The sequence below is a fragment of the Dactylosporangium sp. NPDC051485 genome, from assembly GCF_040682015.1.
Taxonomy (GTDB): Bacteria; Actinomycetota; Actinomycetes; order Mycobacteriales; family Micromonosporaceae; genus Dactylosporangium.
The window spans coordinates 1-57,671 of sequence record NZ_JBFAZW010000059.1; the positions used below are offsets into that span (position 1 = coordinate 1).

The 57,671-nt window shown below is 73.7% G+C and carries 49 protein-coding genes (1 of these 49 running past the window's edge); 21 read left to right on the forward strand and 28 right to left on the reverse strand.

Translation table 11 applies throughout. The features are described from left to right. The 5 genes from AB0M46_RS29490 to AB0M46_RS29510 form a co-directional block, all read left to right on the forward strand. Nucleotides 1-575: SbcC/MukB-like Walker B domain-containing protein (locus AB0M46_RS29490; RefSeq protein ID WP_363341158.1), on the forward strand; the 575-nt coding region annotated here is incomplete at its 5' end. Beyond that, complete coding sequence (locus tag AB0M46_RS29495; RefSeq protein ID WP_363341160.1) at nt 572-1,507, forward strand: hypothetical protein; 936 nt, start codon at nt 572-574, stop codon at nt 1,505-1,507. The genes AB0M46_RS29490 and AB0M46_RS29495, both read left to right, overlap by 4 nt. Nucleotides 1,508-1,728: 221 nt before the next feature. After that, on the forward strand, nt 1,729-2,571 hold the full coding sequence (locus tag AB0M46_RS29500) for a DNA-3-methyladenine glycosylase 2 family protein (protein WP_363341277.1): 843 nt from the start codon (nt 1,729-1,731) through the stop codon (nt 2,569-2,571). 102 nt (nt 2,572-2,673) lie between these two features. Next, nucleotides 2,674-3,789, forward strand: a complete 1,116-nt coding sequence (locus tag AB0M46_RS29505) for an ATP-dependent DNA ligase (protein WP_363341162.1) — start codon at nt 2,674-2,676, stop codon at nt 3,787-3,789. Between the two features lie 59 nt (nt 3,790-3,848). Continuing rightward, a complete protein-coding gene (locus AB0M46_RS29510) occupies nt 3,849-5,441 on the forward strand; it encodes an alpha/beta hydrolase (protein WP_363341164.1) in 1,593 nt (530 codons plus the stop codon). A 542-nt stretch (nt 5,442-5,983) separates the two neighbouring features. Here the strand turns inward: AB0M46_RS29510 and ligD are convergent. Together ligD and AB0M46_RS29520 are read right to left on the reverse strand one after the other, a co-directional pair. Beyond that, nucleotides 5,984-6,997 carry a non-homologous end-joining DNA ligase gene (ligD, locus tag AB0M46_RS29515; RefSeq protein WP_363341166.1) on the reverse strand — a complete coding sequence of 338 codons (1,014 nt, stop codon included), beginning with the start codon at nt 6,995-6,997 and terminating at the stop codon, nt 5,984-5,986. 93 nt (nt 6,998-7,090) lie between these two features. Next, nucleotides 7,091-8,176, reverse strand: coding sequence for a hypothetical protein (locus AB0M46_RS29520; RefSeq protein WP_363341168.1), 1,086 nt, complete (start codon nt 8,174-8,176; stop codon nt 7,091-7,093). Nucleotides 8,177-8,357: 181 nt separating this feature from the next. On the opposite strand from AB0M46_RS29520, the gene msrB reads away from it, so the two are divergent. After that, nucleotides 8,358-8,765 (forward strand): peptide-methionine (R)-S-oxide reductase MsrB, encoded by a 408-nt coding sequence (msrB, locus tag AB0M46_RS29525; RefSeq protein WP_363341170.1) that lies wholly within the window; start codon nt 8,358-8,360, stop codon nt 8,763-8,765. A gap of 25 nt (nt 8,766-8,790) precedes the next feature. Here the strand turns inward: msrB and AB0M46_RS29530 are convergent, their stop codons facing one another. From AB0M46_RS29530 to AB0M46_RS29570, 9 genes are all read right to left on the reverse strand, one after another. After that, complete coding sequence (locus tag AB0M46_RS29530) at nt 8,791-9,384, reverse strand: hypothetical protein (protein WP_363341172.1); 594 nt, start codon at nt 9,382-9,384, stop codon at nt 8,791-8,793. A 37-nt stretch (nt 9,385-9,421) separates the two neighbouring features. After that, entirely contained in the window at nt 9,422-9,853 is a 432-nt protein-coding gene (locus tag AB0M46_RS29535) for a GNAT family N-acetyltransferase (RefSeq protein ID WP_363341174.1), read from the reverse strand. A gap of 55 nt (nt 9,854-9,908) precedes the next feature. Beyond that, the gene (locus AB0M46_RS29540) at nt 9,909-11,264 is read right to left on the reverse strand and encodes an FAD-dependent oxidoreductase (RefSeq protein WP_363341176.1); all 1,356 of its coding nucleotides are present in this window, start codon (nt 11,262-11,264) and stop codon (nt 9,909-9,911) included. 13 nt (nt 11,265-11,277) lie between these two features. Beyond that, nucleotides 11,278-12,297 carry a hypothetical protein gene (locus tag AB0M46_RS29545; protein WP_363341178.1) on the reverse strand — a complete coding sequence of 340 codons (1,020 nt, stop codon included), beginning with the start codon at nt 12,295-12,297 and terminating at the stop codon, nt 11,278-11,280. Nucleotides 12,298-12,354: 57 nt separating this feature from the next. Then, a complete protein-coding gene (locus AB0M46_RS29550; RefSeq protein WP_363341180.1) occupies nt 12,355-12,819 on the reverse strand; it encodes a GNAT family N-acetyltransferase in 465 nt (154 codons plus the stop codon). Nucleotides 12,820-12,824: 5 nt separating this feature from the next. Then, nucleotides 12,825-14,339: a dGTP triphosphohydrolase gene (gene dgt, locus AB0M46_RS29555; RefSeq protein ID WP_363341182.1), complete on the reverse strand. Its 1,515-nt coding sequence runs from the start codon at nt 14,337-14,339 to the stop codon at nt 12,825-12,827. Between the two features lie 12 nt (nt 14,340-14,351). Continuing rightward, the gene (locus tag AB0M46_RS29560) at nt 14,352-15,221 is read right to left on the reverse strand and encodes a class I SAM-dependent methyltransferase (RefSeq protein WP_363341184.1); all 870 of its coding nucleotides are present in this window, start codon (nt 15,219-15,221) and stop codon (nt 14,352-14,354) included. Continuing rightward, nucleotides 15,221-17,602 (reverse strand): hypothetical protein, encoded by a 2,382-nt coding sequence (locus tag AB0M46_RS29565; RefSeq protein WP_363341186.1) that lies wholly within the window; start codon nt 17,600-17,602, stop codon nt 15,221-15,223. Before AB0M46_RS29565 ends, AB0M46_RS29560 begins: the two co-directional genes overlap by 1 nt. Before the next feature lie 93 nt (nt 17,603-17,695). Next, a complete protein-coding gene (locus AB0M46_RS29570) occupies nt 17,696-18,448 on the reverse strand; it encodes a TetR/AcrR family transcriptional regulator (protein WP_363341188.1) in 753 nt (250 codons plus the stop codon). A 67-nt stretch (nt 18,449-18,515) separates the two neighbouring features. Between AB0M46_RS29570 and AB0M46_RS29575 the strand changes: the two genes are divergently transcribed. From AB0M46_RS29575 to AB0M46_RS29590, 4 genes are all read left to right on the forward strand, one after another. Beyond that, the gene (locus AB0M46_RS29575) at nt 18,516-19,460 is read left to right on the forward strand and encodes an ATP-binding cassette domain-containing protein (protein WP_363341190.1); all 945 of its coding nucleotides are present in this window, start codon (nt 18,516-18,518) and stop codon (nt 19,458-19,460) included. Beyond that, a complete protein-coding gene (locus AB0M46_RS29580) occupies nt 19,453-20,214 on the forward strand; it encodes an ABC transporter permease (RefSeq protein ID WP_363341192.1) in 762 nt (253 codons plus the stop codon). Before AB0M46_RS29575 ends, AB0M46_RS29580 begins: the two co-directional genes overlap by 8 nt. A gap of 49 nt (nt 20,215-20,263) precedes the next feature. Next, a complete protein-coding gene (locus tag AB0M46_RS29585) occupies nt 20,264-22,033 on the forward strand; it encodes a GH25 family lysozyme (protein WP_363341194.1) in 1,770 nt (589 codons plus the stop codon). Nucleotides 22,034-22,268: 235 nt separating this feature from the next. Continuing rightward, a complete protein-coding gene (locus AB0M46_RS29590) occupies nt 22,269-22,595 on the forward strand; it encodes a hypothetical protein (RefSeq protein WP_363341196.1) in 327 nt (108 codons plus the stop codon). An 890-nt stretch (nt 22,596-23,485) separates the two neighbouring features. Here AB0M46_RS29590 and AB0M46_RS29595 read toward each other — a convergent pair. After that, nucleotides 23,486-24,613 carry a HEAT repeat domain-containing protein gene (locus tag AB0M46_RS29595; RefSeq protein WP_363341198.1) on the reverse strand — a complete coding sequence of 376 codons (1,128 nt, stop codon included), beginning with the start codon at nt 24,611-24,613 and terminating at the stop codon, nt 23,486-23,488. Nucleotides 24,614-25,038: 425 nt separating this feature from the next. Between AB0M46_RS29595 and hemG the strand changes: the two genes are divergently transcribed. Further along, nucleotides 25,039-26,406 carry a protoporphyrinogen oxidase gene (gene hemG, locus AB0M46_RS29600; protein ID WP_363341200.1) on the forward strand — a complete coding sequence of 456 codons (1,368 nt, stop codon included), beginning with the start codon at nt 25,039-25,041 and terminating at the stop codon, nt 26,404-26,406. A gap of 5 nt (nt 26,407-26,411) precedes the next feature. Further along, nucleotides 26,412-27,107 (forward strand): hydrogen peroxide-dependent heme synthase, encoded by a 696-nt coding sequence (gene hemQ, locus AB0M46_RS29605; RefSeq protein ID WP_363341202.1) that lies wholly within the window; start codon nt 26,412-26,414, stop codon nt 27,105-27,107. A gap of 121 nt (nt 27,108-27,228) precedes the next feature. On the opposite strand, the gene AB0M46_RS29610 is transcribed toward hemQ, so the two are convergent. Then, the gene (locus tag AB0M46_RS29610; RefSeq protein ID WP_363341204.1) at nt 27,229-27,780 is read right to left on the reverse strand and encodes a DUF3000 domain-containing protein; all 552 of its coding nucleotides are present in this window, start codon (nt 27,778-27,780) and stop codon (nt 27,229-27,231) included. Nucleotides 27,781-27,860: 80 nt separating this feature from the next. Between AB0M46_RS29610 and hemE the strand changes: the two genes are divergently transcribed. Then, nucleotides 27,861-28,877: a uroporphyrinogen decarboxylase gene (hemE, locus tag AB0M46_RS29615; protein ID WP_363341206.1), complete on the forward strand. Its 1,017-nt coding sequence runs from the start codon at nt 27,861-27,863 to the stop codon at nt 28,875-28,877. Between the two features lie 61 nt (nt 28,878-28,938). Here the strand turns inward: hemE and AB0M46_RS29620 are convergent, their stop codons facing one another. Next, nucleotides 28,939-29,811 (reverse strand): hypothetical protein, encoded by an 873-nt coding sequence (locus AB0M46_RS29620; protein ID WP_363341208.1) that lies wholly within the window; start codon nt 29,809-29,811, stop codon nt 28,939-28,941. 117 nt (nt 29,812-29,928) lie between these two features. Further along, the gene (locus AB0M46_RS29625; RefSeq protein WP_363341210.1) at nt 29,929-30,960 is read right to left on the reverse strand and encodes a trypsin-like peptidase domain-containing protein; all 1,032 of its coding nucleotides are present in this window, start codon (nt 30,958-30,960) and stop codon (nt 29,929-29,931) included. A gap of 385 nt (nt 30,961-31,345) precedes the next feature. Between AB0M46_RS29625 and AB0M46_RS29630 the strand changes: the two genes are divergently transcribed. From AB0M46_RS29630 to AB0M46_RS29655, 6 genes are all read left to right on the forward strand, one after another. Beyond that, nucleotides 31,346-32,599 (forward strand): HRDC domain-containing protein, encoded by a 1,254-nt coding sequence (locus tag AB0M46_RS29630; protein ID WP_363341279.1) that lies wholly within the window; start codon nt 31,346-31,348, stop codon nt 32,597-32,599. Nucleotides 32,600-32,956: 357 nt separating this feature from the next. Continuing rightward, complete coding sequence (locus tag AB0M46_RS29635; RefSeq protein WP_363341212.1) at nt 32,957-34,150, forward strand: thiolase family protein; 1,194 nt, start codon at nt 32,957-32,959, stop codon at nt 34,148-34,150. Next, the gene (locus tag AB0M46_RS29640; RefSeq protein WP_363341214.1) at nt 34,147-36,222 is read left to right on the forward strand and encodes a 3-hydroxyacyl-CoA dehydrogenase NAD-binding domain-containing protein; all 2,076 of its coding nucleotides are present in this window, start codon (nt 34,147-34,149) and stop codon (nt 36,220-36,222) included. The genes AB0M46_RS29635 and AB0M46_RS29640 overlap by 4 nt, the downstream gene beginning before the upstream one ends. A gap of 108 nt (nt 36,223-36,330) precedes the next feature. Next, nucleotides 36,331-37,419 carry a peptidoglycan DD-metalloendopeptidase family protein gene (locus AB0M46_RS29645; RefSeq protein ID WP_363341216.1) on the forward strand — a complete coding sequence of 363 codons (1,089 nt, stop codon included), beginning with the start codon at nt 36,331-36,333 and terminating at the stop codon, nt 37,417-37,419. A gap of 42 nt (nt 37,420-37,461) precedes the next feature. Then, nucleotides 37,462-38,124: a Clp protease N-terminal domain-containing protein gene (locus tag AB0M46_RS29650; protein ID WP_363341218.1), complete on the forward strand. Its 663-nt coding sequence runs from the start codon at nt 37,462-37,464 to the stop codon at nt 38,122-38,124. Further along, nucleotides 38,121-39,071 carry an asparaginase gene (locus tag AB0M46_RS29655; protein WP_363341220.1) on the forward strand — a complete coding sequence of 317 codons (951 nt, stop codon included), beginning with the start codon at nt 38,121-38,123 and terminating at the stop codon, nt 39,069-39,071. Before AB0M46_RS29650 ends, AB0M46_RS29655 begins: the two co-directional genes overlap by 4 nt. A gap of 277 nt (nt 39,072-39,348) precedes the next feature. Here AB0M46_RS29655 and AB0M46_RS29660 read toward each other — a convergent pair whose 3' ends face one another. From AB0M46_RS29660 to AB0M46_RS29720, 13 genes are all read right to left on the reverse strand, one after another. Continuing rightward, on the reverse strand, nt 39,349-39,474 hold the full coding sequence (locus AB0M46_RS29660; protein WP_363341221.1) for a hypothetical protein: 126 nt from the start codon (nt 39,472-39,474) through the stop codon (nt 39,349-39,351). A gap of 37 nt (nt 39,475-39,511) precedes the next feature. Further along, complete coding sequence (locus tag AB0M46_RS29665) at nt 39,512-40,720, reverse strand: HAMP domain-containing sensor histidine kinase (protein WP_363341223.1); 1,209 nt, start codon at nt 40,718-40,720, stop codon at nt 39,512-39,514. Beyond that, complete coding sequence (locus tag AB0M46_RS29670) at nt 40,717-41,382, reverse strand: response regulator transcription factor (RefSeq protein WP_363341225.1); 666 nt, start codon at nt 41,380-41,382, stop codon at nt 40,717-40,719. The genes AB0M46_RS29665 and AB0M46_RS29670 overlap by 4 nt, the downstream gene beginning before the upstream one ends. A 131-nt stretch (nt 41,383-41,513) precedes the next feature. After that, a complete protein-coding gene (locus AB0M46_RS29675; RefSeq protein ID WP_363341227.1) occupies nt 41,514-42,911 on the reverse strand; it encodes a hypothetical protein in 1,398 nt (465 codons plus the stop codon). A 1,035-nt stretch (nt 42,912-43,946) separates the two neighbouring features. Then, nucleotides 43,947-45,338, reverse strand: a complete 1,392-nt coding sequence (locus tag AB0M46_RS29680; protein WP_363341229.1) for a PQQ-binding-like beta-propeller repeat protein — start codon at nt 45,336-45,338, stop codon at nt 43,947-43,949. Next, nucleotides 45,335-46,714, reverse strand: coding sequence for a PQQ-binding-like beta-propeller repeat protein (locus AB0M46_RS29685; protein ID WP_363341231.1), 1,380 nt, complete (start codon nt 46,712-46,714; stop codon nt 45,335-45,337). Before AB0M46_RS29685 ends, AB0M46_RS29680 begins: the two co-directional genes overlap by 4 nt. Before the next feature lie 65 nt (nt 46,715-46,779). Further along, nucleotides 46,780-48,078 (reverse strand): PQQ-binding-like beta-propeller repeat protein, encoded by a 1,299-nt coding sequence (locus AB0M46_RS29690; RefSeq protein ID WP_363341233.1) that lies wholly within the window; start codon nt 48,076-48,078, stop codon nt 46,780-46,782. A 170-nt stretch (nt 48,079-48,248) separates the two neighbouring features. Next, a complete protein-coding gene (gene dxs / locus AB0M46_RS29695) occupies nt 48,249-50,216 on the reverse strand; it encodes a 1-deoxy-D-xylulose-5-phosphate synthase (protein WP_363341235.1) in 1,968 nt (655 codons plus the stop codon). Nucleotides 50,217-50,506: 290 nt separating this feature from the next. Continuing rightward, on the reverse strand, nt 50,507-51,529 hold the full coding sequence (locus tag AB0M46_RS29700; RefSeq protein WP_363341237.1) for a hypothetical protein: 1,023 nt from the start codon (nt 51,527-51,529) through the stop codon (nt 50,507-50,509). A gap of 93 nt (nt 51,530-51,622) precedes the next feature. Then, complete coding sequence (locus AB0M46_RS29705) at nt 51,623-51,976, reverse strand: hypothetical protein (protein ID WP_363341239.1); 354 nt, start codon at nt 51,974-51,976, stop codon at nt 51,623-51,625. Nucleotides 51,977-52,146: 170 nt separating this feature from the next. After that, the gene (locus AB0M46_RS29710) at nt 52,147-52,884 is read right to left on the reverse strand and encodes a type I 3-dehydroquinate dehydratase (protein ID WP_363341241.1); all 738 of its coding nucleotides are present in this window, start codon (nt 52,882-52,884) and stop codon (nt 52,147-52,149) included. Between the two features lie 156 nt (nt 52,885-53,040). Beyond that, a complete protein-coding gene (locus AB0M46_RS29715; protein WP_363341243.1) occupies nt 53,041-54,270 on the reverse strand; it encodes a TRAM domain-containing protein in 1,230 nt (409 codons plus the stop codon). Further along, entirely contained in the window at nt 54,267-56,270 is a 2,004-nt protein-coding gene (locus tag AB0M46_RS29720; RefSeq protein ID WP_363341245.1) for an APC family permease, read from the reverse strand. The genes AB0M46_RS29715 and AB0M46_RS29720 overlap by 4 nt, the downstream gene beginning before the upstream one ends. A gap of 98 nt (nt 56,271-56,368) precedes the next feature. On the opposite strand from AB0M46_RS29720, the gene AB0M46_RS29725 reads away from it, so the two are divergent. Then, the gene (locus AB0M46_RS29725) at nt 56,369-57,034 is read left to right on the forward strand and encodes a TrkA family potassium uptake protein (RefSeq protein ID WP_363341247.1); all 666 of its coding nucleotides are present in this window, start codon (nt 56,369-56,371) and stop codon (nt 57,032-57,034) included. Nucleotides 57,035-57,036: 2 nt separating this feature from the next. Next, nucleotides 57,037-57,671, forward strand: the 5' portion of a protein-coding gene (locus AB0M46_RS29730) for a TrkA family potassium uptake protein (RefSeq protein ID WP_363341249.1). 73 nt of this gene lie beyond the right edge of the window; the window shows 635 of its 708 coding nt (coding positions 1-635); the start codon lies at nt 57,037-57,039; the stop codon falls past the right edge of the window.

Sequence of the window (57,671 nt, forward strand, 5' to 3'; positions counted from 1 at the left end):
GCCGCATCGAGGAGCGCCGGGCCGACGCCGGGAAGCTGCGCGAGCAGGCCGGCGCCACCGCCCGCGAGAGCCAGGTCGCCCGGGCGCTCGCCCAGCACCTGCGGGCCGACCGGTTCGAGCGCTGGCTGCTCGCCGAGGCCCTCGACACCCTGGTCGAGGGCGCGTCGCAGACCCTGCGCGAGCTCTCCAGCGGCCAGTACGACCTCGGCCACGACAAGGGCGAGTTCTACGTCGTCGACCACCACGACGCCGGCCTGCGCCGGGCCGTGCGGACCCTGTCCGGCGGCGAGACGTTCCAGGCCTCCCTCGCCCTCGCGCTGGCCCTGTCCGAGCAGCTGGCCGGGCTGTCGACGTCGTCGGCCAGCCTGGAGTCGATCGTGCTGGACGAGGGCTTCGGCACGCTCGACGCGGCCACCCTCGACACCGTCACCGCCACCCTGGAGAACCTGGCCGCCCGCGGGGACCGGATGGTCGGCGTGGTCACCCACGTCGGGGCCCTCGCCGAGCGCATCCCGGTGCGCTTCGAGGTGCGCCGCGACGCCCGCACCGCGCGGATCGAGCGGGTGGGGCTGTGAAGCTCCACGTCGATGCCTGGGATCCGGCGTACGGGCAGTCGTTCGACGCCGCCGACGGCCCGCAGGCGCCGAGCACGGCCCAGATCCAGCCCGACGTCGAGCTGCCGGCCCGGGCATGGCGGGCCGTCGACCCGCCCACCGGCCTCGAGGCACCCGGCACGGTGCTCATCGTCGACGGGGTGCAGCGCGTCGACGCCCGGGTGTGGATCACCGACGACGCCGGGACCACCCACCCCGGCGTGGCCGCCTCCTACGCCGCCGGGGTGGTGCGCTGCGAGCTCGGCCGCGGGGTGGCGCAGGTGGCCACCACGCGGATCGAGCGCGGGCTGTTCACGCCGCTGGAGCAGCTGCCGCCGATCGTGGCCGGCAACATCCGGTACCCGGGGCGGCGGGTGTCCCGCGGCGAGCCCAAGGACCTGGCGCTGGGCGTGCAGCGGCACATGCGGGCGCTGGAGGTCGGGGTGTCGAACGAGGAGCGGGCCGACGGCGACCTGCTCATCGTGGACGGGCCGCTGCAGGAGCGGGCCCACCTGCCGCGGGCGCTGGGCTACATCAAGACGCACCGGGCCGAATACCTGCCGGCCGAGCTGACCGCCGTGGTCACGTCGCTGCGGGGCGGGCAGCGCACGCCCGTGTTCGTGCTCGGCACCTCGTGGCACCGGTTCGCGTGGTACCTGCGGCTGCCCGGGCCGGCCGGGGCGCCGTGGAACGGGATCGTGCGGGCGGAGTGCTCCGCCGACCTCACCCCCTCGGCCGCGATCGACCTGGCCCACCTGTCGGCGGTCACGCTGCCGCGGTTCGCGTCGCAGGCGTACAAGGATCCGCGGGCGCCGCAGAATCTGGTGCCGATCGCGGGGCTGGAGCGTAAGCTGCGCGCCATGCTCGGCGACGCCCGGCTGCTGCACCGGGCCCTCACCCGGGTCGCAGCATGACCGCCGGAGCGAAGCGGAGGCGGGCTTGCTGCGCACTTGCCTTGGTCCTTGCTCCTAAAGGCAGGACAGCATGACCGCCGGAGCGAAGCGGAGGCGGGCTTGCTGCGCACTTGCCTTGGTCCTTGTTCCTGAAGGCAGGACAGCATGAGCGGCCGCTTGGATTTTGCTCCTCAAGGTAGGACGGTGTGAGGGTCCCGGCGCTGTATGACCTGGCCGGCACCATGCGCGGCCTGGCGCTGGTCCAGGGCGACCCGACGCTGTCGATCGGCCGGTCCACCGCGTGGTTCGCCACCCGTACACCGCTCGGGCCCGGGACGTTGCGCATCGACCTTTCTGCCGGCTTCACCGCGTATGGCCCTGGGGCCGACTGGCTGCTCGAGCGGGCCGAGGCCATCGCCGGGCTGCGCGACGACGTCGACGGCTTCGCCGAGCTGGCCCGGCAGCACCCGCTCGTGCACCGGCTCGCCCGGGAGCACGCCGGGCTGCGCATCGGGGCCACCGGGCGGGTCTTCCATCACCTCGTGCCGGCGATCATCGGGCAGAAGGTGAGCGGCAAGGAGGCCTACGACAGCTACGTGCGGCTGCTGCGGCGGATGTCCGAGCCCGCGCCCGGGCCGCAGGAGGGGTTGTTCCTGCCGCCCGACCCGGCGGTGATCGCGGCGACGCCGTACTGGGCCTTCCACCCGCTCGGCATCGAGCGGAAGCGGGCCGACACGCTGCGCCGGGGCGCGGCCGCCGCGGCCGCGCTGGAGCGGTGCGGGGACGCCGCCGCCTGCACCGCCCGGCTGGTCTCCATCGCCGGGATCGGGCCGTGGACCGCGGCCGAGGTCACCCGGGCCGCGTACGGCGACGCCGACGCGGTCTCCGTCGGCGACTACAACATCAAGAACAGCGTGGCCTTCGCGCTGACCGGGGCGGCGCGCGGCACCGACGAGGAAATGCTCGAGCTGCTGGCCCCGTTCGCGCCGCACCGCGGGCGCGTGTGCGCGCTCATCGCCGCCGCCGGCATCGGGGCCCCGCGGTTCGGGCCCCGGATGCAGCTGCGGTCCTTCGCGCGGTTCTGAAAACTCGCTGATCGCCGGCGCCGGCATCGGGGCCCTGCGGTTCGGGCCCCGTCCTACGCGCGGTTCGGAAACTTGTCGTACCCGTGTGGTTGACTTGGGCCCGTGGAGCTGCCAGTCCTGCCACCCGTGGAGCCGATGCTCGCCAAGAGCATCCCCAACCTGCCCAGCGCGCCCGGCATGAGCTACGAGCCCAAGTGGGACGGGTTCCGGTGCATCGTGTTCCGCGACGGCGACGAGGTCGAGCTGGCCAGCCGCGGGGGCAAGACCCTGACGCGCTATTTCCCGGAGGTCGTCGAGCAGGTCCGGGCCCAGCTGCCGGCCCGCTGCGTCGTCGACGGGGAGATCATCGTGATCCGGCGCGACCACGGCGAGCCGAAGCTCGACTTCGAGCTGCTGGGCCAGCGCATCCACCCGGCCGCCTCCCGGGTGCGGCTCCTGGCCGAGCAGACGCCGGCCTCGTTCGTGGCCTTCGACCTGCTCGCCATCGGCGATGAGTCGCTCATGGGTGAGGGCTACGCGCGGCGGCGGGCCCGGCTCGTCGAGGCGCTCGCCAAGGTCGAGCCGCCCGTGCACGTCACCCCGGTCACCACCGACATCGAGGTGGGCCGCGACTGGTTCGAGCGCTTCGAGGGCGCCGGGCTGGACGGGGTGATCGCCAAGCCGGCCGACGGGATGTACGAGCCGGGGAAGCGCACGATGTACAAGATCAAGCACGCCCGGACGGCGGACGCCGTGGTGGCCGGCTTCCGCTGGCACAAGGACGGGCCGATCGTGGGATCGCTGCTGCTGGGGCTGTATGACGACGACGGGCGGCTGCACCACGTCGGGGTCGCCGCGTCGTTCACCCGCGAGCGGCGGGCCGAGCTGGTGCAGGAGCTGGCGCAGTATCGCGAGGACGTCGTCGACCACCCGTGGAACTGGGCCGGCCAGGCCCCCGGCACCGCCGCCGAGAGCCTGGAGTCGCAGCCGGCCGACGCGGGCACGCGGCTGCCCGGCGGGGTGAGCCGCTGGACCGGCAAGAAGGACCTGTCGTTCGTCCCGCTGCGCCCGGAGCTGGTGGTCGAGGTGGGTTACGACGCGATGGAGGGCGACCGGTTCCGCCACACCGCCCAGTTCAAGCGGTGGCGCCCCGACCGGGACCCGACATCGTGCACCTACGAGCAGCTGGAGCGGCCGGTGCGCTTCGACGTCGAGTCCGTGCTGGCGGGCCGTCCGTGACCCCCTTCGCATTGCTGCTTCATGGCGTTCGGTCACCTCGCCGCCCGGCTCCCGCCTCGGTGCCGCGGACGGTCCGGCTGCGGCGGCGGCTGGCGCGGTTCGTGCCCGCCCTCGCCGCGGCGGTGCTCCTGGCGGGGTGCACGGTGCCCGATCCGCAGTGGACGCAGCCCACGTCGGGCCGGCCGCTGCACGCGCCGTCCGCCCAGGCCGGCGGCCCCGGCGGGCCGGCGTCGCAGTCCGGCGGGCTCGACATCCCGGCCGCCGCCTGGAAGCCGTGCCCGGACGCCTACAAGGACGTGTTCCCCACCGCGCCGGAGAACACCAAGTTCGACTGCGCGACGGTGAAGGTCCCGCAGGACTGGGCCCACCCGAAGGACTCGGGCACGTTCGACATCGCCATGGTGCGCGGCCGCTCCACCAGCCAGCGCGACCGGGTCGGCTCGCTGTTCATCAACCCCGGCGGCCCCGGCGGCTCGGGCTGGGACTACGGCGTGTACCGCTCGGTGTACCTGCCGGCCGAGATCCTGCGCCGCTTCGACATCATCGGCTTCGACCCGCGCGGCATCGGCCGCTCCTCCCCCGTCAAGTGCTTCTCCGACGCCGACCTGGACCAGAACTTCGGCCTCGACCCCGACCCGGCCACCGACGCCGGCTACCAGCAGACCGTGGCCCTGACCCGGAAGCTGGCGCAGAGCTGCGGCGAGAAGTACGGCGACAAGCTGCGGCTGTTCTCCACCGAGCAGGCGGCCCGGGACATGGACGCGCTGCGGGCCGCGGTCGGCGAGCGGCAGCTGACCTACCTGGGCTACAGCTACGGCACGCTGCTCGGCGCCGTCTACGCCCAGCTGTTCCCGAAGAACGTCCGGGCCCTGGTCCTCGACGGCGCCGTCGACCCGACCCTGTCGGCCCAGGCCTCGGCCGAGAAGCAGGCGGCCGGCTTCGAGCTGGCGTTCAGCAACTTCAGCAAGTGGTGCGCCGCCAACGCCCCCAGCTGCCCGATCGCCCCCGACGCCCGGGCCGTGGTGATGAAGGCGATCGCCGACGCCCGCGTCTCGCCGGTCAAGGGTGCCGGCCGGGACGCCACCGCCGGGTGGGTGTTCACGGCGGTGGTGTCGTCGCTGTACAGCGAGTCGTCGTGGCGCCTGCTGGCCCAGGCCATGCAGGACCTGCGCAACGGCAAGCCGGACAAGATGTTCCGCCTGGCCGACGCCTATGCCGAGCGCGACGCCGAGGGCCACTACTCCAACATGTTCGACGCCAACTCGGCCGTGAACTGCGCCGACAGCGACGACGTCCCGAGCGTCGAGCAGTCGCGCACGCTCGAGGCGCAGTGGCGCGAGAAGTACCCGCTGTTCGGCGGCCCCCTGGCCCTGAACCTGATCTGCTCGCAGTGGCCGGGCAAGCACGACCCGTACCCGACCGGCCCGGCCACCGGCTCCGCCCCGATCGTGGTCATCGGCACCCTGGGCGACCCGGCCACGCCGTACGAGCAGGCCCCCGCCCTGGCCAAGATGCTGGGCGTCGGCACCCTCGTCACGTGGAAGGGCGAGGGCCACACCGCCTACCCGCAGACCGGCTGCATCATCGACGCGGTCAACCGCTACCTGATCGACCTGCGCGTCCCGCCGCAGGGCACCACCTGCGACAAGTAGCCCGCCCCCGGGCCGCGACCCTGGCCAACCCGCCGGGCCGCGGCCCGCTTCGCCCCGCCGGACCTCGCTCCGCCGTGCTTCGCTCGGCCGAGCTCTTCTTGGCCGGCTCCGGTCCGCTCGACGTCGCTTGGCCCGGCTCGACTCCTCTCGGCTGGGCTTCACTCGGCTCGGCCCGGCTCATCCGGCCCGGCTCATCCGGCCCGGCTCCGCCAGCTCGGCCCGGCTCCGCCCGTCCGGCTCGGCCCGGCTCAGCTCTCGGCTCCGCCCAGCGGATCCGCCCGGCCCGGCTCGGCCCGGCCGGGGCTCGGCTAGCTTCAGCCCGGCACGGCTTGGCTAGCTCAGCTCGGCCCGGCCGGCTCGGCTCCGCCCGAACCGGCTCCGCCCAGCGGCTCGGCCCGGCTCCGCCCAGCGGCTCGGCCCGGCTCCGCCCAGCGGCTCGGCCCGGCTCCGCCCGGCCTGCCCGGCTCCGCCCGGCTAGCTCAGCCCGGCACGGCTCCGCGAGGCTTTGGTGACGGCTGGGCGCGGTCCGGGCCGTCGGGGTGTCAGGCCTCGGCCTTCTTCGCGCGGCTGGGCTGGACGCGCATCGGCTCGCCCGCCATCTTGGGGTACTCGGGCGGGTACGGCATGTCGCCCTCCCCGTTGACGGCGTCGCGCTCGGCCCATTCCAGCAGCACGCTGATGTCGTGTGCGGTGTCGTCGATCCCGGCGTGGGGGTCGCCCAGCTCCGCGAAGCGGACGGGCACGGTGCGCAGGTCGAAGTCGTCCGGCTCGACGTCGCCCAGTTCCTCCCACCGTATCGGCGTCGAGGCGGTGGCCCGTGGGTTGGCCCGCAGCGAGTACGCGCACGCGATCGTCCGGTCCCGCGCCATCTGGTTGAAGTCGACGAACACCCGCTCGCCGCGCTCTTCCTTCCACCACTTCGTCGTCACCAGGTCGGGCCGGCGGCGCTCCACCTCGCGGGCGAGCGCGATCACCGCCCGCCGGGCCTCGACGAATGTCCATTTGGGGGCGATTCTGACGTACACGTGGATCCCGCGGCCGCCGGAGGTCTTCGGCCAGCCGGTGAACCCGATCTCGTCCAGGACCGCCTTGAGCTCGCCCGCCACCACCGCCGCGTCGGCGAAGTCGGTCCCCGGCTGCGGGTCGAGGTCGATCCTCAGCTCGTCGGGCTGGTCGACATGCCCGCGCCGCACCGGCCAGGGGTGGAACACGATGGTCCCCATCTGCGCCGCCCAGGCCACGTGGGCCAGGTCGACGGGGCAGAGCTCATCGGCCTTGCGCCCGCTGGGAAACGCGATCTGCGCCGTCTCGATCCACCCGGGCACCCCGCGCGTGGGCACCCGCTTCTGAAAGAACGCCTCCCCGCCGATCCCCTCGGGGAAGCGCTCCAGCGTCGTCGGCCGATTGCCGAGCGCCCGCATGATCCCGTCGCCCACGGCCAGGTAGTACTCGAACACGTCCCGCTTCGTGAACCCCCGCTCGGGAAACACGACCCGCTCCGGGCTGCTGAGCCGCACCGCCCGCCCCGCAACCTCGATCTCCAGCGCATCGGCCATGCCAAGGACCTTACGCCGCAACCCGCTCCCCCAGGGTCAACCCGAGACCCCGCGCCCCCTCAATGGTCCGGCCGGCGACCCGGGCGCAGACCCTCACCGAGGCCGGCGGGCCGGCTGGGGTCCTGGGCGCGGGCGGCGCACGGCGCGGCCGGCCAGCGTGCGGTCGGGACCGGAGCCGGAGCGGCGGTTGCGCGGGCCGGGCGTGGAGGTGGACTCGGGGTCGTCGTCGCGGCGGCCGAGGCGGGTGAGGTACAGGATGCCGGCGCCGCCGAAGATGAACGCGAAGCCGATCGTGGTCACCAGGGACGAGGACGGGCCGGTCACCGGGAGTTCGCCGACGGACCCTGAGACACCGGAGCCCGTGGTGGTGGTCGCCGGGATGCCGGTGACGCCACCGGCGCCGCCCGGGGTATTGCCCGAGACGCCGCCGCCCGGAGTGCTGCCGCCCGGGCCGCCGCCGGGGGTCGTGGTGCCGCCCTGGCCCGAACCACCGCCGCCCGGGGTGGTGGTGCCGTTGCCCTGGCCGCCGCCGGGCGTGGTGCCGCCGCCCGGGGTGGGGCCGCCCTGACCCGAGCCACCGCCGCCAGGGGTCGTGCCACCGTTGCCGCCAGGGGTGCCGTTGCCCTGACCGGAACCGCCGCCGCCTGGGCCGCCGTAGCCGCCGCCCGAGCCATTGCCGTGACCCGAGCCGCCGTGGCCGGAGTTGCCGTGGCCGGAGTTGCCGTGGCCGCCCGCGCCGCCGCCATGACCCGAGCCGCCATAGCCGGAGTTGCTGTGACCGCCCACGCCGCCACCGTGACCCGAGCCCGTGCCGTGACCCGAGCCCGTGCCGTGACCCGAGCCCGTGCTGTGACCCGAGCCCGTGCCGTGGCCCGAGCCGGGGCCGACCGGGCCGCTGGTGTGGGCGGAGCCGCCGTGGCCCCAGGTTGGGCCGTGGCCGCTGCCGTAACCGGCGTTGTGGGCGGCGCCGTAGCCCGGGTCGAGGCCGGTCGCGGCGGGGTCGGGCCAGGTGGAAGGGGTGGCGGGGGGCGAGGTCTCGGCCAGCAGTTGCAGGGGGCTCGGGGTCGACGGCGCGTCCGCGGTCTCGTGGGAGGCGGCGGCCTGGGCCGGGGTCGCCAGGGCGGTCATGCCTGCGGCGCCCACCGCGCCCACTGCGACGGCCTTGTACAGCAGCCTCATCCTCGTCCAATCCACGCGAGCGTCCGTTGCACCACAAAAGTCCGAATCGTGGCTTTCGGGCAGCCCAACGAGGACGGGCCCACGAAGGATTCGGGCAAGCTGGGGCAAAGGCTGGAAAACCGCACTGTGGCGTTCGTGGGCCGTAATGGTCGGGGCGGGCCTGTGGGCCTAACGTTGAGGCATGACCGAGCCAACTGTCAGCCTGCCCACGACCGACGCGCAGTGGCGGGCGCGGCTGTCGCCGGACGAGTTCCGGGTGCTGCGCCTCGCCGGGACCGAGGCGCCCTGGAGCGGGGAGTACGTCAATACCAAGACCGAGGGCGTGTACCGCTGCCGCGCCTGCGGCGAGCAGCTGTTCACCAGCGACACCAAGTTCGACAGCCATTGCGGTTGGCCCAGCTTCGACAACGCCATCCCCGGCACCGTCAAGGAGATCGAGGACCGCTCGCACGGCATGGTGCGCACCGAGATCCGGTGCGCGCGCTGCGACTCGCACCTCGGGCACGTGTTCCGCGGCGAGCAGATGACCGAGAAGAACACGCGCCACTGCGTGAACTCCCTGTCGATCAAGCTGGACCCGAAGATCTAGCGGGACCGGAAACGACGAAGAGGCATCAGTGCGCGGGTAGCGGGCCGAGGCAGAGCACGACGTCCACCGTCATGCCGTCGACCTTCTTCGAGATGTCGGAGTTGCCCTTCCAGTCCCACGAGTAGCTCTTGTCGGCGCCGGGCACGCCGTGGCAGGCGCCGTCGGCCTGGAAGGACAGCACGTTCTGCACGCGCTTGAGGACCTTGTGGTCGGCCTCCTTCGCGGCGCAGTCGACGCGCTGGGGCTCGGCCGGGTCCAGGTCCACGCAGTCGCCCTCCTTGGCCACGTTGATGGCCTTGGAGGGGTCGACGTCCTTGCCGCCCATGCACACGATCTTGCCGTCGGTGCTGGCCGAGGTGGAGGCCCCGGCCACGTCGGCGCACCGGCCGCCGCCGCTGTCCATCACGGCCAGCACCTTGTACTTCGCCCCCGCGTCGGCGCACGCGACGAGGCGGAACGGCTTGTCCTTGTCGTCGGGCGCGTCGCGGACGCAGTCGCCGGTCTTGGCGTTGGCCACGTTGTCGGCGTTGAGCACGAACTTGGAGTACAGCGCCACCCCGACGACCGCCAGCAGCAGGACGGGCAGCAGCACGAGGTACACCTTCGTGGTCTTGTTCATCGATTCTCCCCCGCTGCGGTGAACGGGGGGAACCCTACTATGCCGCCGGGCGGCGCATCGGCACGTGCTCGATGCCCTCGTCGTCGAACGCCGGGCCGCAGGTGGCGAACCCGAACCGCTCGTACACCCCGGTGGCCCCGGTCTGCGCGTCGAGCACCACCTCCCGGCCCGGGCCGATGTGCTCCAGCGCGTCGGCCAGCAGGCGCCCGGCCAGCCCCCGGCCCCGGTGCGCGGCGGCGGTCACCACCCGGCCGATGCGGGCCCCGCCGCCGGGCTCCTCGAGGACGCGCAGGTACGCGGCCACGGTCCCGTCCGGGGCGTCCAGCCACAGGTGCCGGGTGCCCGGCTCGGTGTCGCGGCCGTCGATCTCCGGATAGGCGCAGTGCTGCTCGACGACGAAGACGTCGCACCGCAGCCGCAGCAGCCGGTAGAGATCGGCGGCGCCGAGCGAGGAGAACGCGGCGATCACGCCAGCACCCCCGCAGCACCAAGCGAACACAAGCCGAGCGAGCAGAACACGGCGATCACGCCAGCGCCTCCGCGGCCTTGCGGGCCGCGATCAGGATCGGGTCCCACACCGGGGCGAAGGGCGGGGCGTAGGACAGGTCCAGCGAGGTCATCTCTTCCACCGTCATACCGTGCCACAGCGCGACGGCGAGGGCGTCGATGCGCTTCGCGGCCCCCTCCTCGCCGACGATCTGGGCGCCGAGCAACCGGCCCGTCGTACGCTCGGCAATGATCTTGGTTTTGATCTTGCGGGCGCCCGGGTAGTAACCCGCGCGGGTCGTGGACTCGGTGACCACGCCGTAGGGGGCGAAGCCGGCCGCGATCGCCTCGGCCGTGCTCAGGCCGGTGCGGGCCACCTCGTGCGCGCAGAGCTTCGACACCGCGGTGCCGACCACGCCCGGGAAGGTGGCGTAGCCGCCGCCGATGTTGATGCCGGCCGCCCGGCCCTGCTTGTTGGCGTGGGTGCCCAGCGCGATGGCCACCGGCCGCTGCGAGACCAGGTGGAAGGTCTCGACGCAGTCGCCGGCGGCCCAGACGCCGGGGACCGAGGTGCGCAGGCGGCGGTCGACCCGGATGCCGCCGGTCTCGCCGATCGCGATGCCGGCGGCCCGCGCGAGGTCGCTGGCGGGCCGGGTGCCGAGGCCGAGGATGACCACGTCGGCCGGGATCTCGCCGCCGGAGGTGTGCACGGCGGTGACCCGGCCGCCAGAGGCGGCGAAGCCCTCCAGGGTCTCGCCGAGGCGCAGCGTGACGCCCTCCTGGCGCAGCGCGCCGGCGATCAGGGCGCTCATGTCGGGGTCCAGGGTGCGCATCGGCTGCTCGGCGGCGTCGACGAGGGTGACGTCGAGGCCGTGGCGCAGCATCGCCTCGGCCATCTCCAGGCCGATGTACCCGCCGCCGACCACGACCGCGCGCCGCGGCCGGTGCCGGTCGAGGTACCCCAGCAGCCGGATCCCGTCCTCCAGCGTCTGCACGCCGTGGATCCCCAGCGCCAGCGCGCCGGGCACCTCGGGCCGCCGCGGCACCCCGCCGGTGGCGATGACGAGCTGATCGAAGGGCTCGCGGTACTCCCGCTCGGGGTCGCGCACCACCACCTCGCGCCGCTCGGTGTCGATCGCCATGACCTCGCTGGCCAGCCGCAGGTCGATGTGCTGGCGCTCGCGGAACTCGGCCGGGTGCCGGGCCACCAGGTCGTCGGGGTCGGTGACGTCGCCGGCCACCAGGTACGGGATGCCGCAGGCCGAGTAGGACACGTGCCGGCCCCGCTCGAAGGCCACGATGCCCAGGTCGTCGGGGCCGCGCCGCCGCCGGGCCTGCGACGCCGCGCTCATCCCCGCGGCGTCGCCGCCGATCACCACCAGCCGTTCGGTCACGGCTCCATTGTGCTCAGTCGTGCCGGCCGGGCGCGGGGATCGGGGCGCCGTTGTCGTCGAAGACATTGCCGGTGTACTGCGTGAGCGTCGTGCTCGTGCTGAGCAGCACCGGGCAGGCGAAGACGGAGCCGCGCCCGAAGCGGTTGCCGGTCACGGCGATGCCGGTCATCGGCGGGCCGCCCTGGTGGGCGAAGTTCAGCGTGCAGCCGCCGCCGTCCAGCCAGCTGCCCTCCACGCGCAGGTCGGTGCTGGTGCCGCCGCCGGTCTGGCGGACCTGCCAGGCCGCGTTGCCGCGCGGGCCGACCACCAGCACGTCGCGGCGCAGCGTGATGCCGCGCTGGCCGACGGTCTCCACCGCGTCGGTCTCGGTCTCGCCGCCGCCCGGCGCGCCGGAGGCGAAGTAGGCCAGGTCGTGCACCCACGAGTCCTGCAGCAGCACGCCGGGCCCGGTCGTGGCCACGCCGTTGACCCCGCCGTGCACGTTGAGGCGGGTCAGGGTGGCGGCCGTGGCCCGGATGCCGTCCAGGCAGGGGCCGGTGGCCGCGGGCGCGATCTCCACGTCCTCGAGCACGGCGCTGGCGCCCGCCTCGATCTGCACGACCGCCCCGCACTTCGCGGCCCCGCCCCGGACGATCGCGTTGCGCAGCGTCACCCGCTTGCCCGTGATGCGGACATAGCCGTGAATGTCCACATCCTCGATGACCTTCCCGTCGGTACCGTACGTCTGATCGCCGTTTACGACGGTCAGCCGGACGCCGGCGATCGCGCCGGTGTTGGACGGCCCGGGCTTCCCGCCGGGCCGGGCCGGCCGGGACGCGGCAACCGATCGGGACGGCGAGGGGGACACCGACCCGAGGCCGACATCCGATACATCGGGCATCTCCGAAATATCGGATTGGACCGGCGCCGCCGCGCTGGGGCGAGGGGCCGAGCGAGGGGCAGGCTGCGTCAGCGGGTACACCAGCACCGCCGCCGCCACGATGACCGCGACACCGCCGACGGCGAGCGCGATCGGGCCCCACCGCATCGTCACGCCCTGTTTCTAGTGGGACACGAGTGACGACGCAAAGCCTGCGGGCGTTGTGCGCCCCTATGCCAGTTCTTTCGACATCTGTACAGACATCGTCTCGTACCCGAGCTCCTCGTAGAGCGCCCGCGCCCCGGGGTTGTGCCCGAAGACGTTGAGCCCGAGCTTCGCCACCCCGCGCCGCTTGAGCTCCTCCTCGGCGGCCAGCATCAGCGCCCGCCCGTGGCCGCGGCGCCGGTGCGCGGGGTCCACCTGCACGTCGTACACCCAGGCCTGGTCGTGTTGCTCGGCGGGCAGCGCGAGCCAGATGCGCCCGACGACCGCCCCGTCGGCGACCCCGTTGAACAGCAGCTGCCCGGGCGTGCCGACGCCCTGCGGCAGCAGCCGGGCGAAGAGCTCCTCCACCTTGGCGTGCACGGACTCGGCGGTGCCTCGCCCGGCCCGCAGCTCGTCCTCAGCGTACTCCCGCTTGAGCGCCGGCGTCATCGCATCCAGCTCGGCCTGGGTCATCGGTCGCAATGTGAGCATGGGGTTCACAGTACGAAAGCGTCCGTCCACAGCTGGCGGGACCGTCCCGACAGCGCGTCGAGCAGGCCGACCGCCTGGCCGTCGGTGAGCGCGGCGACGAAGTCCACGATCGCCCGCCCCCGGGCCATGCCCGCCCGGTCGAGGCGCTCGAGGCCGTAGTCGGCCGCGGTCAGCGTGGCGGTCTCGGCCTCGGCCAGCTCGACGAGGTCGTGCAGCCGGCGGGGCAGCCGGGTCTCCTCGTCGGGGTCGGTGAGCCAGGCGCGCAGCGCCTCGACCAGCCCGGCCAGCAGGCGGGCCTGGCCGCGCTGGTGCAGGGCCAGGTCGGGCCGCTCGAGCACGAACCGGTGGTGGATGAACTTGAGCACCTGCACCTCGTGCCACTGGGCCCGGGCCAGCAGCACGTGCCCGGAGCGCACCGGCGGGTCGGCGCGCACGCGCACGGCCTCGATGAGCCGGCGGGTCCAGCGGGCCGAGAACCGGGCGACGGCCTGCTCGGCGTCGATCGAGCCGTCGAAGGGCGCGGCCAGCAGCCCGTCGGCGAGTTCCGCCCGCACGTGCTCGACGGCGGCCGCGAAGGCCTCGTCGTCGCTGACCCAGCCGTCCTTGCGCACGATGTCCCGGCGCAGCTGCTCGACCGAGCGGCCGGGGTGGCGGGCGGTGGAGCGCAGCTGGGCGTCGCCGAGGGCGCGCAGGGCGGCGGCGTCGCGCTGCCAGGCGACCAGCTCGGCGGCGACCGCGCCCTGCTGCAGCACCCCGACGCGGTGGAAGTCCTCGAGGTCGTGGATGGCGTAGGCGATGTCGTCGGCGGTGTCCATGACCGAGGCCTCGGCGGTCTGCTGCCAGTCGGCGAGCCGGCCGGCGAACGGGGCGCGGGCCTGGCGCACGTCGGCGAGCTCGGTGACGTAGGCGCCGAACTTGGCCGAGCCGACCTCGGGGTCGCCGCCGGCGCCGCGGGGCGTCGGGCTCATGCGCATCGGGTGCGGGTCGGGGTAGGTGCGCCGGGTCCACGGGTACTTCAGCAGCGCCGCCCGCACCGCCGCGGTGAGGTCGAGCCCGATCGCCGCGCCGCGCACCTGGGTGCTGGTGACGATCCGGTACGACTGCGCGTTGCCCTCGAACCCGTCGGGCAGGCCGAGCCGCTCGCGGGCCAGCCGGTCCAGGACCCGCTCGCCGAGGTGGCCGAAGGGCGGGTGGCCGAGGTCGTGCGCGAGGGAGGCGGCCTCGACCACGTCGGCGTCGCAGCCGCCGAGCTTGTCCAGCAGGGCCCGCTGCTCGGGGTCGGCGCCGAGCCGCTCCACGATGCCGCGGGCGACGCTGGCCACCTTGAGGCTGTGCGTGAGCCGGTTGTGCACCAGCAGGCCCGAGCCCCCGGGGCTGATCACCTGGGTCACGCCGGCCAGCCGGGCGAAGAACGGCGAGGCGACGATCCGGTCGCGGTCGGCCCGGTAGGGGCTGCCCGCCAGGTCGCCGGGGGCGACCACGGCCCCGCCGAAGAGTCGTTGCGCGCGCTGGTCGTTCATGGACAAGTTCTATCAAGCGGGCTTGCGGACCTCGATCACGAACCCCGACGCGGCCTGTGCGGCCATCGGGTGGTGCACGAGCAGCAGGTCGAGCAGCTTGAGCGGGGACAGCAGCCAGGTGAGCGGCAGGATGACCCGGTAGAGCCGCCGGCTGCCCAGCGACAGCACCATGGCCAGCCACTCCTGCAGGACCCACAGCATGCCGGAGGTGGGCCCGGCGCCGACCCGCACGCCGAGCACCTCGAAGGCCCCGAACTGCTCGCGCAGGCCGACCTCGGTGAAGCGCTGGAAGTCGTACGGCGAGGCGTGGAACGGCTGCATGAAGGGCACGAACACGAGCATCCGGCCGCCGGGGCGCAGCACCCGGTGCATCTCGGCGATGTGCGCGGCCGGGTCGGGCACGTGCTCGAGCACCGCGACGCTCACGCCGCCGGCCAGGCTGCCGTCGGCCAGCGGCAGGCGGCGCAGGTCGGTGACCACGTCGACGTTGCCGTAGGAGCCGCCGTCGAGGCACAGGACCCGCTCGTCGCGGCGGTGGGTGCCGCAGCCGAAGTCGGCCACCAGCTCGCGGTCGAGGTCGAAGCTGCGCAGGAAGGGGGCCACCAGCCCCGGGCGCTCCTGCACCGGCGAGAGCAGCCGGATCGCGGCCGGGTAGAGCCGGTGGAGGCGGGTCTTGACCAGCTCCTTGACCCGGTTGAGCGGGTCGGCGGTGAGCTCGCCCGCGCCGAAGCCGCCGAAGTCGAGCCGCTCGCCGTCGCGGCGGCCGGTGGTACCGCAGACCGCGCAGGCCAGCGACGCGTCGAGCCGGGCGTGGCAGCGGGGGCAGGCCAGCACCTCCAAGAGCCGGTCCTGCCTGGTGGTTCCCGCGATGGTTGGCTGCATCACTCCCCCAACTGGTAGACCGCGATGCGGCCGGCGCGATAGCGGAACGTGGCGTAGTCCTGGATCCAGGTGGACGGCAGCAGCAGGTAGCCCTCGTCGACCATGAGCCACTTGACGTGGTACTCGTCGCGGAGCTTGCCGAGCGTCCGGGCGCTCGGGTGGGAGAAGGCGGCGTCGTTGTCGGCGAGCCTCCGGCGGTCCCAGTAGGGCGCGAAGATGGCGTTGACGTGCTCCTCGGCCGCCTCGCGGTGGGCCCGGTCGGTGAAGCCCCAGCCCTCGACCAGGAACCGGCGCTCGGTGTAGGCGGAGAACCAGAAGTGCCGGTTGTCGCAGCCCTGCAGCGAGTTGGGGTCGCCGATGCAGTGGGCGTTGGTGGCCACGAGGTCGTCCGGGGCGGAGTGGTCGCGCAGCCAGCGGCCGGCCTCCTGGGTGCCGGGGGTGACGAAGGTCCTGATCTGCACGACGCCGCGCCAGCCGCCGAGCCGCGAGGCGCGGGTCATCTCGTTGAGGTGCTGCACCGCCGTGCCGAGGCAGGCGCCGGCGAGCATGGCGGCGACGAGGGTCCGCCAGGCCGGGAGGCGGCGGCGGTACATCCACCAGCCGGCCGCCCCGAGCAGCCCGAACGACACCAGGTACGGCCACACGAGCCCCCACAGCGTGACCCACAGGCTGCCGGTGTTCTGCAGCTTCGGGGTGTGCATGCTGCCGAGCTTGTGCACGGCGAGCAGGATGACCAGCCCGGCGCCGATCGCGCAGTACACCTGGCGCAGCAGCCGGCCGGTGTGCAGGCCGCGCGGCGTGAGCAGGACCAGCCCGACCACGGAGGCGAGCGAGAGGTAGGGCCGGGCAGAGACCATGAACCAGCCCTCGGCGCCGGCCTCGTGGCCGAAGACCATGAGCGCGCCGACCCCGGACAGGCCGATGCCGAACATGAGGATCACCGGGTCGGCGGCGATGCCGAGGTCGCGGCGCATCCGCCGGGCGTGCCGGATGGTGGGCGCGAGCCGGCCCAGCCCCAGCAGCCCCGGCCAGATGCAGGCCCAGCAGCAGACGGTCAGGACGGTGACGAGCAGCAGCCGCCACGGCGGGTGCGGGTACTCGGGGGCGGCGAACTTCAGCGTGTACGGCGCCCCGGAGATCTGCGCGAAGTGCAGCGGGTCGATCGCCATGCCCTGCGACGCGCCGCCGAAGAGCACGAACTGGGCGAAGAGCAGGCCGAGGAAGGTGACCCCGGCGGCGTAGAGCGCCCCCGGGTGCACCTTGCGGCGGGTGAGCAGCCGGACGGCGACCACGAGCAGCAGGCCGGCCAGCAGCATCGGCAGGAAGGTGGCCTTGGCCCCGGTGACGGCCGCGGTGAGCACCGTGACGAGCGCCCACCGCCCCTTCGTGTGCCGGGCCATGGCCTCGACGAGGGCGAGCGCGAGGCCGGCGAAGAGCAGCGCGCCGAACGTCTGCGTCGGGCTGGTCCACAGCTGGGCCCGCAGCGACGAGCCGTCCTCGTAGGCGTTGGTGCCGAAGGCGGAGAACCAGCCCTCCAGCGGCCAGTGGTACGGCATCGGGGTCAGCACGAAGAACGTGATGACGGCGGCGGCCGCGCCGGCCCACCACACGCCGGTGAGCCGCCGGCCGAGCACGCCGAGCAGCGCGACCAGCCCGAACAGCATCGGCAACGGCGAGAGGCGCACCAGCAGCACGTGCGGCTCGATGCCGGTGGCCCAGGAGGTGGCGGCCATCTCGGCGTAGACGAACCAGTGGTACAGCACCGGCTGGTCCGACAGCCACGGCGACATGAGCGGCATGTGGTGCTTGGCGTCGCCGATGAGTGCCAGGTGAAAGGGCGAGTCGGCGTCGGGGCTGAGCATGCCGGGCTCGCGCAGGTCGTGCGTGCGGAAGAAGCGCACGCAGCTCCAGTAGAAGACCACGGCGGCGGTGCCGGACAGGATGAGCGACCACCACAGCGGGGTCCGGTCGGCCGGGTCGGCGCTGCCGCGCCAGTGCCGGCGCAGCCGGGGCACGACCGCGAAGGCGGCGAGCACGGCGGCGGGCCAGGCGAGGAACAGCAGCGGGGCGCCGGCGGCGCGGGCCGGGATGTAGGCGAGGACCTCCCCGGCGTAGCCGACGGCCAGGCCGGCGGCGAGGTCCTCGACCAGCCAGCCGGAGCGGCCGCGGATCGCCCGCCAGATCAGGGTGCCGGGCAGGACGACGCCGAGCAGCACGTACCCGGCGAACAGGGCGGTGGTCGGCAGCGGCACGCCGTAGCACTTCAGGCCCGCGGCGACCAGCGCGGCGACGGTCGCCGGCGGCACCCAGGCGAGCGCGGCCCGCCGGGCGGGGGTCGCGGCGACGGCCAGGGGGACGCGCTGCTCGACCGCTGCTGTCACACGCTCCGCCGTTCCTCGAGATGTCTGACGCAACGTATGCAACGCCGGACGGCAGGGTGAGGCAGCGGGTGATTCTTACCCGATGGTGTGGTTTCAGCCGTCCTTCCGCCGGGTCATGTGCGCCTCGAGCCCGTCCAGGAACCGGGCGATGCCGAACTCGAAGTCGTCGTCGGCGGGCTCGTCCGGGTTGTCCAGCGCGCCGGACGCGATGAGGTCGCCGACCGCCGGGAAGCGGACCGGGTCGGCCAGCAGCTTGAGCAGCCGGGCGTAGCCGGCCATGGCCTGCTCGGTGGAGATCCCGCCGCCGCGCGCGGCCGCGTCGATGTCGGCCGTGAGCAGGGCCCAGTTCCGGGTCAGCGCACTGATGGTCATCATGGCCGACAGCCGCTCGTGGTGCGCCAGCGCGGTGTCGCGCATGATCTCCAGGCCGTGGTCCATCCAGGCGATCTGGTTGGGCGTGATCGGGGGGGTGCCGATCGGCACCCGGACCACCCACGGCTGCCCGCGCAGCAGCGCGAGATAGGTGTGCGCGAAGCGGGTCAGCCCGGCCCGCCAGTCCTCGCCCGGCTGGCGGGGCGGCGGCTGGCCGATGGCCGCGTCGACCATGAGGTCCAGTAGGTCGTCCTTGGCCCGCACATAGCGGTACAGCGACATGGTGGCCACGCCCAGCTCGCTCGCGACCCGGGCCATGGAGACGGCGCCGAGGCCCTCGGAGGCGGCGACCTTCACCCCGGCCGCGACGATCCGCTCCAGCGTGAGGCCGGGCCGGGGCCCCTTGCCGGACCGCTCCCGCAGCCCCCAGGCGGCGGCGAGGACCGGCGGAATGCCGACTTCTGACTCACTCATTGACTCGAATCCTACTTCTGCGTATAACGTACGCATAAACTTACGCCATACGCAGAAGGGCTGTCCCATGGAAGTGCCCGCGATCGAGGCGACCGGCCTCACCAAGTCCTACGGCAAGCTGGAGGTCCTCACGGGCGTGGATCTGCGGGTCCCGGCCGGCTCGGTGTTCTGCCTGCTCGGCCCCAACGGCGCCGGCAAGACCACCACCGTGCGCATCCTGACCACGCTCACCCGCCCGGACGCGGGCACCGCCCGGGTGGCCGGGCACGACGTGGTCCGGGACCGGGCCCGGGTGCGCCGCGCGATCAGCCTCACCGGGCAGTACGCCGCCGTTGACGCGCTGCAGACCGGCGCCGAGAACCTGCGGATGATGGCCCGCCTGACCGGCGCGTCCCGGCGCGACGCCCGGCGCCGGGCCGACGAGCTGCTGGAGCGCTTCGGCCTGACCGAGGCGGCGAACCGGCAGGCCGGGACGTACTCCGGCGGCATGCGCCGCCGCCTCGACCTCGCCGCCGGGCTGGCCGGCCAGGCCGCGGTGATCTTCCTCGACGAGCCGACCACCGGGCTGGACCTGACCAGCCGGCAGGCCATGTGGGAGATCGTGGACGAGCTGGTCGGGTCGGGCACCACGGTCTTCCTCACCACGCAGTACCTCGAGGAGGCCGACCGGCTCGCCGCCCGCATCGCCATGGTCGACCACGGCCGGGTGGTCGCGGAGGGCAGCCCGGCCGAGCTCAAGGCCCGCTTCGGCGAGCAGCGCCTCGACCTCGACCTCGCCAACCAGGCCGCGCTCGAGGCGGCCGCGGCCCTGCTCGGCACCCGGGTCGTGCAGCGCGACGACGCCCGGCTGACCCTCGGCGTCACCACCGACGGCAGCGCCGCGCACGTGCGCGCCGTGCTCGACGAGATCGATCCGTCCGGGGCCGCCGTGCGCCGCTTCACGCTGCACAGCGCCACCCTCGACGACGTCTTCCTGTCCCTCACCGCCCGGAAGGAGCCGGCCGTTGTCTAGCACCGCGCTCACCCAGTGGAACGTCCTCGGCGCCCGCGCCCTGCGGCTCGGCCGGCGCAACGCCGAGGCCCTGATCATGTCGATCGCGCTGCCGGTCATGCTGATGATCGTCTTCGTCTACCTCTTCGGCGGGGCGATCCGGACCGGCACCGAGTACGTCACCTACGTCGTGCCCGGCGTGATGCTGCTGTGCGTGTCGTTCGGCTCGGCGATGACCGCGGTCGCCGTGGCCAACGACCTCAAGGAGGGCATCGTCGACCGCTTCCGCACCCTCGACGTCGGCGGCGCCGCGATGCTGTCCGGGCACGTGCTGGCCAGCCTGGTCCGCAACGTGGTGTCCAGCGCGCTGGTCCTGGCCGTCGCCGTGGCCATCGGGTTCCGCCCGAAGGCCGGCGCCGGGCAGTGGCTGGCCGCCGCCGGCATCCTAGTGCTGACCATCGCCGCCGTGTCGTGGCTGTCGGCGGCGCTGGGGCTGCTGGCCGGCTCGGCCGAGGCGGCGAGCGGCTACACCTTCGCGATCACCTTCCTGCCGTACGCCAGCAGCGCCTTCGTCCCGATCGACACGATGCCGTCGTGGCTTCGCGGCTTCGCCGGCAACCAGCCGGTCACCCCGATCACGGAGAGCCTGCGCGGCCTGCTGCTCGACCAGCCGGTGGGCCAGGCGCCGTGGCGGGCCGTGGCCTGGTGCATCGGCCTGGTGATCGTCGCGATCGTCGCCGCCGCGGCGCTGTTCCGGGCCAAGACGAAGTCCTGATTGGTGCTTTTGCGCACATAAATGGGTTATGCCCGGTATTGTGACGCGGGTGCGATCGGCGATCATCGGCCTGGTCCTGGGCCTGCTGCTGACCCCGGCCGGTGCTTCCGAGGCCCGGGCCGGGGACGGCTCGGCCCGGGCCGGTGCCCGCGGCCCGGAGGCGGCGGTGGCCACCCCCGGGCCGCAGTACACGGTCAAGGGCATCGACGTCTCCAGCCACGACCACTCGACGTACAAGACGATCGACTGGGCCGCCCAGGCCGCGGCGGGCGTGCAGTTCGCCTACGTCAAGGCGACCGAGACGAACAACTACGTCAACCCGTACTTCCGCCAGGACCTCGCCGACGCCAAGAAGGCCGGCCTGCTCGCCGGGGCCTACACGTTCGCCCGCCCCGACCGCCCCGACCCGGTCGGCGACGCGAACATCTTCATCGACCACGCCGACTGGGCCAACGACGCCAAGACGCTGGTGCCCTTCGTCGACCTGGAATGGCCGTACTTCTCCGGCACCAACGCCTGCTACAACCTCGACCAGACCGCCATGCGCGCCTGGATCCAGGCCTTCCTGGACCAGATCCAGGTGCGCATCGGGCGCAAGGCGATGATCTACACCGCGGCGACCTGGTGGAACCAGTGCGTGGGCAACACCACCCAGTTCGCCGACTACCCGCTGGACGTGGCCTCCTGGAGCGGCACCGCGCCGAAGCTGCCCAACGGCTGGTCAAAGTGGACGCTGTGGCAGTACGCCGGCGGCGACACCAAGCAGTACGCCAACTACGACAAGGACGTCTTCAACGGCGACCTCGACGCCCTGCGCCGCCTCGCCGGCATCGACCCGCCGCCGCCCCTGGTCGCCAAGCCGTCCGTCGCCCCGCACGCGCCCAGCAAGCAGATGCAGGTCTACGCCGACGCCGGCCACGGCCTGTCGCAGCGGTACTGGAGCCCCGGCTACGGCTGGTCGAGCTGGAGCAACTTCGGCGGCGGCATCGCCGGCACCCCGCACGTGCTGCAGAACCCGGCCGCCGGCACCGTCGAGGTCTACGCCCGCACCCAGGCCGGCCGCCTGGCCCAGAAGTTCTGGCGGGCCGGGCGCTGGTCGGACTGGACCGACCTGGGCGGCAACCTGGCCGGCGACCCGGTCGTCTTCTACAGCCCGCGCTACGGCTCCACCGAGATCTACGCCCGGGGCACCGACGGGCACCTGTGGCAGCGCTTCTACGCCGGCGGCTGGTCCGGCTGGAACGACCTGGGCGGCTCCCTCGCCGGCGACCCGGCCGAGGTGCTGTACAACCCGCTGTACCGCACGACCGAGATCTACGCCCGGGGCACCAACGGCCACCTCCTGCAGCTGTACTTCGGCGGCGCGTGGTCCCCGTGGAACGACCTCGGCGGCGACCTGGCCGGCGACCCGGCGGTCTTCCGCAGCCCGGTGTGGGGCTCGACCGAGATCTACGCGCGCGGCTCCGGCGGCCACCTGATGCAGAAGTACTTCGCGGGCGGCTGGTCGGGCTGGAACGACCTCGGCGGCAGCCTGACCGGGGAGCCGGCCGTGTTCTACAACCCGCGGTACCGCTCGACCGAGATCTACGCGCGCGACGGCGGGACGCTGCGGTACACGCTGGTCATGCCCGGGGGCGGGTGGGCCGCGTGGACGGGCATCGGCGGCACGCTGGAGACCGATCCGGCCGTCGCCCTGAACCCGTGGACCGGCAACACGGAGATCTACGCGGTCTCCGGCGGCAACCTGGTCACCCAGCTGTGGCTCAAGGACGCCTCCACCTGGACCGGCTGGTCGACCATCATGTCCAACCCGTTCTGACCTCGGCGGCGACGCCGGAGAGCGGCAGACACCGGGCCGCAGTGTCGTCAACCGCGCGCCCTCGCAAGCGAATGACGATAAGTCGGGCGCTGGCGCGCCGCGACTTAGGGTGACCGTCAATAGGGTGGGCTCGGGGTGTTTCGGCCATAGATGACGGAAGCGGGCACGGCCCCAGCCGGGCATGGGAGTTCGGGCGGCGGTGCCGGGCTGTTGGGATGCCAGGATCCGCCGGCGGTTGCGGGAGTGGGCCGATGCTGGTGTGGCCCGGCAGTTGCACGCTCTGGTCCTGGCGGCGTTCGACCAGATGATCGGGCTGCAGCTGACCGATGTGGCTGTCGACGGGTGTATCACCAGAGCCGTTGCTGGTGGGGAGCACACCGGTCCGTCACCGCCGACCGGGGCAAAAGGCGGCCGGAAACGTTCCGTCGCCGCGGACGGCCGCCGGATCCCGCTCGGGATCATCGGGGCCGGCGCGAACCGGCACGACGCGCCCCTGCTCGGCCCGACCCTGGACGCCGCTGACTACCGATGGGACGGCAGAACCACCACCCGCCGCCTCTGACCAGCGTGGAGGCGATCGTGACAGCGAGTGGCTGGCAGTTCAGTGGCTTGGCGCTCTGCACTGCCGATGCGTGCGTGTTCACTGCAATGCTCCGCCGGTGGCGCGTTGGGATGGTGCGCAACCTTTCGCGGGCTTCGGCGGAATTGGCAGCCGGCCGGATGTGGCAGATGCAAGAACCGGCTGCGATACGCTGCCGGTGAGCGCGGATGGCGGCGGATTGTTCGACGTGTTGCCGCACTGGCGGGCCGGTGTGACGGCGGCGGTGGCGTTGGTGTGCGACGGCCCGCGCGGGCGCGCCCGGACGCTGCGGCGCCGCCCTCCCGGCCCGGCGGCGCGGGTTCGGTGTGGTCGGCGACGACCCGGTCGGCGGGGTGTTCGCCCTGTTCGGGCGGTAGCGTCGGCGGGACCGCCGCGGGGGCCGGGTCGGACGCGGGGGCCGGGTCAGGCCGCCGATCGTCGGCCGCGGTCACCGGCGGGACGCCACCACGGATGCGGCGTAGCTTCGCGGCGTGCCTCCGAGCAAGGCCCCACGCTCGATGCCGCTCATGTTCCCGACGGAACTGCTCCCTTGCCGGACAATAGCGCCGAGACCTGGACCGGTCACGCATGGCAGCCAATTCCGTGCGACTAAAGAATGACAGCTGCCCCATGTATTTATTATCCCCGACCTCGCCCAGAATCACCGCCCCGAACGGTAACGACAATGTCAAATGGTGCACGCTCATACCGCAGACCGCGATCGCCAGCACGAGGCCCATCGCGACACTGAGTGATCGACGGTTCAAGAGTGCTGCCCAGCAAACTCCGCCGCCACACCGACCGCCGCCTTCGCCCCAACCTATTGACGGTCACCTTTATCGGATTTATACCCCGGCAGGGTAAATGTCCGTTTACCGCGGTTCCGGCGGGGCCTCGCCGGACGGGCGCCAGCGGGGCCAGCCGTGGTCGCCGGCTAGCTGGGACAGGCGCGAGCCCAGCATCAGCGACGTCGCCGGCTCCGCCCCCGCCAGCCGGTAGTGGACCTGCTCGGCGATCTCCGGCGCCCGGTACTCCGCGTGCTCCAGCAACTGCAGCGCCACCGACCACCAGTACCGGTCCTCGTCGGTGGCGTGCGGCGCACCCAGCCGGAACCACTCGGCCAGCCCGTCCAGCAGGTCGTCGCCGACGCCGTCCGGGTCGGTCAGGCGCAGCGCGGCGCAGACCCGGGCCACCACGTCGTCGTCCCAGCCCGACAGGTGGCCGCGGACCAGCGTGTGCAGCGAGGAGTGGCCGAGCGCGCCGGCCGCGTCGATCTCCAGCGAGTACACGTTCTCGCGGGACAGCCGCTCGCGCAGCACCGGCAGGGTCCGGGCGTCGCGGCGGCGGGCCAGGCCGAGCAGCGCCTCGCAGCGGGTGTCGTCGTGCGGGTCGTCGAGGCGGGCGGCGAGCGCGTCGCGGACCAGTTGACCGTCCACTTCGGACAGCTGGGTGCCGAGCGCGAAGCAGGCCCAGTCGCGCACGTCCTCGTCGGCGTCGCCGCTGAGTCCGACCAGGGCGCGGACCGTCTCGGCGGGGTCGGCGTCGCCGAGGACGCTCGGCAGGGCCTGGGCCACGGCCCGGCGCACGGCGGCGTCGGGGTGGCGGGCCAGCGGCAGCAGCAGCGGCAGGGCGGCGTCGTCGTAGCACCAGGCCACGGCGTCGGCGAGCTCGGCCGCCGGGGTCGCGGGGGCGGCCAGCAGCGCGGCGATCGTGCGGGCGGTCGGCTCGGTCTCGTCGGGGAGGTACTCCCCCATGCCCCCGGCGAAGGGGGCCGTGCCGCCGCCGAAGCCGCCGGTGTCGCCCAGCTCGGCGATCACCTCGGCCAGCGGGTTCACGGCGAACCCGTCCAGGCCCTCCGGCAGCGCGTCGGCCGGCTCGCGGGCCGCCGGCACGAACAGCTCGGACGCCCGCGGGAACAGGCCGGACACGTCGCTCGGGCCGCCGGGGCGCGGGGCCGGCGGCTCGTCGGGCGCTGGGCGGGAGGACGCGAGGTCGCTCATCCCCGAGAGTGTGCGCGCCTTCGCGGCGATCTTCCAGAGGGGTTCGCCCCTCAGATGGACATTGCCTCCCGCCGGATCACCCTTGGCGCCGACATATCGACGCACATCGCCCGGGCCGCGGCCGCCGAACACCCCTCGTACGTGTGAACGATCGACCGGCGCGGCAGGCTACCGGCCGCGGGCCTCGAGGCGCAGCGACGACCCGTCGACGGACTGCGCGGCGCCGTTGACGAAGCCGCTGCGCGCCGGGCCGGCCAGACACGCGACCGCCGGGCGATGTCGTCGGGCTGGGCGAAGCGGGCCATGGGCAACCGAGTCGCAGTCCTCGGGGCGCATGGCGACCGCGACGCCGCCCGATGCCGTGCGCTGCCCCCGTGATCACTGCCACTCGCCGCTCGCCCGTGCCGCGACAATAGACTGCCGGTATGACACGCGTCGTGGTCGTCGGAGGCGGAATCGCCGGGCTGGCCGCGGCGCACCGGCTGCACACCCTGCGCCCGGACCTGGACGTGGTCGTGCTCGACCAGCGCGACCGGCCCGGCGGCAAGCTGGCCACCGGTGACCTCGCCGGCGGCCCGGTCGAGCGCGGCGCGGAGTCGTTCCTGATGGGCGACCCGGCCGGCGGGCCCAGCGCGGCGGTGCGCCTGGCCGAGGAGGTCGGGCTCGGCCCCGCGATCGTGCACCCGACGCCGGCCCGCGCGGCGGTCGCCCTCGACGGCGGCCTGCGCGACCTGCCCGCCGGGACCTTGATGGGCATTCCCTTGCAGGCCGCGGATTCGGCACCCGACGAGCCCGCACCGGCGCCGCTGCTGCCCCCTGGCGGCGACGTCACCGTGGGCGGGCTGGTCCGGGCGCGCCGGGGCGACGCCGTCGTCGACCACTACGTGGAGCCGCTGCTGGGCGGGGTCTACGCCGGCCGGGCCGACCGCCTCTCCCTGCGCATGGCCCTGCCGGCCCTGGCCGCGGCGGCCGAGCGCACCCACACGCTGACCGACGCGCTGGCCGAGGCCGTGGGGGCGAGCCAGCGTACACCCGGCGCCCCGGTCTTCGGCACGATCCAGGGCGGCATGGGCCGGCTCGTCGGCGCGGTCGCCGCGGCGCTGCCCGACGTGCGCAGCGGCGTGACCGTGCGCGCCCTGCACCGCCACGGCGCCGGCTGGCGCCTCACCCTCGGTTCGACCCGCGACGCCGAGACCCTGGACGCCGACGGGGTGGTGCTCGCGGTGCCCGCCGCGCCCGCGGCCCGCCTGCTGGCATCCGTCGAGGGAGCCCGGGCGGTACCGCTGGAATATGCCAGCGTGGCGCTCGTCGCGCTGGCCCTGCCGGACACCGCGCTGCCCGAGCTGTCCGGGTTCCTCGTGCCGGCGACCGAGGGCTACGCGGTCAAGGCCGTCACGTTCTTCGACCGCAAATGGGCCCACCTGCGCCGCCCCGGCGTGACCGTGCTGCGCGCGTCGATCGGGCGGCACGGCGACGAGGCCCGGCTGCAGCACCCCGACGAGGACCTGGTGCAGGTCGTGCGGGCCGAGGTCGCGAAGCTGCTGGGGATGGGCGCGCTGCCCGCCGAGATCGACCGGGCGGTGTTCCGGTGGGGCGGGGCGCTGCCGCAGTACGAGCCGGGCCACCGCGACCGCGTCGCGACGCTGCGGGCCGGCCTTGCCGCGCACCCGGCGATCGCCGTGGCCGGCGCGGCCTACGACGGCGTCGGCATCCCGGTCTGCATCGCGTCGGGCCGAGCCGCCGCCGACACGGTACTGGGCTGGGCCGGCACTACACCAGGATTGGAACAATAGACGCCATGACGACCACGAACGCCGCGCGCATCCGCGAGCTCAACGACACGATCCGGTACACGATGTGGTCGGTGTTCCGGCTCGAGACCCCGTACGGCCCGGACCACCGCGACGCCACCCAGGCCGGCGCGTTCCTGGCCGACCTGGCCGCGAAGGACGTCGTGGTCCGCGGCACCTACGACGTCGCCGGCCTGCGCGCCGACGCCGACCTCATGATCTGGTGGCACGCCCCGAGCGCCGAGGCCCTGCAGGAGGCCTACACGGGCTTCCGGCGCACCAGCGTCGGCCAGCGCATGGCGCCGGTCTGGTCCCAGATGGCCCTGCACCGCCCGGCCGAGTTCAACAAGAGCCACGTCCCGGCCTTCCTGGCCGACGAGCACGTCCGGGAATGGGTGTGCGTGTACCCGTTCGTGCGCTCCTACGAGTGGTACCTCCTGCCCGACGAGGAGCGCCGCGCCCTGCTCGCCGAGCACGGCCAGATGGCCCGCGGCTTCCCGGACGTGCGCGCCAACACCGTGGCCAGCTTCGCCCTCGGCGACTACGAGTGGATCCTCGCCTTCGAGGCCGACGAGCTGCACCGCATCGTCGACCTGATGCGCGAGCTGCGCGCGTCGGCCACCCGCCGCCACGTCCGCGAGGAGGTCCCCTTCTACACGGGCCGCCGCCGCGACTTCGCCGACCTGGTCGCCAACCTCCCGTAGCCCTGCCCGCGCGAGGGCCGTGAGCTGCGGAAACGATAAGTCGGGCGCTGGCGCGCCCGACTTATCGGACTTATACCCCGGCGGGCGGAATATCCGAAAAAGCCGCAACAACCGGCCGCGGTCAGGCGTGCAGCGCGGTGACCCCCGGCGGCGGCAGCCCCGCCGTCGAGGCCAGCAGCGCACACCACGCCTGCACGTGGGCCTGCATGTCGTCGTCGGTCGGCGTCCAGGAGGCCCGGATCTCGAGGTCCGCCGCCGGCGGCGGCCCCGCCAGGTCGCCGAAGCGCGTGGACATGGTCTGGGTGACCGTGCCGCCGATCGCCGTGTACGCCGCGCTGTGCCCGTCCAGCGCGTCCACCAGCCAGCTCCACCCCACGCCCGGCAGCAGCGGATCGGTGGCCAGCTCGGCCTCCAGCTCCGCGGTCACGTACGTCACCAGCCGCATCGTCCCGTCCCAGGCGTCGTGCCCGGCGGGGTCGTGCAGCAGGATCAGCCGGCCCGTGGCCACCTCGTCGCCGTGGCGCAGGACGGTGCCGCTGATCGCGTGGGCGTACGGCGCCAGCCGCTGCGGGGCCGGGACCTCCTCGAGCGTGATCTCCGGCCGGGTGGTCGCGGCGCGCAGCTCCTCCACCGCCCGGGTGAACGTGGGTGGAGTCGCGGTCGATGGCGCCATAACGGAAGACTAAATCGGAAACGTGCGCAGGGGGTGCCGCCGCGCCGCCGGTGTAGACCGAGTGAAACGATGGGACGGCTATGAACGACACGACGAAGCTGCTTCTGCGCGCCGCCCGCGGCGAGGCCGTCCCGCACGCCCCGGTCTGGTTCATGCGCCAGGCGGGCCGTTCCCTGCCCGAATATCGCGACCTGCGCGCCGGCATCGGCATGCTGGAGTCCTGCCGCCGGCCCGACCTGGTCTGCGAGATCACCCTGCAACCCGTGCGGCGGCACAAGGTCGACGCCGCGATCCTGTTCAGCGACATTGTCGTGCCACTCCAGGCGGCCGGCATCGACCTGGACATCGTCGCCGGCACCGGGCCCGTGGTGGCCGAGCCGGTGCGCACCATGGCCGACGTCGAGGCGATCCGCGACCTCGACGGCGAGTCCGTGGGCTTCATCGCGGAGGCCATCCGGCTGCTGCTGGCCGAGCTCGGCGACACGGCCCTGATCGGCTTCGCCGGCGCCCCGTTCACCCTGGCCAGCTACCTGGTCGAGGGCGGCCCGTCCAAGCACCACACGAAGACCAAGACGCTGATGTACGGCGCCCCCGACGTCTGGCACGCCCTGTGCGCCCGGCTGGCCGGCATCACCCGCACGTTCCTGCAGGTGCAGGTCGACGCCGGGGTGGACGCGGTGCAGCTGTTCGACTCGTGGGCGGGCGCGCTGTCCGAGGCCGACTACCGCCGCTACGTGCTGCCGCACTCCCGGGCGGTGCTGCACGAGCTGCGGGGGCCGATTCCGCGGATTCATTTCGGCGTCGGTACCGCGGAGCTGCTCCCGGCCATGGCGGAGGCGGGCGCCGACGTGGTGGGCGTCGACTGGCGCACGCCCCTGGACGTGGCCGCCGCGCGCGTGCCGGGCAAGGCGCTGCAGGGCAACCTCGACCCGTGCGTCCTGCTGGCCCCGTGGGAGGTCATCGAGCAGGAGGCCCGCCGGGTGCTGGCCGAGGGCGCCAAGGCCCCCGGCCACATCTTCAACCTCGGCCACGGCGTGCTGCCCGAGACCGATCCCGACGCGCTCACCCGGCTCGTCGAGCTGGTCCACACCGCGTAAACGCGAAGCGGGGGCCCAACCGGGCCCCCGCCGAACGCGACACGGTGAAGCGCGGCTGCGATCAGATACCCAGGATCCGCTGGGCCTCGTTGCAGGGCTTCTCCATCTGGCTGATCTTGTTCTGCGCCGTCGTCTTGTCGCCCTGGTTCGAGGCGTCGAGGGCCTCGATCAGCAGCTTCAGGCAGCTGCCGATCACGTCGCGCTGACGCTTGGCCTCGGTGCTGTCGGCCTGGGTGCCGCGCAGGTCCTGCTGGGCCTTGGTCAGCTCGTCGGCCTTGGCCTTGAGGTCGGTCTTGGTCTGGTCGAGGTCCTTGTTGGACTGGTCGAGCGCGGCCTGGCGCTGCGCCGACTGGGTCTCGGACTGCGTCAGCTTGTCCGACTTGTCGACGTACAGGAACACGAAGACGCCGGCGGCGATGACCGCCAGGGTCAGCAGGCTCGCCAGCAGCGGCACGGCGATGCCGCGCTTCTTCGCCGGCGGGGCCGGGTAGGCGCCGGGGAAGCCGCTGGTCGGCGGGCCCGAGACCGGGCCGTAGGACATGGGCGGGCCGGACATCGGCGGGCCCGACATCGGCGGCGCGGACATCGGCGGAGCCGGCTGCGCGAGCGGCACCGGGGCGGTCGGCGGGGCCGACACCGACGGGTCGAGGCTGTAGGTCGCCTCGCCGTAGGTCGGCAGCTGCGTCGTGCCCTGGTCGTGGACCGGCTGCGGCTGCGGCGGCACGGGCTGGCCGTACTGCGGGGCGGGCTGGCCGTACTGCGGGGCCGGCTGGCCGTACTGCGGAGCCGGCTCGCCGTACTGCGGGGCCGCGGGCGAGCCCGGATAGCCGCCCGCCGGCGCCTGGGGCGGCGGGTACGCGCCGGTCGGGGCATTGGGGTCGGGGTAGCCGTAGCCTTCGTTCGGGTTCCCCTGGGGGCTGCCGGGGTATGTCATGTTTCTTCCTCCTGATGGTCCCGCCGGGCAGCACCCTCGCGGGAGTCGTACTCCCGGCGCCACCGGGTCGGCACCGGGTCGGGGCACCCCGGCCGGGGCCGGGGAAGCGAGAGTGGGTCAGCAGACCGCCGCGACGGTGTTGCAGACCACGGAGATCGGGATGGCCAGGCCGATGCCCTCAGCCTGCTGGGCCTTGAGCGTCGCGACGCCCACCACCTCCTTCTTGGCGTTGAACACCGGGCCGCCCGAGTTGCCGGGGTTGATGGCCGCGTCGAACTGCATGAGCGACTCGCCGCCGAGCTGGCGGAAGGCGCTCACCACGCCGGTGGTGACGGTGTCCTCGAGGCCGAGCGGGGAGCCGATGACCAGGACGGGCTCGCCGACCTTGGGCGGCTCGGCGGCCGCCGTGAGCCGGGTGAAGTCCTCGTCGGTGTGCAGCACGGCCAGGTCCTTGTCGGGGTGGACCTCGATGATCTTGCCGGGGAAGCGCTGGTCGGTGCGCTCCAGGCTGACGTCCTTCTCACCCTTGGTGTAGGCGTCCTGCACGACGTGGTAGTTGGTGATCAGGTCGGTGCCGCCGCCGGCCGGGGCCTTGCCGATCGCGAAGGCGGTGCCGGTCGCGTACTTCGTGCTGACCCGGAAGACGCTCGGCCGCACGCTCGCGGCGACGTCGGCCGCGTTCAGGTTGCCGCCGGTCTTCTGCTCCAGCCGGTCGGCGCGGTCCTCGAGGGCCTTGAGCCGGGCCGCGTCGTTGGCCTGGGCGCTGTGCGCGGCGGCGTCGGCCTTGTCGGCCTTCTTCTCCAGGTCGACGATGAACGCCGCCTGCACCCCGACGACCACGAGCAGCAGCAGGGCCAGCACGAGCGCGACGGCGGCCAGCGGGCTGCGCCGCGCGGGCGTCGGCATCGGCGGCGCGCTGTGCGGCGGCGGCCCGGCCGGCGCCGAGACGGGCCAGGCGCTGGTCGTCTGGGCCGGCAGCGGGCCCGTGGAGATCGGGCCGGTTGGGATGGACCCGGTCGGGAGGGCCCCGGTCGGGAGGGAGCCGGCCTGGTGAAGCCTGGGGGGAAGTGGACCGAGTCGTTCCGGATCCTCGTGCACATCCGGGTTGCCGGAAGCCACCGGGTTGGAGGGGTCATACCCGGCCGTCATGCCGCTCGTTTTCCTTCCTGTCACGGTTCCACCCGTTCCGCCGGAGGACGCGCACCCGCGGAGGGGGTCATCCGGCGATACCGCGGTCGGCCCTCACCCTAGTTGCCCCGCACAAGCCCCGCGACCTCCCGAGGCTGGTCTGTACACAACCTGACCGGCCGTGTCAGCAGACCGTACTGCCAACCATGACCGTCTGTCCGTCCCGTTTCGGGGCCTCGGCGGCGACCGTCCGGATGTTGCGAGGGCGTCTGCGCGACCCGTGAGGGCGCCCCCGCGCGGCCGGAGAGACAACGAAGAAGATCGTAAGAACGCCGACGCGCCGGACCGGCTGCACGGGCGGACCTATGGCGCAACGTACGGTTGTCGCGTGACCGACGAACCCCCCATGCGGCGTCGGGACGAGGAGCCAGACAGTCCGGCCAAACCGGACACACAGACCGAGCCCGTCCTGCTGACCGCCCCCCGAGACGGGACGCCCGAGCCGATCGCCGACCGGGCCGAGCTGGCGCGCGCCGTCGAACGCTTCGCCAACGGCACCGGACCGGTGGCCGTGGACGCCGAGCGCGCCTCCGGCTACCGCTACACCCACCGGGCATACCTGGTCCAGCTGCGCCGGGCCGGCGCCGGCACGGTGCTCATCGACCCGCTCCCCTTCGGCCAGCTTCCCGAGCTCGACGAGGTCATCTCGCCGACCGAGTGGATCCTGCACGCCGCCAGCCAGGACCTGCCCTGCCTGACCGAGCTCGGGCTGCGGCCCACCCGGCTGTTCGACACCGAGCTGGCGGCCCGCCTGTGCGGCTTCGAGCGGGTCGGGCTGGCCGCGCTGACCGAGTCGCTGCTGGGGTACACCCTGGAGAAGCACCACTCCGCCGCGGACTGGTCCACCCGGCCGCTGCCCTCGTCGTGGCTGACCTACGCGGCGCTCGACGTCGAGCTGCTCCTCCAGCTGCGCGAGACGCTCGCCACCGAGCTGGCCGAGCAGGGCAAGACCGAGTGGGCGGCCCAGGAGTTCGCGGCGCTCGTCGCCTCGGCCGGCGACCCGCCCCGCGTGCGGGCCGACCCGTGGCGGCGCACCTCCGGCATCCACCGGGTCCGCGGCGCCCGCGCCCTGGCCCGGGTCCGCGCGCTGTGGACGACCCGCGACGAGATCGCCCAGCGCCGCGACGCGAGCCCCGGCCGGGTCCTCGCCGACGCCGCCATCATCGCCGCCGCCGAGGCCGACCCGAAGGACGAGAAGACCCTGGTGGCCCTGCCCGGCTTCGGCGGTCGCTCGGTGCGCCGGCTCGCCCCGACGTGGCTGGTGGCGCTGTCCGACGCCCGGGCGCTGAGCGACAAGGAGCTGCCCATCACGCCCCCGTCGGAAGGGCCGCCCCCGCCGCACCGCTGGGCCGAGCGCGACCCGGTCGCGGCCGCCCGCCTGGCCCGGTGCCGGGAGGTGGTGCTGGGCCTGGCCACCGCCAACCAGCTGCCGCCGGAGAACCTCATCGCCCCGGATTCGGTACGCCGCCTGGCCTGGTCCCCGCCCGAGGAGCTCACGGAGGAGGCGGTCGCGGCGGTGCTGGCCGGCTACGGCGCCCGCCCGTGGCAGGTCGGCCTCATCTCCCCCGGCCTGACGGAGGCCCTCCACCCCGCGGCATGAGCGCGAATGCCCGACATCCGGCCACGGCGCCCGCCGTGGCAGGTCAGCCTCGCCTCCCGCCTTCCTGACGCACCTCGTGGGCAGGAGCGCCGAATGCCCGATAAGTCGGGCGCTGGCGCGCCACGACTTATCGGATTTATACCCCGACAGGCGGCGAGTCCGATATGCGCGGGTCAGCGGCTGGCCGTACCCGCGATTCCGGACCTATGCCCCGTCGGGCGAAAAGTCGGAAAAGTCGCGGCACGCAGTGCCCGACTTTTCCGCAAGATCACCCAGGGGCGAGGTGAAGGGGTTCACAGCAACGGCGGACCTACTGGCGAGTAACATGGCCGGTAATTCGTTGCTAGGAGGACTCTCGTGCCCCGTGCTGTCCGCGACGTCGTCTTCGTCGACGGCGTGCGCACCCCGTTCGGCAAGGCCGGTGGGATGTACGCCAACACCCGCGCCGACGACCTCGTCATCCGCTGCATCCGCGAGCTGCTGCGCCGCAACCCGCAACTGCCGCCCGAGCGCGTGGACGAGGTCGCCATCGCCGCCACCACGCAGACCGGCGACCAGGGCCTGACCATCGGGCGGACCGCCGCCCTGCTGGCCGGGCTGCCCAAGACCGTGCCCGGCTACGCGATCGACCGCATGTGCGCGGGCGCGCTCACCGCGGTCACCACCGTGGCCGGCGGCATCGCGTTCGGCGCCTACGACGTGGCCATCGCCGGCGGCGTCGAGCACATGGGCCGCCACCCGATGGGCGAGGGCGTCGACCCCAACCCCCGCATCCTCGCCGAGAAGCTGGTCGACCCGTCCGCACTGGTCATGGGCTCCACCGCGGAGAACCTGCACGACCGGCTGCCCGGCATCACCAAGGAGCGGGCCGACAGGTTCGGCTACGCCTCGCAGGTGCGCACCGCCGCCGCGTACGCCGCCGGCAAGCTGCAGCCCGACCTGGTCAGCGTGGCCACCCGCGACCCGGAGACCGGCTGGGGGCTGGCCACCGTGGACGAGGCGCCGCGGGAGACCAGCCTGGAGAAGCTCGCCACCCTCAAGACCCCGTTCCGCCCGCACGGCAAGGTGACCGCGGGCAACGCGGCCGGCCTCAACGACGGCGCCACGGCGTCGATCATCGCCGCCGAGGAGGTGGCCCGCGAGCTGGGCCTGCCCGTCGGCATGCGGCTGGTGTCCTACGGCTTCGTCGGCGTCGAGCCCGAGGTCATGGGCTACGGCCCGGTGCCCGCCACCGAGAAGGCGCTGCGCCTGGCCGGGCTCACCATCGACGACATCGGCCTGTTCGAGCTCAACGAGGCGTTCGCCGTGCAGGTGCTCGCCTTCCTCGACCACTTCGGCATCGCCGACGACGACCCGCGGGTCAACCCGTGGGGCGGTGCGATCGCCGTCGGCCACCCGCTCGCCTCCTCGGGCGTGCGGCTCATGACGCAGCTGTCGCGGCAGTTCGCCGAGCGGCCGGACGTGCGCTACGGCCTCACCGCCATGTGCGTCGGCATCGGCATGGGCGCGTCCGTGATCTGGGAGAGCCCCAACTGGGAGGGCAACAAGTGACCGCCGCGCCGACGAACCCGAACGAGGTCGTGACCAAGGCGCTGCTGCGCTTCGTCACGCTGCCCAGCCGCGAGCGGGCCGCGCTCATCACCCTCGACAACGGCTTCGACCACACCAAGCCCAACTCGTTCGGCCCGGCCGGCCTGGCCAGCCTCGAGGCGGCCATCGACGAGGCGGTCGCGGCGGCGCCGAAGTTCATCGCGCTGACCGGCAAGCCGTACATCTTCTGCGTCGGCGCCGACATCACCGGCATGCCGCTGCTCACCGAGCGGGCCCAGGCGGTGGAGCTCGGGCGGTACGGCCACCGGGTCTTCAAGAAGTTCCGGGACTCGCCGGTGCCGACGTTCGCCTTCGTCAACGGCGCGGCGATGGGCGGCGGTCTCGAGGTGGCGCTGCACTGCCACTACCGGACCGTCTCCTCCGGCGCGGCCGCGCTGGCCCTGCCCGAGGTCGCGATCGGCCTGGTGCCCGGCTGGGGCGGCACCCAGCTGCTGCCCAACCTCATCGGCATCGCGCCGGCCGCGCAGGTCATCCTGCAGAACCCGCTCACCCAGAAGCAGCTCAAGCCGGCCCAGGCGCACGAGCTGGGCATCGCCGACGCGATCTTCGAGCCGGCCGACTACCTGGAGCGGTCCCTCGCGTGGGCCGAGGGCGTGGTGGACGGCGAGATCACGGTGACCCGCCCGGAGATCGACCGGGACATGTGGGACGGCGTGCTGTACTTCGCCAAGCACCAGCTCGACGAGCGCCTCCACGGCGCGGTGAACTCGGCCAGCAAGGCCCTCGAACTGCTGGCGCTGGCCAAGGACGCCTCCTTCGAGGACGGCACCGCGGCCGAGGACGAGGCCCTCGCCGACCTCATCATGGGCGACCAGGCCCGGGCCAGCCTCTACGCCTTCGACCTGGTGCAGCGGCGGGCCAAGCGGCCGGCCGGCGCGCCCAACGCGGGCCTGGCCCGCGACGTCAACAAGGTCGGCATCGTCGGCGCCGGCCTGATGGCCTCGCAGCTGGCCCTGCTCTTCGTGCGCCGCCTCGAGGTGCCGGTGGTGCTCACCGACCTCGACCAGGAGCGCGTCGACAAGGGCGTCGGCTACGTGCACGCCGAGATCGACAAGCTGCTCGCCAAGGGCCGGCTCGACCCGGGCAAGGCGGCCAAGTACAAGGGCCTCGTCGGCGGCTCGGTCGACAAGGCCGCCTTCGCCGACGCCGACCTGGTGCTCGAGGCGGTGTTCGAGGACCTCAAGGTCAAGAAGCAGGTGTGGGCCGAGGTCGAGGCGATCGTGCGCGAGGACTGCGTGCTGGCCACCAACACCTCCTCGCTGTCGGTCTCCGAGCAGGCGGCCGACCTGGCCCACCCGGAGCGGGTCGTCGGGCTGCACTTCTTCAACCCGGTCGCGATGATGCCGCTGCTGGAGATCGTGCGGGCGGCGCGGACCGACGACGCCACCCTGGCCACCGCCTTCGCCGTCGGCAAGGCGCTGAAGAAGTCCTCGGTGCTGGTCAAGGACGCCCCGGCGTTCGTGGTCAACCGGCTGCTCACCCGCTTCCTCGGCGTGGTCACGGGCGCCGTGGACAACGGCACCCCGATCGACGTTGCCGACTCGGCGCTGGACCCGCTGGGCCTGCCGATGCGCCCGATGGCCCTGCTGAGCATGGTCGGCCCGGCCGTCGCGCACCACGTCGCGGAGACGCTGCACCACGCGTTCCCGGACCGCTTCGGCGTCTCGGCCAACCTGGGCCGGGTCGTCGGTGCCGGCAAGCGCGGCTTCACCGACGCCGAGGGCAACCCGGACCCCGAGGTGCTCGCCCTGCTGGAGGTCGGCGACTCGCCGTCGACCGCCGAGCAGCTGCGCGCAGAGGCGACCGAGGCCCTGGCCCGCGAGATCCGGCTCATGCTCGACGAGGGCGTGGTCGCCGACCCGCGCGACATCGACCTGTGCATGATCCTCGGTGCCGGGTGGCCGTTCCACCTCGGTGGCGTGACGCCGTACCTGGACCGCGAGGGTATCTCCGAGCGGGTCACGGGGGCGCGTTTCCTGCCCGAAGGAGCGGCAAACGCCCCGAAAGAGTGACGAACCGCCGCATCAGCACGATCCGGACCCCGCCGGCGCCTAGCGTTGGCGGGGTTCGCGGTCCCCCCGGCCCGAGCCGCACGACTCGTCTCGCCCCGGGGGAGCACCATGCGCAGAACGATCCCGATCATCGCCGTCGTCATTGCCGCACTGGTACCGCCCGTAGGCGCCCAGGCCGCCACCGGCGCGACGGTCGCCGCGCCCAAGCGCCCGCTCAACGCCCGGGCCGGGGCGGCGGTGTGGACCACCTCCCTGCGCACCCTGCCCAACGGGACCGCGCTGAGCATCGACTGCCAGGTCAGCGGCCAGCTCATCGACCAGGGCCCGGTGCGCGTCACCGACAAATGGGACCGGCTGAGCGACGGGTCGTACGTGAGCGATGCGTTTGTCCGGCGGGCTGCGGACGTACCGATCCCGGCTTGTGAGAAGACGGCGACCCAGGCGGCCGTGACCACCCCGGCCACACCGGCCACCCCGGGCGCCGTGGCCTCCGGCGCCGTCGCGCTGAAGACCCGCGGCGGACCGTCGCGCAGCGCCATCCAGTACGCGTCCCTGCCCAACGGCACCCCGCTGTCCATCGTCTGCCAGGCCCACGGCGAGGTCATCACCGGCACGATGCGCACCACCGACCTCTGGGACCGCCTCGCCGACGGCGCCTACGTCTCCGACGCCTACGTGAACCGCGCGGGCACCCCGCCGCCGTGCGCCGCCCCGGCCCCGGCCGCGCCGGACACCGCGACCGGCACGTGGGTGAGCCCGCTGCCCGGCTTCTCGGCCCGCCCGGGCTTCCGCACCCCGACCAACCCCAACCACGCCGGCGTGGACATCATGAGCTTCGTCGGCACCCCGATCCGGGCCGCCTCGGCCGGCACCGTGCTCGAGGTGGTCTGCAACATCGAGGCCGGCTACAGCTGCGACCAGACCGGCAGCGCGTCGGTCGGCGGCTGCGGCTGGTACGTCAAGATCCAGCACCCCGGCGGCATCTCCACCCTGTACTGCCACATGGTCCGCCGCGGCGCGGTCCAGCCCGGCCAGCACGTCGAGGCCGGCCAGGTCATCGGCTACGTGGGCTCCTCCGGCAACTCCTCGGCCCCGCACCTGCACTTCGAGGTCCACGTCAACACCCCGCCCACCACCCCGGCCAACGCGATCGATCCGCTGCCCTTCATGCGGGCCCACGGCGCGCCGATCGGCTAGCGCGGGTAGACGGCATAACCCCACTGGGGTTATAACGGGGGTATGCCGAAAATCAACGTGTACCTCCCGGACGAGCTGGCCGAGGCCGTCCGCGAGGCCGGCGTGCCCGTCTCGGCGATCTGCCAGCGGGCCCTGGAGCAGGCCGTGCGCCGGGTGACCGCGATGCGCGAGACCGTGCTCGGCGACCTCGACGACGCCACCCTCGCCGCCCGGCTGCCCGGCTTCACCGCCCGGGCCCGCACCGTCCTGCGCCTGGCCGCCGAGCGGGCCGCCCCCGCCAGCACGGTCGGCACCGGCCACCTGCTCGCCGGCCTCGTCGACGAGGGCAGCAACCTGGCCCTGCACGTGCTGCGGGCGCTCGAGATCGACCCCGCGGCCATCCCCGCCGCCGGCCCCGACCCGGACGGCACCACCGCGGCCGGCGCGCTCGAGCTGGCGGTGACCGAGGCGGCCGCGCTCGGCCACAACTACGTCGGCTGCGAGCACCTGCTGCTGGGCCTGGTCGCCGACCCCGACGGCGCGGCCGGCCAGGTCCTGCGCTCCCTCGGCGCCGAGATGCGCCTGACCCGCCGGGCGGTGGCGGCCGCGCTGGCCGGCTACGTGCACCTGCAGGCCAATACCCAGGGACAGGCGCAGGGCCCCGCCATGGCCGCGCTGCTCGAGCGCATCGAGCGGCTGGAGCGCCGGCTGGACGAGCGCGCGTGAAGGTCCTGCTGCTCGCCACCAAGGACACGATGGCGTACCGCCGCCGCCCCGCCGGCATCGCGAGCGGCGCCGAGCTGCTGGCGGCGGTCCCCGAGCGGCGGCGGGGCGCCAGCGTCGACGTGGAGGACGTCGCGGCCGAGCCGAGCTGGGACACCACCCCGGCCACGATGATCGGCCTGGCCCGCCGGGCCCGCACCGCGCTGCGCGAGGAGGGCTACGCCGGCGTGGTCATCACCCACGGCCTGGACACACTGGAGGAGACGGCCTACCTCTGCGACCTGTACTGCCCCGGCCCGGTCGTGCTGACCGGCGCCGTCCGCCCGCTGGACGCCCTGTCCAGCGACGGCCCGCGCAACCTGTCCGCGGCCCTCACCGCCGCGGCCGACCCGGCGCTGACCGGCGCCGGGGCGGTGGTCTGCCTCAACGACGAGCTGCACGCGGCCCGCTGGGCGACCCTGGCCGACGCGGCGGGCGTGGCCGCGTTCAGCTCCGCCCCGCACCCGCCGCTGGGCCGGGTGGCCGGGCCGGCCGTGGAGCTGCTCGCCCCCGCGCCGCCCCGCCCACCGGCCCCGCGCGGGGAGCCCGAGGCCGAGGTGGCGCTGATCAAGACGTACCCGGGCATGGACGGCACCCTGCTGACCGCCGTCACCGACGCCGGCGCCCGGGGCGTGGTTCTGGAGGGCACCGGGATGTTCAACGTGCCGGCGTCGCTGCTGGCCGCGATCAGCGACCTCGTCGAGTGGGACATCCCGGTCGTGGTCGCCTCCCGCGCCCGGGCCCGCCCGGTGGACCTCGACGCGCTGCCGATGGGCGTCGCGCTGGCCGGCACGGTGGGCGCGATCGGCGCCGGCACGCTGAGCGCGGCCAAGGCCCGGATCGCCCTGATGGTGGCGCTCGGCGGGGGCGGCGGGGTCGAGGCGGCCCGGACGTACTTCGCGGCGCTCTAGGGGTTCCACGGCGGCCCCGTGACCGTCGGTAACGCGACGTATCAGACGGATGCCTAACGCTGTGTGATATAGACACTAGCAACGGAGGCGCCGCGGCGGCTTCGCACGGTACGTAGAGGGGGGATAACTCTACGTACCGTGAGCGAACCGCCGGGGTGCGCCGCCCCCGGCGATTACGGTGCGCACACGCGACGGGCGGTAGACAGTGCACGTGACGGCGCTGCGGATCGAGTTCGTCCAGGGCGGGGCGGTCCGGACGGCCCTGACGGTGCGCCGGTCAGGCGCGGTGCCGGCCGGACCCGTGCTTGACGGCGTACATCGCCTCGCCGGCGTTGCGCAGGACGGCGCCGGGCCGCTCGCCGGGCCCGGCCAAATACACGCCGACGCCGGCCCCGATGCGCACCTCGTGGCCGTCGATCTCGAAGGACGCGCCGACCGCGCTATCGAGCCGCCTGCCGCACCGAAGCGGTACCGCTCAACACCGGCGTGATCGCCGCCGCCGGAAGGGACACCGTCACCTCGAGGCCCCCGCCGTCGAGGGCGACCGCGCTGACCCCGCCGCCGTGCGCCTCACACACCGCCCGGACGATCGACAGCCCCAGCCCGGTGCCGCGCGCCCCCGTCCGCTCCCGCCCGCCCCGCCGGAACGGCTCGAACAGCGCCGGCAGGTCGGTCGGCTCCACCTCGAAGCCGGTGTTGCCGACCACGAGCCAGGCGAGGGTGTCGTCGGTGCCGGTGCGCACCCAGATGCGCCCGGCCAGGTGGTTGTACCGCACCGCGTTCTCGATGAGGTTGCCCGCGAGGCGTTCCAGGAGGCCCGGATCGCCGACGACGGTCGCGGGCGAGAGGTCGGTGCTCACGTCGAGGTTGAGCCGCTGCACCTCCTTGCCCATCGCCGACAGGGCGACGGTGACCCCGGTGGCGAGGTCGGCGCTCACCTTGCGGCCCAGCCGGCGGCCGGCCTGGGCCTCGGTGCGGGCCAGCAGGAGCAGCGACTCGACCAGCGCATTGGCCCGCATCGAGGCGTCGCGCACGACCGTGGCCATTCTGCGGTACTCCTCGACGTCGGCCTCCGGATCGGCCATCGTCACGTCGACCTCGGTCCGCATCACCGCCAGCGGCGTGCGCAGCTCGTGCGAGGCGTTGGCCACGAACCGTTTCTGCGTCTCGAAGCCCGACGCGATCCGGTCCAGCATCGCGTCGAAGGTCTTGGCCAGCTCCGACACCTCGTCGTCGGCGCCGTCGTAGTTGATGCGGGCGTCGAGGGACTCGCCCGAGAGCCGCTGGGCGGTGGTGGTGACCCGCTGCAGGGGGCGCAGGGCCCGGCCGGCCACCACGTACGCGCCGGCCACGCCGACGGCTCCGATGAGCAGCAGGGCCAGGCTGCCCCGGGTGAGCAGCTCCCACTCGGCCGAGTCGACCAGCTCGTCCTGCCAGGTCTGCGCGTCGATCTCGGAGCCGTTCTCCAGCACGACGCGGGTGCCCGGCTGGAGCTGGTCGGCGGGCTTGAGCGCGCCGTCGACCAGCAGGTACGCCAGCACGACGAGCACCAGGCCGGCGCCGACGAGCAGGATGCCGTTGAGGAGGGTGAGCCGCAGCCGGAGGGTGGGCCGGAAGACCGCGGTACGGCGGGCGTCGTAAATGGTCATTGCGGTAGCCGGGTCCGGTAGCCGGCGCCGACGACGGTCTCGATGAGCGCCGGCTCGCCGAGCTTCTTACGCAGGGTCATCATGGTCACCCGCACGGTGGTGGTGAACGGGTCGGCGTTGGCGTCCCAGACCCGCTCCAGCAGCTCCTCGCTGGAGACCACGGCGCCGCGGGCCTTGAGCAGCTCCTCCAGCAGCCCGAACTCCTTGCGGGTGAGGTCCAGCGGCTGCCCGGCGCGGGTGGCCACCCGCTTGGCCTGGTCGAGCACGAGGTCGCCGATGGTGAGCACCGGCGGCGCGGCCGGCGTGGCCCGGCGGCCCAGCGCCTGGACGCGGGCGACGAGCTCGTCGAAGGCGAAGGGCTTGGGCAGGTAGTCGTCGGCCCCGATCTGCAGGCCCTCGACCCGGTCGGCGACGCTGCCGCTGGCGGTCAGCATGAGCACCCGGGTCAGCGCGCCCGAGGCGACCAGGTCGGCGCAGATATCGTCGCCGTGGATGCCGGGCAGGTCCCGGTCGAGCACCACGACGTCGTACCGGGTGATCATGGCCATCTCGTGTCCGCTCGTGCCGTCGTAGGCGACGTCGACCGCCATGCCCTGCCGGCGCAGCCCCCGGACGATCGCGTCGGCGAGATTGGTCTCGTCCTCGATCACCAGCACGCGCACGCCTTTCACCCCCAGCCGATCCGGGCCAGTCTCCGGCAGGAGACGTGAAGTTCCCGTGAGCCAATGTAGCCAGCCCGGCAACCGCCACAAGCGCACCGAGTCGCCGCCGGCCAGGCAGGACCTTCCTGCGATCAGGCGGGCAGCCTCAGCAGGACGACCTCGTCCTGCGAGGTCCGGCACGCGATGAGGTCGCCGTCCAGCTCGCACCCGACGAGCCGGGCGTCGACGGTCACCAGCGGGGCAACGCCCGGCCCGGCCCGGAACCCGAGCAGCGTCCCGTCGCCCGAGGCGGTGCCCAGCAGCATCCGCCGCCCGTTCGCGCCCGGCTCGTGGGAGCCCGTCGCTGCCGGGGTTGTTGCCGCCGTACCGCTGACCGGCCCGTCCACGCCGAGCAGCTCCCAGTCGCCGAGCCGCACCACCGTCGCTCCGGTGGACGGGTCCAGCAGCGCGACCGGTCGCGCCCCGGCGGCGGCCAGCAGCCCGCCCGGCACCGCGGCCAGGTCGGAGCGGCCGCCCGTGCTCCACAGCGCCGCGCCGTCGGCCGGGTCCAGCACCACGGTGCGCCGGCCGAGCACGCACAGCGCCCGGCCGCACGGGCGCACCGCGAAGCGGCTGCTCCCCGTGGACGCCGGGCCGGTGGGCACCCGCGCGCGCCAGGCCGGCGCCGAGTACTCCCCGCGCCGGTACGCGCTCAGCGCCGCCGACGTCCCGGCCCCGTCGAAGCTCACCAGGACCAGCAGCCCGCCGGCGGCCAGCATCAGGTCGCCGGGCGCGACCTGCAGCGACCCGGCGCGCGTGCGGGCCCCGGTGGCGAAGTCGGCGATGCTGACCTCGCCCTGCCGGTCGGCCAGCGCGGCCCACGCCGCCCCGTCCTCGGCCGAGTCGAGCGCGACCCGCGACCCCGCGTCGACGGGCACCTCCCACAGCGCCCGCCCGTCCGCGTCGAGGGCCTGCCAGCGCAGCACCCCGCCGATCGGCGCGTTGGCCGCGAGCGCCTCGCACCCGTCCGACCAGAGGCTGCGCAGGATCACCGTGCCGGGCACCGAGCCGGCGGTCCGCACCGGTACCCCGGAGGCGTGCCACCGCTCCCGCCCGGTCCGCAGGTCCAGCGCCACGGTCGTGCCGGTCACCCCGGACCGGCAGAGGTCGGGCCAGAGCACCACGACGCCCTGCGCCGCGGCGGCGTACGACAGCGTGGTCAGCCCCTCCGGCGTGTACGTCCACATCGCCGTGCCCCCACCGCCGTCGAAGGCGTCGACGGGCGTGGGCGCGCGGTCGTTCTCCAGCAGTAGCAGCACCCCGCCGACCAGGTGGAACGCGCCGTTGCGCAACGGCAGCCGGGCCACCTCCCGCGGGGCCGGCGGCATCGGCGCGGCCGACACGAGGCAAAGCACCAGCCCGAGCGCCAGCAGCAGCCCCCACCCGCGGGGCAGCCCCGCCGGGTCCCGGTCGGCGTCGATGGCGGGGGCGTCGCGGATCAGCCCCAGCTCGATCACGCCCCCGTCGGCGTGCGACGCGCTCGGCAGCACCCATCCATTGTGCTGAGCGAGCCGCCCTTGAGGCAGCCCTCGCACGTCCCCCGGAGACAACCCTGTGGGCGATTTGGGCGAAATATCGCCCGCACCTACTACCGATGGGACGGCAGAACCAACACTCGCCGCCCCTGGCCAGCGTGGAGGTGATCGTGACGGCGAGTGGCTGGCAGTTCGGTGGCTTGGCGCTCTGCACTGCCGATGAGTGCGTATTCGCTGCAATGCTCCGCCGGTGGCGCGTTGGGATGATGCGCAACCTTTCGCAGGCTTCGGCGGAATTGGCAGCCGGCCGGATGTGGCAGATGCAAGAACCGGCTGCGATACGCTGCCGATGAGCGCGAATGGCGGCCGATTGTGCGAAGCGTTGCCGCACTGGCGGGCCGGTGTGACGGCGGCGGTGGCGTTGGTGTGCGACGGCCCGCGCGGGCGCGTCCGGACTCTGCCGCGCCGTCCTTGCGGTCCGGTGGTGCGGGATCGGTGTGGTCGGCGATGACCTGGTCGGCGGGGTGTTCGGCCTGTTCGGGCGGTAGTGTCGGCGGGACCGGCGCGGGGGCCGGGTCGGGCCGCCGATCGTCGGCGGCGGTCACCGGCGGGACGCCACCACGGATGCGGCGTAGCTTCTCGGCATGCCTCCGAGCAAGGCCCCACGCTCGATGCCGCTCATGTTCCCGACGGAACTGCTCCCTTGCCGGACAATACCGCCGAGACCTGGTCCGGTCGCGCATGGCAGCCAATTCCGTGCGACTGAAGAATGACAGCTGCCCCATGTATTTATTATCCCCTAGGTCGCCCGGAATCACCGCCCCGGACGGTAACGACAATGTCAAATGGTGCACGCTCATGCCGCAGGCCGCGATCGCCGGCACGAGGTCCATCGCTACACTGAGTGATTGACGGTTCAAGAGTGCTGCCCGGCCGGGCCTGACCGACGACGCGGTCGACGGGTTCGGCAAACTCCGCCGCCACACCGACCGCCGCCTTCGCCCCAACCCATTGACGGTCACCCTAAGTCGTGGCGCGCCAGCGTCCGGCCTATCGGCCCGAAGACGGCAGGCGCCACAGGGTCATGTCGCCCATGATGCCGCAGGCGATCAGGGCCCCAGCGGTGACGCACTCCGGCCGCCCCGCCCACGTGTCCGCCCAGCCGAGGACCAGCACCCCGCCCGTCGCCGGGTCCAGCAGACCGACCGTCGTGCGCTTCGAGCCCTCAGCGCGGTGCCACACCACGAGCCGGTTGCCGACGGACTGCAGGTAATGCCAGCCGGGGATGGTGCGGCGCACGGCCCCGGTGCGCGCGTCGGCGACCCGCACGCCCGAGCCGGCGACGTTGTCGTCGTCGCCCATGGCGCCGAGGACGACGGCGTCCGGGCCCAGCTCCGAGATGCGGAAGTAGCCGTCGGCCCGCCAGCGGGTGCTGCCCGTGACGGGGTCCAGGACCGTGAACCCGGAGGATTCGACGCGCCAGGCCGGGCGGCCCGTGGCGGGCTCGTACGCGATGGCGCCTTGGCCCTCGTTCACGCACCAGTGCTCGGCGCCGCAGGAATGGATGCCCTGGGCTGGCGGGCCGGCCCGCAGGACGCGGCGGCCGGAGGCCAGGTCGTAGACGCCCGCGCTGCTGTCGGCCTCGCTCACCATCACCTGGCCGTGCCGGCGGCCCGAGTCGCCGATCTCGAAGTACATGACCGGGCCGGTGCGCTCGAGCCGGGCGGCGCCGGTCACCGCGCCGGTGCGCAGGTCGTAGAAGCGCAGCGCGCCATCGGGGTCGAGGACGCCGAGGGCCGTGGTGCGGTAGGGGTCGTCCGGGTCGCGGCCGAGCGAGGGCGCCGAGCCGGCCGGTACGAGGAGGGTCCACGCCTCCGCGCCGGTGCGTGGATCCACGGCGAAGAGGCGGCTCTCCTGCGGTACCGGCGGCGCACCATCGGGATCGGGGGCGTCGTCGCGCACTTGCAGCACGCTCGCGTCCATCAGCAGCAGGCGGCCGCCGCCCGCGCCGACCGCCACGACGCCCGCGCGCCGCCACAGCTCGGCGCCGGTGTGCGCGTCGCGGACGGTGATGCCGCCGTGCGTGAAGGGGTACGTGAGGCCGAGGACCACGACGCTCGCATCGGCGAAGTCGAGGCTTTCACCGTCGGCGAGCTCCACCGTCCAGCGCGGCGGGCCCTCGCCCGGGCGCGCCTCGAGCGTGTGGGCGCCCTCCCCGGCGTACCGCGTGACGAACAGCCACCCACCGGCCAGCGCCACCCTCTGCTCGCCCGGGCCGATGCGCAGCGCCGGGCCGTCCGCGGCCGATTCCTTTCCCGGCAGTACGGCGACCAGCACCGCCACCGCCGCCACCACGACGGCGCGGAGCCGCCCGGGCCGGCGGCGCGGCGGCGGGGTGTCCGGCGGCTCCCAGGAGGGCCCGACGACGCCGAGGTCGATCACGGGTTCCGCCAGACGTAGAGCATCCCGATCGCGAGGCAGGCGACCCGCCCGGTGGTGGCCAGGCACTGCGGGTTGCCGTAGAACTCGCCGGCCCGCCCGACCACGTCGACCGTGCCGTCGCCGGCGTCGAGCCGGCCGATCACCGCGGCGGTGTCGTCGATCGGGCGCCACACGAAGTACCCGGGCGAGCGCAGCCCGAAGGCCTCCCGCCCGCTGAGCAGCCAGCCGGTGCGCCGCCAGCGGGTCGCGCCGTCGCCCGCGGCGAACGCGGCCAGGTCGTCGGGCCGGAACTGGTCGACGACCTGCCGGTACATGAGCAGGTGCCGGTCGTCGGCGCCGAGCATCGCGAGGTACCCGTCGAGCCGCCACCGCGCGGCCCCGGTCCCGGCGTCCAGGACGTCGGTGCGCCGGTCGCCGAAGATGCAGTACCTCCCGGGCAGGCACGGATAGGGATCGTCGTAACCGTTGGTGCCCGCCCGGTGCCACAGCCGCCGCCCGGTGGCCCGGTCGTAGACGTCGGCCCCGCCCGCCCCCGCCGGCCACACGATCTCCTGCCCGGCCGCCCCCTGCGCGTGCCGCGCGACCGGGCCGGACAGCTGCAGGCGGTACGTCCGCGCGACCGCCCCGGTGCCCACGTCCCGGACCCGCAGCACGCCGTTGCCGTCGAGCTCGCTGAGCCCGCTCACCTGCCGATAGTCGGTCCTGGCGACGCTGAGGACCGCGCCCGGCGGGGTGTCGGCCGTCCACACCGCCCGCCCGCTGTCCTCGGCCAGCCCGACGTGCCGCTCGTGGTGCGGCAGCTGCGGCAGGGCGACCCCGGCGTCGTCGGGCGAGCCGAAGCTGGTGTCGAACCCCCGCCCCTCCGTCGGCCACGCGATGTCCTCGGCAATCACGAGCCCGCCGGCCAGCCCGACGATCCGGGTCGCGGCCCGCGTCCACCGCACCGCCCCCGTGGCCGCGTCGAGGGCGGTCAGCTGTCCGTCGTACGCCTCGTCGTCGGCCCGCTCGGCCTGGATCAGCACGATCCGGTCGGTGACGGCCACGATCTCCTCGCCGGCCCCCTGGCCCCGGTGCCACAGCACGGCCCCGTCGCGCGCGGCGAGGGTCTCGATGACCGGCTGACCGCCCGCCTGGTACCGCGTCAGCACGAACCGCCCGCCACCGGCCAGCACCTGCACCACCTGGAAGTCCACCGTGTACAGCGGATCGAGGCCCCGGCTCGGGCCGGCCGCGCTCAGCAACCCGCCGGCCAGGGCGAGCACGGCCACGGCCGCGAGCCACCGCAGGCGGCGCCGGATCCGCCGGGCGGCGCGGAGGGACGGCCCGGGCGGCTCCCACGGCGCGCCGATGTCCAGCTCGATGATCGCGTCCGGCACGGTCCCCCCTTCCGCCCGAAGAGAGTCCCACGCCCGTCCCCCGGTTCCCACCCCGCGCCCCCCTTTCACGGGAGTCGCCAGACGTACACCACGCCGAACGCCAGGCAGGCCACCCGATCGGCCGTGGCCGCGCACTGCGGGCTGCCGGAGAACCTCTCGGCCCGCCCGATCGCGCGCACCTGCCCGGTCCGCGGATCGAGCCGGCCGACGACGGCCGCGGCGCCGCTCGCCGGCCGCCAGACGAGGTACTCCGCCGAGGGCGGCGCACCGGCGACGTCCACGGCGAGCAGCCAGCCGGTCCGCCGCCAGCGCAGCGCGCCGGTTGAGGCGTCGAACGCCGCCAGGTCGTCGGGCCGGAACTCGTCTGTCACCTGGCGATACATGATCATCTGTCGGTCGTCGGCGCCGAGCAGGGCGGAGTACCCGCCGGCCCGCCAGCGCCGCTCCCCCGTGCCGGCGTCGAGCACGTCGGTGCCGCCGGCGCCGAAGACGCAGTACCGCCCGGGCAGGCACGGATTGAGCCGGGGATACCCGGCGCCCGGCCCCGGCCAGCCCCACAGCCGGCGCCCGGAGGCCCGGTCGTACACCTCGGTCCCCGCCGCCCCGGCCGGCCACACGAGCTCCTGCCCCGCCGCGCCCGCCGCGTGCTGCCCCACCGCGCCGGACCACTGCAGCCGGAACGTCGCGGCGACCGCGCCCGTGCGCACGTCCCGCACCCGCAGCACGCCGGCCCCGTCGAGCTCGCTGAGCTGGCGCACCTGCGCGTGCCGGGCCGCCGCCAGGCTGGTCACCACCCCGGGCGGCGCGTCGGCCGACCAGATCACCCGCCCGCTGCCCTCGTCGAGCGCGACCCGCCGCTCGCCGCCCCCGGGCCGGTCCATGTCCTCGGCGAGGATCAGCCCCGGCGCCAGCCCGTCGATGCGCGCCTTGGCCCGCGTCCAGCGCGGCTGCCCGCTGGTGGCATCCAGCGCCGTGATCTCGCCGGTGTACTCCAGGTTGTCCTCGGTCCGCTCCGCCTGGACCACCACGGTCCGGTCGGTGACCGCCATGATCGACTCGCCGGGCCCCGCCGGCCACCGCCACAGCAGCGCCCCGCCGCGCGCGTCGAGCGCCTCGATCGCGCTCTGCCCGGCCTGCAGGCGCGCCAGGACGAACCGCCCGCCGCCGGCCATGACCTGCAGCACCTGGAAGCCGGCGGTGTACACGGGCGCGAGCTCCGGCGGCGTCCCGCTGCCGGCGCACAGCCCCGCGATGACGGCGAGCACGGCGACGAACGCCACCCACCGCCGGCGCCACGGGCGCTTCCGCGGCTCGGGCGGCTCCCACGGCGCGCTGATGTCGAGCTCGATGATCGCGTCCGGCACGGTGCCCTCTCTTCGCCAGAAGAGAGTCCCACGCGACACTCCCGCGTGCCCACGTACAGCCGTATGTCGATACGTCGGGCGCCGAGACTCAGCGGCGCGCTACGCCCACCCGGCCCGGGCGAGAGCCGGCAAGGGCCGCCGTCGCGGGACGGCGGCCCTTGGCAACCGGCTCAGCGGCGCGGCGCACGCGCCCGGACGGGCGGGGCCGACGTCAGCGGCGCCGGCTCCTCGATCCGGCTCACCCACTCGGTGACCTGCCGTGCCACGTCCTGCGCGGTCAGCCCCAGCTCGGCGAGGATCTCGTTGCGCGACCCGTGCGGGTGAAATCCCTGCGCCACCCCCAGGTCCCGCAGCGGCACCCAGACGTCGGCGTCCCGCAGCGACTTGGCGATCGCGTCGCCCACGCCGCCGGTGCGCACCCCGTCCTCGAGGGTGACGACGAGCCGGTGCTCGCGGGCGAGGGCGACGATCTCGACGGGCACCGGGCGGACCCAGCGCGGGTCGACGACGGTCACGCCGTAGCCCTGCTCGGCCAGCCGCGCCGCGACCTCCACGGCCATGTGGGCGAAGGCGCCGACGCTCACCAGCAGCACGTCCTTGCGCTCGTCCTCGGCCAGCACGTCGACGCCGCCGAAGCCGTCCACGCCGCCGACGCGGCGCAGCGCCGGGAGGTCGGCCGGGACCGAGCCGGTCGGGAAGCGCAGGATGGTTGGGCCGTCCTCGATGCCGATGGCCTCGCGCAGCTCCTCCCGGACGGTCTGGGCGTCGCGCGGGGCGGCCAGGCGCAGGCCCGGCACGACGCCGAACACCGACATGTCCCAGATGCCGTAGTGCGAGGGGCCGTCGGGGCCGGTGATGCCGGCGCGGTCGAGCACGAAGGTGACCGGGAGCTTGTGCATGGCCACGTCGAGCAGGACCTGGTCGAAGGCGCGGTTGAGGAACGTGGCGTAGACGGCGACGACCGGGTGCAGGCCGCCGATCGCCAGGCCCGCGGCCGAGGTGGCGGCGTGCTGCTCGGCGATGCCCACGTCGTAGGCGCGCTCGGGATACTTGCGCATGAGCTTGGCGATGCCGGTCGGCTCGGCCATCGCGGCGGTGATGCCGACGACGTCGGCCCGCTCGTCGGCGATGGCGACGAGCTCGTCGGCGAAGACGCCGGTCCACTTGACCGAGGCGGGGGCCAGCAGCTTGCCGGTCTCGATGTCGAAGGCGCTGCTCGGGCCGTGCAGGCAGTCGGCCTCGTCCTCCATGGCGGGGCGGTAGCCGAAGCCCTTGCGGGTCACCGCGTGCACGATCACCGGGCCGCCGAAGCCCTTGGCCTTGCGCAGCGCGGACTCGACGGCCTCGCGGTCGTGGCCGTCGACCGGGCCGACGTACTTGATGCCGAGGTCCTCGAACATCGCCTGGGGCGCGACGGCGTCCTTGATGCCCTTCTTGACGGCGTGCAGCACCTCGTAGAGGGGCGCGCCGACCAGCGGGGTCCGGCCGAGGGAGTCCTTGACCAGGTCGAGGACCTTCTCGTAGCCGGGGTTCAGGCGGAGGTTGGACAGGTGGTCGGCCAGGCCGCCGATGGTCGGCGAGTAGGACCGGCCGTTGTCGTTGACGACGATGACCAGCGGGTTCTTGGCGGCGGCGATGTTGTTCAGCGCCTCCCAGCACATGCCGCCGGTGAGCGCGCCGTCGCCGACGACGGCCACGACGTGACGGGGCTCGCCGCGCAGCGCGAAGGCCTTGGACAGGCCGTCGGCATACGACAGCGCGGTCGAGGCGTGCGAGTTCTCGATGATGTCGTGCTCGCTCTCGGCCTGGCTCGGGTAGCCGGTGAGCCCGCCGCGGCGGCGCAGGAGGTCGAAGCCGTCCTGGCGGCCGGTGACGATCTTGTGCACGTACGCCTGGTGGCCGGTGTCGAAGAGGATCCGATCCTTCGGCGAGTCGAAGACGCGGTGCAGTGCGAGGGTCAGCTCGACGACGCCGAGGTTCGGACCCAGATGGCCGCCGGTGCGCGAGACCTTCGCGATGAGGAAGTCGCGGATCTCCGCGGCGAGCACGTCAAGCTGCGCGGCGGTCAGTCGACGAAGATCACCCGGGGCCTGGACCGTGCTCAGCAGGGACGCGGCCTCGTTCTCTTCTGCGCTCATGAGCGCCGAGTCTAGTGGGGTCGCGCAGTGACGTACCTTGCCCGGACGAATCTTGACAGGTTCCACACATACCTGCGACGCAGTGTTACGCGCGCCCCTCCACGACCGCTACGGCGAGCTATCGCGGCGTCCCTGTCCTGCCCGAACGCGGCCGGCGCGGTGCTTGCAGGCGTAGCCCGCGACCCCACCCCGCGGGTGAGCGACCCGTCCTCGGCGGCGCCCGTGGGCGTGGCCGAGGATTCGGGGCGAAGGGCGGTACGGGGCAAGCCGCACCCGCACCGCCCGGTTGGTCAGCGCACGCCGGCCTCGCGGGCCAGGGTGGCCGTGTCCAGCGGCTCGTAGCGCCCGCGCATGTCGGCGTAGGCGGTGACCACGAGCACGTCGGTGAACGTCCGCGTGGCCGTGCTGAACAGCAGGGTCAGCACCTGCCGGGCCACCGCCACGGAGATCGACACCGTCGCGAACACCGGCGCGCCGTCGTCGCCCACCGTGGTCGGCTGGGTCGCGCTCCCGGACGCCACCTCGACGATCGTGCCGATGACGTACGCCACGACGCCGGACAGGATCGCGATGCCGGCGATGGTCGCGACCCGGGCGAGGGAGCTGCCGAAGTCGCGGTGGAAGAGCTGGAAGCAGCGGGAGATCGCCGACCCGCCCCGCTCGAAGGCGACGACCGCCGGCAGGATCATGAACACCGCCCAGAAGTACAGCGCCGGCAGTAAGCAGGCGCAGATCCCGACGCCGATGATCAGGCCGGCCAGGAACTGCCAGCCGATGAGCGGCAGGAACCGCCGGCCGGCCAGGCCCAGGGCGGCCCCCAGCCGCACCGGCACGCCGGCGGCGACCGACACCACGACATGATTCACCGCGACCGCGACGACGGCCTGCACCATGATCGCGAGCAGGGCGAGGCCCAAGGCCCGCAACATCCCGCTCCACATGCCGGACATGTCGATCGTGCCGGACCGCTGGTTGGCGTTGAAGTCGGTGATGAAGTCGTTGAGGGCGCCGTAGGCCCAGATGGCCTCGGGAATGGCCACGGCCAGGCCCGCGACGAGGCCGACGAGCTGCACCAGCACGAGCGGCTTCCACCCGGCCTTGAAGATCTGGGTGCTGCGCCGCCACCAGCCGGCGTAGTCGGGGCTGACCATCGGGTCGTACGGGGGCGGCGGCCCGAAGCCGGCGCCGGGCGCGGCCTGGTACACCACATAGGACTGCGCGGGGTCGTACGCCACCCCCTGCGGCACGTCGGGCACCTCGGGCCGCAGGGGTGGCGGCTCCTCCGGTCCGGGGTTCGTCCAGGGGTGGCTCATGTTTCCTCCGTATCGCGGACGCGCGCTGCGGCCGACACAGAAGATAGAAGCAACCCGCCAGCCCCGCTGCCCGGCCCCATCGACCGGGCCCACTCAGCGCAGCGTCGGCGCCGGCACCATGTTGGAGTAGACGATGGAGAGCACCAGGCCGGCCGCCCACAGCCCCGCGGCCCACCAGACGGTCGCCTTGCCGGTCGCGGCCGGCTCCCGCCCGCGCAGCATCTGGATCGCCAGCGCCGACGCGGCCACCATCAGCGCCACCCCGATGCCCCAGACGGTCCAGGCGGCCGGGCTGCGGTCCACCTTGAGCCGGCCGAGCCCGAGCACGGCCCGCCCGATGGCGAAGACGAACGGGATCGTGAACACCACGACGGTCTGGGCGATGGTGCGCCGCAGCGCCCGCATCGGGTCGCGGCGGGGCCGCTCGTCCTCATCCGGCCCGCTCACGCCGCCACCTCCGCTCCGCTCCGGCGCCGACGCGACAAACTGAGCCCATGTGGTGAGCGGCCCCTCCGCTCCGCTCCGGACCGCTCACGCCGCCGCCTCCGCTTCGCTCCGGCGCCGACGCGACAAACTGAGCCCATGGTGAGCGGCCCCTCCGCTCCGCTCCGGACCGCTCACGCGTCGCCGTCCGCGGCCCGCCGCGCGGCGTACCCGGGCGAGAAGGTCTCCAGGAGCCGCACCGTCTCGGCGAAGGGCAGCTGGCCCGGGGCCGGCCGCCCGCCGATGGCCGAGTAGGTGATCCGGGAGCCGAGCAGCGGGAAGAAGACGCGCGACCCCGCCCCCTCGGCGCCCATGCCAATGACGATCATGGAGTCGTACCGCAGGAGCAGCCCGGCCAGCACCCGAAGGTCCTCCGGCCCGCGCGCCATCGTGCTGATCTTGACGACGTCGGCCCCCGCGGCCACGGCCGCCTCGACCGTCGCCCGCAGCGCCGCCTCGTCCGGGGTGGCCTCGAAGTCGTGGTACGACACGATGACCGGCCGGTCGGCGGCCCGCGCCGCGGCCACCACGCCGGGCAGGATCCCCGCCGAGGACAGCTCGACGTCGACCGCGTCGACCTCCGGGATCACCGCCTCGAAGAGCGCCAGCCGCTCGGCGTCGTCGCCCGGCCAGTAGCCGCCCTCGGCCTTGGACCGGATGGTGGCCAGGGTGGGCAGGCCGGCCGCCCGGAACGCCGCGGCCGCGCGGCGCACGTCGCCGGGCGCATAGCTGCGGTACCAGTCGATGCGCAGCTCGGCCAGGTCGACCCCGAGCGCGCGGGCCCGCGCCGCATCTCCTTCGGCGTCGTCGTCGCCGAAGCTGACCGCGACCAGCGGCGCCCCGCCGGCCAGCCGCTCCCGCAGCGTCGCCATGCACTCACCCAGCCTTTCCGACAGGGGGAGTCTACGGCCCGCACACGGCCCGGTACCGGCCGCCCGGCCAGGGCACCGGCACGGTGAAATTCGGCTGCCCGCCTCCCGCGCCCCGGCGCACCCTGGCCCAATGACACGCTTCGAGCTGCGCGCGGCTTATCGGGTCCGGGCCTGAAGGCCGGTGGGCGAGAGCAGGCCGATGGTCTCGAAGTGCTGGGTCATCGGGAAGCTGTCGAAGGCCCGCACCGCCGTCAGCGCGTAGCCGTGCTCGGCGAAGGTCCGCACATCCCGCGCGAACGCCGCCGGGTCGCAGGCCACGTAGGCCACCGCGCGGGGCGAGCGGGCCGCGATCGCCTCCACCACAGAGCGGCCGGCCCCGGAGCGGGGCGGGTCCAGCACCACGAGGTCGACCGAGCGCCACCGCGGGTTGGCCAGCGCCTGGGCCACGTCCGCCCGGGTGAAGGCGACGTTGCGCAGGTCGCGCAGCGCCCGCCGGCCGGCCGCCACCGCACGGGCGTCGGCCTCCACCACGGTGACCGGGCCGCAGTGCGGGGCGAGGGCGGCGGCGAAGACGCCGGCGCCGCCGTACAGGTCCCAGGCCCGCTCCCCCGCGGCCGGGCGCAGCATCTGCAGGACCGCGCCGGTGAAGGCGTCGACGGCGTGCGGGTGCACCTGCCAGAAGCCGGTGGCGTCCAGCGACCACTCGCGGCCGGCGACGGACTCGCGGACCTGCTCGACGGCGCCGGTCGGGCGGCCGGTGCGCGACGCGCGGGCCACCACCGCCGTGTCGCCGGTGGAACTCGCCACCGCCTCGACGGCCGAGCCCGGGGGCCAGCGCCGGTCCAGGACGGGCAGGGACTGGATCGCCGGATGGGCAATGCGGCAGCGGTCGACGGGCACGATGTCGGCGGAGCGGTGGCGGTGGAAGCCGGCGCGGCCGTCGGGGCCGGCCGTGTACTGCACCCGCGTGCGCCAGGACAACGGCCCGCCGGGCAGGGCTTCCACCACTGCCGACAGGTCCGAGAAGCCGTCGATGCCGGCGAAATCCTCGATGCCGCCCAGCCGGGTCAGCTGCTCGCGCAGGACCTGGGCCTTCAGCCGGCGCTGGGCCGGCCAGGCGACGTGCTGCCAGTCGCAGCCGCCGCAGGCGCCCGGGCCGGCGAAGGGGCAGGGCGGGATGACCCGGTCCGGCGAGGGCAGCAGGATCTCGATCGCGTCGGCGCGCAGGAAGCCCTTGGCCCGCTCGGTGATGCGGGCCACGACCCGCTCGCCGGGCAGGGCGTGGCGCACGAACACCACCTGGCCCTCGTGCCGGGCCACGCAGATGCCGCCGTGCGCGACCGCGCCGACCTCGAGCTCGAGGTCGGCGCCGACGGCGACGGTCATGACTCGGGGTTGGCGGCCGAGCGCGGGCCGCGCTTCGGGCCGCGGCTCAGGGTCGCGTCGAGCCGGTCGATGTCGACGTCGCCGATCGAGCTGAGCTGCCACGGGACGCTGGTCACCATCACGCCGGGCTCGAAGAGCAGCCGCCCCTTCAGCCGCAGGGCGCTCTGGTTGTGCAGCAGGTGCTCCCACCAGCGGCCGACCACGTACTCCGGGATGAACACGGTCACGACGTCGCGCGGCGAGTCCTGGCGCTTGGTGCGCACGAAGTCGAGGATCGGGCGGTTGATCTCGCGGTACGGGCTCTCGACCACGGTCAGCGGCACCGGGATGCCCCGCCGCTCCCACTCCTCCTGCAGCGCCCGGGTGTCGTGGTCGTCGACGTTGACGGTGAGCGCGGTCAGGCTGTCGGGCCGGGTGGCCTGGGCGTAGGCGACCGCGCGCATGGTCGGGCGGTGCACCTTGCTCACCAGCACGACGGCGTGGTTGCGGGCCGGCAGCACGGGCCGGTCCTCGCTCGGCGTCAGCTCGCGGGCCACGGTGTCGTAGTGCTTCTTGATGCCGACCATCAGGAAGTAGATGACGATCATCGCGATGATGGCGATGTACGCCCCGAGCAGGAACTTGGTGATGAGCACCACGATCAGCACGGCGCCGGTGAGCGTGAGACCGATCATGTTGATGGTGCGCGATTGGATCATCCGGTGGCGGGCCTGCTTGTCGCGGACGGTTCTCAGCAGGCGGTTCCAGTGGCGGATCATGCCGGCCTGGGAGAGCGTGAACGATACGAAGACGCCGACGATGTACAGCTGGATGAGCCGCGTCACTTCGCCGTTGAAGCCGACGATGAGCACCATGGCGGCCAGCGCCAGCAGGATGATCCCGTTGGAGAAGGCCAGCCGGTCGCCGCGGGTGTGCAGCTGGCGCGGCAGGTAGCGGTCCTGGGCCAGGATCGAGCCGAGCACCGGGAAGCCGTTGAACGCCGTGTTGGCCGCCAGGAACAGGATCAGGGCGGTGATGACCGCCACGACGTACAGCAGGATGGATCCCGCCCCGAACACGGTCTGGCCCAGCTGGGTGGTCACCGTCTTCTGCACGTAGTTGTGCGGGCCGCTCACGATCTGGCTGGGGTCCTCGACGAACTTCAGCCCGGTCTTGTTGGCCAGCAGGATGATGCCGAGCAGCATGGTGATCGAGATCGTGCCGAGCAGCAGCAGCGTGGTCGCCGCGTTCTTGCTCTTGGGCTCCTTGAAGGCCGGCACCCCGTTGGAGATGGCCTCGACGCCGGTCAGCGCCGCACAGCCCGACGAGAACGTCCGCAGCAGCAGGAACGCCATGGCCGCGCCGGTCATGTTCGTATGCTCGGCGTGGATGACCAGGTCGGCGCTGGGTGCCTTGAGATCCTGCCCCAGCACGAAGATCTTGAAGAAGCCGGTGAGGACCATCCCGATCATGACGATCATGAAGCCGTACGTCGGGATCGCGAACGCAGCCCCGGACTCCCGGATGCCGCGCAGGTTCATCGCGGTGAGCACGGCGATCGAAATGATGGAGATGGCCACCTTGTGCGTGGCGACCCAGGGCACGACCGAGCCGAGGTTCGCCACTCCGGAGGCGGTCGACACGGCCACGGTCAGCACGTAGTCGACCAGCAGCGCGCTGGCCACCGCCACGCCGAAGCGCGGGCCGAGATTGACCGTCGCCACCTCGTAGTCGCCGCCGCCGGACGGGTACGCATGGACGTTCTGCCGATAGCTCGCGACGACTGTGAGCATCACCACTGCGACCGCCAAACCGATCCACGGCGAGATCGTCAATGCCGAGGCACCCGCGATGGAGAGCGTCAGCAGGACCTCGTCGGGGGCGTAGGCGACCGACGACAGGGCGTCGGAGGCGAACACCGGCAGCGCGATGCGCTTGGGCAGCAGAGTGTGTTTGAGCCGGTCCGAGCGGAACGGCCGGCCCAGGAGCAGCCGCTTCATCAGGGAGGTGGAACTGGCCACGACGCCTAAGCGTACGGGCCGCGCCGCCTCCCGTTGCACCGGTCTGGGCCGCGCATGACATCCTCGTGTTTGAGTGCCGAGGACACGGAGGCGGGGACGTGCACGTTGTGATCATGGGCTGCGGGCGCGTGGGTTCCACGCTCGCGCTGAGTCTGGAGCAGCGCGGACATACGGTCGCCGTGGTCGACGTGGACGCCGATGCGTTCCGCCGGCTCGGCTCGGACTACCAGGGCACGACGGTGAACGGCGTCGGTTACGACCGCGAGGTCCTGCTGCAGGCCGGCATCGAGCGCGCGGACGCCTTCGCCGCCGTCTCCTCCGGCGACAACTCGAACATCATCTCCGCCCGGGTGGCCCGCGAGACCTTCGGCGTGACCCGGGTGGTGGCCCGCATCTACGACCCGAAGCGCGCGGAGGTCTACGAGCGTCTCGGCATTCCGACCGTGGCGACGGTGCGCTGGACGGCCGACCGGATGCTGCGCCACCTGGTCCCCGAGGGCAACGTCGAGGTCTGGCGCGACCCGACCAGCACCGTGTCCATCGTCGAGGTGCCCATGCACCCGGACTGGATCGGCCACACCGTCGGCCAGCTCGAGCAGCGCAGCGGCGCCCGCCTGGCCTACCTCATGCGCTTCGGCCTGGCGATGCTGCCGACCGAGTCCACCGTCTTCCAGGACGGCGACCTCGCGTTCATGCTGTTGACCGACGAGATGGCCGGCTCCGTGACAAAGGTCACCGGCTCGGCGCCCGAAGGGGGACACTGATCATGCGGATCGCGATCGCCGGGGCCGGCAACGTGGGCCGGTCCATCGCCAAGGAGCTCGTCGACAACGGCCACCAGGTGATGCTCATCGAGCGGGTCCCGCGGATGGTGCGCCCCGAGCGGGTGCCCGCCGCGGAGTGGATCCTCGCCGACGCCTGCGAGCTGTCGAGCCTGCAGGAGGCCGACCTGTCCTCGTGCGACGTGGTCGTGGCGGCCACCGGCGACGACAAGGTCAACCTGGTGGTGTCCCTGCTCGCCAAGACCGAGTTCGCGGTACCGCGGGTGGTCGCCCGCATCAACCGGGCCGAGAACGAGTGGCTGTTCAACGAGCAGTGGGGCGTCGACGTCTCGGTGAGCAAGCCGCGACTCATGGCGGCGCTGGTCGAGGAGGCGGTGTCGGTCGGCGACCTGGTCCGGCTGATGACTTTCCGACAGTCCGAGGCCAACCTGGTCGAGATCACGCTGCCGGAGAACGCGCCGTACGTCGGCCACCCGGTCCGCGACGTCCCCCTGCCGCACGACGCGGCCCTGGTCGCCGTCCTGCGCGGCCGACGGGTGCTGGTCCCCACCCCGGACGACCCGCTGGAGCCCGGCGACGAGCTGGTGTTCGTGGTCACGTCGGAGATGGAGGACGCGGT

What these genes read in the sequence shown, in the direction of transcription:
- AB0M46_RS29620 (WP_363341208.1), bottom strand. Translation starts at nt 29,811, where the DNA reads ATGACATACCCCGGCAGCCCCCAGGGGAACCCGAACGAAGGCTACGGC.
- hemQ (WP_363341202.1), top strand. Translation starts at nt 26,412, where the DNA reads ATGACGACCACGAACGCCGCGCGCATCCGCGAGCTCAACGACACGATC.
- AB0M46_RS29500 (WP_363341277.1), top strand. Translation starts at nt 1,729, where the DNA reads ATGCGCGGCCTGGCGCTGGTCCAGGGCGACCCGACGCTGTCGATCGGC.
- ligD (WP_363341166.1), bottom strand. Translation starts at nt 6,997, where the DNA reads ATGGCCGATGCGCTGGAGATCGAGGTTGCGGGGCGGGCGGTGCGGCTC.
- AB0M46_RS29560 (WP_363341184.1), bottom strand. Translation starts at nt 15,221, where the DNA reads ATGCAGCCAACCATCGCGGGAACCACCAGGCAGGACCGGCTCTTGGAG.
- hemE (WP_363341206.1), top strand. Translation starts at nt 27,861, where the DNA reads ATGAACGACACGACGAAGCTGCTTCTGCGCGCCGCCCGCGGCGAGGCC.
- AB0M46_RS29550 (WP_363341180.1), bottom strand. Translation starts at nt 12,819, where the DNA reads ATGCTCACATTGCGACCGATGACCCAGGCCGAGCTGGATGCGATGACG.
- AB0M46_RS29575 (WP_363341190.1), top strand. Translation starts at nt 18,516, where the DNA reads ATGGAAGTGCCCGCGATCGAGGCGACCGGCCTCACCAAGTCCTACGGC.
- AB0M46_RS29665 (WP_363341223.1), bottom strand. Translation starts at nt 40,720, where the DNA reads ATGACCATTTACGACGCCCGCCGTACCGCGGTCTTCCGGCCCACCCTC.
- AB0M46_RS29630 (WP_363341279.1), top strand. Translation starts at nt 31,346, where the DNA reads ATGCGGCGTCGGGACGAGGAGCCAGACAGTCCGGCCAAACCGGACACA.
- dgt (WP_363341182.1), bottom strand. Translation starts at nt 14,339, where the DNA reads ATGAACGACCAGCGCGCGCAACGACTCTTCGGCGGGGCCGTGGTCGCC.
- AB0M46_RS29700 (WP_363341237.1), bottom strand. Translation starts at nt 51,529, where the DNA reads ATGAGCCACCCCTGGACGAACCCCGGACCGGAGGAGCCGCCACCCCTG.
- AB0M46_RS29650 (WP_363341218.1), top strand. Translation starts at nt 37,462, where the DNA reads ATGCCGAAAATCAACGTGTACCTCCCGGACGAGCTGGCCGAGGCCGTC.
- dxs (WP_363341235.1), bottom strand. Translation starts at nt 50,216, where the DNA reads ATGAGCGCAGAAGAGAACGAGGCCGCGTCCCTGCTGAGCACGGTCCAG.
- msrB (WP_363341170.1), top strand. Translation starts at nt 8,358, where the DNA reads ATGACCGAGCCAACTGTCAGCCTGCCCACGACCGACGCGCAGTGGCGG.
- AB0M46_RS29715 (WP_363341243.1), bottom strand. Translation starts at nt 54,270, where the DNA reads ATGACCGTCGCCGTCGGCGCCGACCTCGAGCTCGAGGTCGGCGCGGTC.
- AB0M46_RS29570 (WP_363341188.1), bottom strand. Translation starts at nt 18,448, where the DNA reads ATGAGTGAGTCAGAAGTCGGCATTCCGCCGGTCCTCGCCGCCGCCTGG.
- AB0M46_RS29645 (WP_363341216.1), top strand. Translation starts at nt 36,331, where the DNA reads ATGCGCAGAACGATCCCGATCATCGCCGTCGTCATTGCCGCACTGGTA.
- AB0M46_RS29710 (WP_363341241.1), bottom strand. Translation starts at nt 52,884, where the DNA reads ATGGCGACGCTGCGGGAGCGGCTGGCCGGCGGGGCGCCGCTGGTCGCG.
- AB0M46_RS29625 (WP_363341210.1), bottom strand. Translation starts at nt 30,960, where the DNA reads ATGACGGCCGGGTATGACCCCTCCAACCCGGTGGCTTCCGGCAACCCG.
- AB0M46_RS29610 (WP_363341204.1), bottom strand. Translation starts at nt 27,780, where the DNA reads ATGGCGCCATCGACCGCGACTCCACCCACGTTCACCCGGGCGGTGGAG.
- hemG (WP_363341200.1), top strand. Translation starts at nt 25,039, where the DNA reads ATGACACGCGTCGTGGTCGTCGGAGGCGGAATCGCCGGGCTGGCCGCG.
- AB0M46_RS29595 (WP_363341198.1), bottom strand. Translation starts at nt 24,613, where the DNA reads ATGAGCGACCTCGCGTCCTCCCGCCCAGCGCCCGACGAGCCGCCGGCC.
- AB0M46_RS29520 (WP_363341168.1), bottom strand. Translation starts at nt 8,176, where the DNA reads ATGAGGCTGCTGTACAAGGCCGTCGCAGTGGGCGCGGTGGGCGCCGCA.
- AB0M46_RS29530 (WP_363341172.1), bottom strand. Translation starts at nt 9,384, where the DNA reads ATGAACAAGACCACGAAGGTGTACCTCGTGCTGCTGCCCGTCCTGCTG.